We start from the raw sequence: 56,082 nt of genomic DNA on the forward strand, positions 1-56,082 counted from the left end.
GGCCACCCGCAGCAGCCCCATGAGCGGGAAGGTCAAGCGGGCCTGCACCGTGGTGAAGGCCACGATCGTGCCCGCCGTCACGGGCACGTCACGGAGGATCAGCCAGGCCGCGACCAGGTAGATGAGGGCGGGGATGACCGAGAGGAAGATCTGGACGACGGCGAAGAACCACTGCCCGCTCATCTGCTGACGCACCTGCAACCCGATCTGGGTGCGGTTCTCGGCCGAGTAGCGCTCGACCTCGGCGCGCTGCTGGTTGAAGCTCTTCGCCAACAGGATGCCGCTGACGCTCAGCGCCTCCTGCGTGATGGCGGTCATGTCGCTGAGCGACTCCTGCGTCTTGGTGGCGATGCGGGCGCGCACCTGGCCCACCCGTCGCTGGGCCACCACCAGCAGCGGCAGCAGGACGACCGTGACGACGGTCATCTGCCAGCTGAGCACGAGCATGGACACGAAGGCCGCGATGACCGTGACCGTGTTGCCGAGGACGCTCGAGATGGTGTTGCTCAGCACGTTCGCGACGCCGCCGACGTCGTTCTGCAGGCGCGACTGGATGACCCCGGTCTTGGTGCGGGTGAAGAACGCGAGCTCCATGCGCTGCAGGTGGCCGAAGAGGCGGATGCGCAACGCACCCATCACCTTGTTGCCGACCGTGGCGGTCAGGTACGTCTGCCAGACGCCGATGCCGGCGGACAGCACCCAGAGTCCCACCATGGCGCCCACGAGTTCGAGCAGCACGGGCACGTCGGGACCGCCCTGGGGGAACAACCCCCGGTCGAACGCCTGCTTGGTGAGCAGCGGTGGAGCCACGCTGACGGCGGCCCCGATCAGGACGAGCACGACGGTGACGACGAGGGCTCGCCGGTGCGGGGCGAACAGGCCGCGGATGCGACGGAACAGGTCGGGGATGCGCGGCGCGGTGGCGTTCGCCGCACGCTGGGCCTCGGCGTCGCCGCTCGAGACCCGGCCGGACCCGCCCGGTCGGCCTCCGCCCCGGGGACCGCCTGCGGGGGCGTGCATCGAACTCATGCGGTCAGCGTAGGCCCGACCCCCGTCACGAGTGGCCCGCCGTCGGATGCCGACGCGTCGTCGCCGTTCGCGGGTGCCGTCACCGTTGCCGTCCCCCGGAAAAGAGCCTCACCGCGACACGCCGCGACACGCCGTAGAACGACCGTTCGTCCCCCAGTTGTGGGCGCAATGCCCGACAGACCATACGGCGTAATGAACACTCAGTTTAGTATGGCGGTGTCGGTGCACCTGACCAGGCTCCGGCAGCCGCGTTCTCCCTACCCGACGGGCGAGCCTCCCGAAGCGGCCGAGCTAGGACCATCGTGAACACGTCGAACCCCACGGCCGTCGAACCGCCGAGTGCCGAACTGCAGCCCGCCGACCACCGGGCCGCTCTCGATGCCATCGAGCAGGGCTGGACCCAGATCGCCCCCTTGCAGGGAGCGCGTCTGCGCGAGGCCATCCGCTCGACACCCGAAGAGGAATGGCGCGGTCGACCCCGCATCCTGCTCGCCCTGGCGGCGAGCCACCGCTCGGTCGGCTCCCGCTCGCGCAGTGCGGCCCTGCCCTGGTTCCGCGGCGTCGCCAAGGCGCTCGACGCCGACCCCGACCTGCCGCTCGACATCCGGGCGGGCTACCACGTGCACCTCGGGGCGTCGCTGCGCACCCTCGGCAACTTCGTCGTGGCCCACGAGCACCTCGAGGTCGCCCGGACCCTCATCGAGAACGACCTCGCCGAGTCGATCAGCGTGCGCATCTCGCTCAGCGCCTCCTTCTCGTTGCAGCTCGGCCTCATCCGGCTGCACTACGGCGAGATCGACCAGGCCCGCTTCGCCCTGAGCCTCGCGAACGGTCTCGGCGAGGACCACCTCAGCACCGCCGAGCGGGTCGAGTGCCTCTCGGCGCTCGCCTTCGTCGCGATGCTGATCGGAGACTTCGACCTCGCCGACCGCCACGTCGACCTCGCCCGCGAGCTCGCCGACGGCACCGACCTGCTGGGGAGCTCGTTCGGGGCCCTCACCCAGATCACGCGCGTGCACCTCGCCCTCGAACGCGGTGAGGCCGTGAGCGGCCACGAGGGTCTGCTCGCCGACGTGCGGCAGGCGTCGCGCGGCAGCGACTGGGAGGCGCTCGGCCTGTTCGCCGAAGCGCACGTGCTGCTGTCCGAGGGCCGCTACATCGAGGTGCTCGACCTGCTGGCGCGGATCACCCGCACCATCGACGGGTTCACCGGGCACAGTGCCCTCACCGACTCGGCCACGGTGTTGCGGGCCGAGACCGTGCGCCTGCTCGGTCAGCCGCACGAGGCCCGTCGACTCGCGTCGTCGGTGACGTCGTCGCACCACCACATCCGCTGTCCCGGTCGCGTGCTCGCCCTCGTGCACCTCGCCGCCGGTGAACCCGAGGCCGCCCTCGAGGCGCTCGAGCCGTGCCTCGCCATCGGCGACCTGCACAGCGAGCGCACGATGGGCCAGGTCCACGCCCTCCAGGCGGCCGCACACCTCGCCCTCGGCGACGCCCCGCACAGCGACATCGCCTTCGACCAGGCCCTGCTGAGCGCGGGTCACAACGGGTCGATCTGGCTCTTCGCCACCCTGCCGGAGGACGTCCTCGACCACCTCGTGCAGCGCGCCGTCGGCCGTCGTCAGCCGGCCGCCATCGTCGGGGTGCTCGACCGCCTGCGCGGGACCACGGCCGACGTCGTGCCGCAGCTCGCCGAGCCGCTGAGCGACCGCGAGCTCGTGATCGTCCGGCACCTGGCCACCGGTCAGACCCTCGGCCAGATCGGCAGCCAGCTGTTCATCTCGGTCAACACCGTCAAGAGCCACGTCCGCAGCATCTACCGCAAGCTGCAGGCGTCGTCGCGGCGCGAGGCGATGACCCGCGTCAAGCAGCTCGGCCTCGACCTCGACGACTAGGGACGAGGAGGCGCGGTGCCGGCCGTGGGGTAACCTCTCGCGGTGCCCCACGAGTCCCGCGTCACGTCCCGTCCGTCCCTCCTCGCCCAGCTGAGGGCGCGCAAACCCCTCGAGGCCTACGTCGCCGAGAGCGCGGCCTCCGCCGACGGCGGCCCCCGTCTGCGACGCACCCTGGGCGTCTGGCACCTCACGGCGATCAGCATCGGGGCGACCCTCGGCACGGGCATCCTGGTCGTGCTGGGCACCGCCGTCCCGCTGGCCGGCCCCGCGGTCTGGATCTCGTTCGTGCTCGCGGGCGTCGCGGCCCTGCTGTCGGCCCTGTCGTACGCCGAGATGGCGGGCAGCGTGCCCGTGTCGGGGTCGAGCTACTCGTACGCGTACGCGACGCTCGGCGAGGGCATCGCGTGGGTCTGCGGGTGGTGCCTCGTGCTCGAGTACGCCGTCTCGGTCGCAGCCGTCGCCGTCGGGGCGGGGCAGTACGTGAACGAGGCCCTCGACGTGTTCGGGCTCGCCCTGCCGGCCGCGATCGCCGAGCCCCCGGGCGCCGGCGGCGTCCTCAACCTGCCCGCCGCGGTCCTCGTCCTGCTCGCCACCCTCGTACTCGTTCCCGGCGCTCGCGAGAGCGCCTGGGTCAACACCCTGCTCGTCGTCGTCAAGGTGGCGCTGCTCGTGTTCTTCGTCGCCGTCGCCTTCACGGCCTTCCGCGCCGGGAACTTCGAGCCGCTGGCGCCGATGGGCGCGGCCGGCGTCTCGGCGGCGGCCTCGCGCCTGTTCTTCTCGTACATCGGCTTCGACGCGGCGTCCACGGCCGGCGAAGAGGCCCGCGACGCGAAGCGCGACCTGCCGCGCGCCATCATCGCCTCGATCGTGATCATCACGGTGCTCTACATCCTCGTGGCCGTCGCCGCGATCGGCGCGCGCCCGTGGACGACCTTCACCGACGGCGAGGCGACCCTCGTCACGATCGTCGCCGACATCACGGGACAGCCGTGGGTCGCCTTCCTCTTCGCCGTCACCGCCGTGGCGGCGATCGCGAGCGTCGTGTTGACGGTGCTCTACGGTCAGACGCGCATCTTCGTCTCGATGGCCCGCGACGGCCTCGTGCCCCGCGTCCTCGGCCGCGTCTCGGCGCGCACGCAGACACCCGTCGCCGGCACCCTGATCGTCGGCGGAGCCGTGGCCGTCGCGGCGGCGGTGATCCCCCTGGGCGCCCTGGCCGACGCGACGAGCATCGGCACGCTCTTCGCCTTCGCCCTGGTCAACGTGTCGGTCATCTGGCTGCGGCGCAACCGACCGGAGCTCGACCGCACCTACAAGGTGCCGCTCTACCCGCTGACCCCGGTCCTCGGCTGCGCCTTCTGCGTGCTGCTCATGGTGACCCTCGGGTGGGTCACCTGGGCGGCCTTCGCCGTCTGGATGGTCGTGGGCACCGCGGTGTACCTCGGGTACGGCCGCCGACACTCGGTCCTGGCCCGCGCCTCCTGATCCGGCCCTCCGCGTGGTCGGCGGGTCGCAGCGGAAACGCCAGAAGGCGCCACCCCGAGGGGTGGCGCCTTCCGTGTGGTGCTGAGCAGACGTGCCGCTCAAGTGCAGAGGGCCGCGAGGGCCCGCCGACTACTTGAGGGTGATCGTCGCGCCGGCGGCCTCGAGCTGAGCCTTGGCCTTCTCGGCGGCGTCCTTCGTGGCACCCTCGAGGACGGTGCTGGGGGCACCGTCGACGACGGCCTTGGCCTCGCCGAGACCGAGGCTCGTGAGCGCGCGGACCTCTTTGATGACCTGGATCTTCTTGTCGCCGGCGGCCTCGAGCACGACGTCGAAAGCGGTCTGCTCTTCGACCTCTTCAGCGGCGGCGGCGGGGCCGGCGGCACCGGCAGCGGCCACGGGGGCAGCAGCGGTGACCTCGAAGACCTCTTCGAACTTCTTCACGAAGTCGCTGAGCTCGATGAGCGTGAGCTCCTTGAAGGCCTCGATCAGTTCGTCCTGCGTGAGCTTCGCCATGGTGTTCTCCTTATGGGTTTTCTAAAGTGTGGGTTGGTACGACAGCTGTTTAGCTGTCGGCTTCCTGCTTGGCACGCAGCGCCTCGACCGTGCGAACGGCCTGGGACAGCGGTGCCTGGAACAGGTAGGCAGCACCGAACAGCGAAGCCTTGAAGGCGCCGGCCAGTTTGCCCAGCAGCACCTCTCGGGACTCGAGATCGGCGAGCTGCTTGACCTCGTCTGCCGTGAGCGGGTTACCGTCGAAGTAACCGTTCTTCACGATCAGAGCGGGGTGTGCCTTGGCGAAGTCACGCAGGCTCTTGGCGACGGCGACAGGGTCACCGTGCACGAAGGCGATCGCAGACGGTCCGACGAGTTCGTCGTCGAACGAGCTGATTCCGGCGTTGTTGGCCGCGATCTTGCTGAGCGTGTTCTTCACCACGGCGTACGTCGCGTCTGCACTGATGGACTTGCGGAGCTCTTTCAGCTCGGCAACAGTGAGACCGCGGTACTCGGTGAGCAGGACGGCGGTCGAGTCACGGAAGTTGTCCGTGAGCTCGGCGACCGATGCTTCCTTGTTCGCCATGGCTCTCCTAAAACGTGGGTGTGCCGGCAGCCCCCGGGAACTCGACTCGGCCGCGCCGAGACCGGCGCCGCACCAATGAAAAAAGCTCCGGCGCAAGCGCACGGAGCTGGATCTCTTCGAGAAGAGGAACGACTTCACACACCTGCGCTGGTCGCTCTCTCTCGAGAACCTTCGGCACCCGTCTGCGAGCAGACGACTACAACCGGCGGTCTTGGGCTTCGTACAGAGTAGACGCAGGAGGCGCGCTCACGCAAGTCGCGCCTCCTCGGCTTCGCGATGGGGTGCGCCCGCGGGCGTCGCGAGCGGCAGGCGGACGGTGAAGGTCGCTCCCCCGGCCGAGCTCGCGACGTCGACGGTGCCGCCGTGGGAGTGGACGACGGCCTGGACGATCGCGAGGCCGAGACCCGTGGAGCCGGCCTTCCGCGATCGCGAGCTGTCGGCGCGGGCGAACCGTTCGAACAGCACGGGCAGCACGGCCGGGTCGATGCCCGGCCCGTCGTCGGCGACCGAGACGACGGCCTCCCCCGACGTGTCGTCGACCGTGAGCGAGACGTGCACGTGGGTGCCGTCGGGCGTGTGGGTGCGCACGTTGGTCAACAGGTTGGCGACGATCTGGTGGAGGCGCATGGCGTCGCCCGACACGGTCACCGGCTCGTCGGGCACGTACACGTCGACGTCGTGCGTGGGTCCGGCCACGTGGGCGTCGTTGACCGTGTCGAGCACGACCCTGGTCAGGTCGACGTCGCCCGTGACGAGGTCGCGGCCCTCGTCGAGGCGGGCGAGCAGCAGGAGGTCCTCGACGAGCGAGGTCATCCGCAGCGACTCCGACTCGATGCGGCCCATGGCGTAGACCACGTCGTGGGGCAGTCCGGTGTTCATGCGGCGGGTCAGCTCGGCGTAGCCGCGGACCGACGCGAGCGGGGTGCGCAGCTCGTGCGAGGCGTCGGCCACGAACTGCCGCACCTTGTTCTCGCTCTGCTGACGGGCCTCGAGGGCCCCGGCCACGTGGCCCAGCATGCGGTTGAGCGACGCACCGACGCGGCCGACCTCGGTGCGGGTGTCGGCGTCGGCCTCGTCGACGCGTTCCGCGAGGGCCACCTCGCCGCGGTCGAGCGGCAGTTCGGCGACCCGCAGCGCCGTGTCGGACATGCGCTCGAGCGGGCGGAGGGCGCTCCGCACGACCCCGTAGGCGATCGCGATCGCGACGGCGAGGCCGATGAGGGTCACCGCGAGGATCGTGACCACCATGACCGTGATGGTGCGGTCGACGCTGCTCGTCGGCAGACCGACGACGAGGTACGCCGGCGTGGTGGCGAGGGAGCCCGACGTGGTGGTCGTCTGGTAGCCGACCGCGAGCGACTCCACCCGGTACGACCCCAGCGCCGACCCGAGCGAGACGGACTCGGGCGCGGTCGAGCCGGCGACGGTCGTCACGACCGAGGTCAGGTCGTCGGTCAGGCGCGGCGTGACGACCCGACCCGACTGCTCGACCTGGTACGCCGCCACGACCGTCCCGTTCACGACGACGGCCGTGAAGGTGCCGGGCGACTGCCGCGGGCCCGAGAGGTCGTCGCCGTCGGGCGTCAGGTAGGGCCGGCTCGTCGAGCCCTGCGCGTTCACCATGGGCACGGAGCGGCCCGTCGCCCCCTCGAGCTCGTCGTCGAGCTGACGCATGAGCGACGCCTGGAGCACGAACACGCTGACCGAGCCGATCACGATGGTCAGCAGCACCACGAGCGCGACGATGCTGAGGATCAGGCGGTTGCGCAGCGTGAGCGGCCCGGCGAGACCGGGCGCCCGGCCCACCAGGCCCCGGAGGCGCGAGCCCACCCGGGCGGGCAGGGCATCGCTCACGACGTGGGCTTGATCACGTAACCGACGCCGCGCACGGTGTGGATCATCGGCTCTTCGCCGACGTCGATCTTCTTGCGCAGGTACGAGATGTAGATCTCGACGACGCTCGACTTGCCGCCGAAGTCGTAGCTCCAGACCCGGTCGAGGATCTGCGCCTTGCTCAGCACGCGGCGGGGGTTGCGCATCAGGAAGCGCAGCAGCTCGAACTCGGTCGCGGTCAGCTCGATCTCGCGACCGGCGCGCGTCACCTCGTAGCTCTCCTCGTCGAGCACGAGGTCGCCGACGACGATGCGCGAGTCGCCCGCCTCGCTGATGGCCGAGGCCGACCGGCGGATCAGGCCGCGCAGCCGGGCCACGACCTCTTCGAGCGAGAACGGCTTGGTGACGTAGTCGTCGCCCCCGGCGGTGAGACCCGACACGCGGTCCTCGACGCTGTCCTTCGCGGTGAGGAACAGGATCGGGGTGTCGTCACCGCTCGACCGCAGTCGACCCAGCACCTGGATGCCGTCGATGTCGGGCAGCATCCAGTCGAGCACGATCGCGTCGGGCTTGAACTCGCGCGCCGTGGCGAGGGCCGCCTGACCGTCGGAGGCCGCCTTGACGTCCCATCCCTCGTAGCGGAGGGCCATCGAGAGCAGGTCGGTGAGACTGTTCTCGTCGTCGACGACGAGGACTCGGAGGGGCGTTCCGTCGGCACGGGTGAGGCGGGGGGCCGAGGCGGTGGCGGGGGTCGTTGTGGTCACCTCTCCAAGTATCGAGCGGTTCCTATGAACCGACTGTGATCGGTCGATGAGCAGGCTGCGCATCGTCCCCGGGCGACCCACGGGGGCCGCGAGCACCCGGGGTGCCGGGCGGGCGTCAGGCGGACGGGTAGTCGGCGCAGGCGAAACGAGCCGAGTCCGGGGCCCAGCAGGGCACGTTGATCGTGCCCTGGCCGCCGAAGAGGGCGAGCACGTCGCGCGGCGCCCGGCCCGGCACGGGCAGGCCGTCGGGACCGAGGAGCAGGGTTCGCAGCACGACGTCGCGGTTCTCGGGGTGGCCGAGCGTGCCGGGCTCGAACGACACCCAGAGCAGCGTCGAGCCGTCGGGCGACACGTGCGGGAACCAGTTGACCCGTTCGTCGTCGGTCACCTGCACGACGTCTCCGCCGTCCAGGCGGCTCCGGAAGAGCTGCGCGTGGCCGGCGACCCCCGCGGAGGCGCGCTCCGAGTTCGCCCACAGCCACGCCCCGTCCGGAGAGAACTCGGCCCCGTCGTCGGGGTGCTCGTCGTCGGTCACCGGCGTGGTCGCGCCGTCGGCGAGCGAGACCAGGGCGACGTTCGTGCGCCAGCCGGCCCGCGCCTCCTCGTCGTCCGGGTCGTCGACCGGCGCCGGCAGGGCGCCGACGATCACGCTGAGCGTGGCACCGTCGGGCGAGACGCCGTGCAGGTAGTTCTTGTGGTTGCGGCCCGCGGGGTGGTCGCGCGTCACGCGGCGGGCGGTGCCGCCCGGGGTCACGCCGTCCCACGGCACCTCGTACAGGTGGCCGTCCCGGGCGCTCACGATCACGGCCCCCTGGTCGGGAACGATCACGTGGTCGTTGTTGATCTCGGGCACGTCGCCCATCGGCACCGGCTCGAGCGCCGTCTCGTCGACCCCACGGGCGTCGGCGGGCACCCGCCAGAGCAGGCCGTCGCCGTTGACGACGAGCCAGCGACCGTCGGGGCTCCAGTTCGGGGCCTCGACGAGCACGCGGGTGCTCTCGAGGACGACCTGGACGTCGCCGGTCGCGGGGTCGACGACGAGCAGGCGGCTCCGTTGGCCGGGCAGCAGGATTCGGGGCATGGGATCAGTCTGCCGTCACTGGTTCGAGAAGGCGGCGTCGAAGGAGGCGCTCGGCCGTCTCCAGAGGAGTGAACGGATGTAGGCGAGCGCCTCGGGAGCACCGTGCAACCGGTCCATGCCCGCGTCCTCCCACTCGATCGAGATCGGGCCGTCGTAGCCGATCGCGTCGAGAGCGCGGAAGGCGTCCTCCCACTTCATGTCGCCGTGGCCGGTCGAGACGAAGTCCCAGCCCCGGCGGGGGTCGCCCCAGGGCAGGTGGGAGCCGAGCACGCCCGAGCGCCCGCTGGCGGGCTTGATGCGGGTGTCCTTGCAGTCGACGTGGAAGATCCGGTCGGCGAAGTCGGTGATGAACGACACCGTGTCGACTCCCTGCCAGAGCATGTGCGAGGGGTCCCAGTTGAAGCCGAAGGCCGACCGGTGCTCGATGGCCTCGAGCGCCCGGACGCTCGTCCAGTGGTCGTAGGCGATCTCGCTCGGGTGCACCTCGTGCGCGAACCGGACGCCCTCGGCGTCGAACACGTCGAGGATGGGGTTCCAGCGGTCGGCGAAGTCCTGGTAGCCGGCGTCGATCACGCTCGCCGGGACCGGCGGGAACATCGCCACGTAGGGCCAGATCTTCGAGCCGGTGAAGCCGACGACGGTGTCGACGCCCATCTTGCGGGCCACCCGTGCCGCCCGCTTCATGTCCACCGCGGCCCGCTGCCGGACGCCCTCGGGCTCGCCGTCGCCCCAGGTGGACGGGCGCACGATCGCCTGGTGCCGGAAGTCGATCGGGTCGTCGCAGACCGCCTGCCCGGTCAGGTGGTTCGAGATCGCCCAGACCCCCAGGCCGTGCCGCTCGAGCACGTCGAGTCGCGACCGCAGGTACGCGTCGTCCTGGTCGGCGCGCTCGAGGTCGAGGTGATCGCCCGACGCGGCGATCTCGAGGCCGTCGTAGCCCCACCCGGCGGCGAGTGCCGCGACCTCCTCGAAGGGCAGGTCGGCCCACTGGCCGGTGAACAGGGTGACGGGGCGGGAGCTCTCGGCCATGGGTTCCTTCTCGGGGGCGACGGGGGTGCGGGCGGGCGGCGGGGGCGGTGCGGGCGGCGACGGGGTCGGGACGGTCGGGGTCAGGGCAGGTCGACCCACCGGCGCGACGCGGCGGACGCGAGGACCGCCTCGGTCACCCGGACGGCGCGCAGGCCGTCGACGAAGGTGGGCAGCCCCTCGGGGGTCCCGCCCCGGACGGCGTCGTGGGCGTCGCGCACGAACCCCGCGAACGCGTCGACGTAGCCCATCGGGTGCCCGGCGGGGACGGTCGACAGGCGGGCGGCGTCGGGTGCGAGCACGGCCGCGTCGCGGGCCACGAGTTGCGTGCCCGACCGGCGTCCGACCCAGAGCGTCTCGGGCTCCTCCTGCGAGAACTCGAGGCTCTCGGCGGTGCCCGACAGGTCGAGCAGGAGGCGGTTCTTGCGACCTGGCGCGACCTGCGACACGAAGAGGGTGCCGATCGCCCCCCGTGCCGTCTCGAACACGACGGCCGCCTCGTCCTCGGTGTCGACCGACGAGCCGCCGCGGTGCGTGTGCACGGTGGTGGTCGTCGAGGTCAGCCGGGCCAGCCGGTCGCCCAGGACGAACTCGAGCAGGTCGACCAGGTGGCTGCCGATGTCGGCGAAGGCCCGTGACGGACCACCCGCGGCCGAGTCGACCCGCCAGTCGACGTCGTCGCTGTCGAGCAACCAGTCCTGCAGGTACGAACCCCGGACGCTCAGCACGCGGCCGACCTCGCCCGTGGCGACGCGGGCCCGGGCCTCGCGCACCATCGGGTGGTAGCGGTAGACGAAGGGCACGGCACCGACCAGTCGCCCGGCCCGGGCGGCCTCGACCAGGGCCTCGGCCTCGGCGCTCGAGGTCGCCAGCGGCTTCTCGCAGACCACGTGCTTGCCGGCGGCGAGCGCCGCCAGCGCGACGGGCGCGTGCGTGGCGTTCGGCGAGCAGACGTGCACGACGTCGACGCCGGGATCGGTCACGAGGTCGTCGACGCTCTCGTGGGAGGTGTCGACGCCCAGGGACGCCGCCGCGTGGGCCGCGCTGGCGGCGCTCGATGAGGCGAGGGCGACCACGCGGGCGCCGGCCGACCGCGCGGCGCCGGCGTGCACGCGCGCCATGAAGCCGCCGCCCACGATGCCGACGCGCAGGGGTTCGACGCGACCCGCGCCTCCTCGGCTCGGCGCTGCCCGGCCGGCCGGGCCGGCGGTGGCGCCCACCGGCCCCACCGCCGTGGCCACGGCCGGCTCGGTCACTTCACGGCCCCCGACGACAGTCCGGTGATCAAGTGTTTCTGCACGAGCATGAAGCCTATGAGCACGGGCAGCGAGACGACGACCGAGGCGGCCATGAGCTGGTTCCAGTAGACGTCCTGCTGCGAGGCGTAGGCGCGGAGGCCGATGGAGAGCGTGCGCGTGTCCTTGCTCGTCAGCACCGAGGCGAAGAGCACCTCGCCCCAGGCCGTGATGAAGGCGTAGACCGCGACCGCGATGATGCCCGGCTTGGCGACCGGGATGATCACGAGGAACAGGGCACCGAGACGACCCGTGCCGTCGATCATCGACGCCTCCTCCAGCTCTTTCGGGATCGACGCGAAGTAGCCCGTCAGCATCCAGATCGAGAACGGCAGCGAGAACGTCATGTAGGTGATGATCAGGCCGAGGTAGCTGCCGGTCAGCTGCACGCCCACCGTGCGCTGGATCTGCACGAAGATCAGGAACAGCGGCAACAGGAACAGGATGCCCGGGAACATCTGCGTCGACAGCACGACCAGGCTGAAGCTGCGCTGCCCCTTGAACCGCAGGCGGGCCAGCGAGTACGCGGCCAGCACGGCCATGGCCACCGACAGCACCGTCGCCGAGATCGTGACGATCAGGCTGTTCTTGAAGTACGACGCCAGCGGAACCGTCTGCCAGATCTGCACGTACGGCTCGAGCGTCACCCGGCTGGGGATCCAGGTGAACAAGCCCTGGACGTCGGCGAGCGGCTTGATCGACGTGGTCAGCACCACGTAGAGCGGGACGACCACCACGAGCGACAGGAAGGCCAGCCCGAAGAAGCGGAAGACCTTGAACCCACGGGTCTCAATCATCGTGTTGTCCCTTCGGCAGAACCATGCGGATGTAGAACGCCGACGCGATCAGCAGCACGACCAGGAGCATCACGCTCATGGCACCGCCGAGGCCGAAGTTCCAGTTGTTGAACGACTGCTGGTAGATCAACGGCGAGATGAGCGTCGCCTGCTCGGGCGACGCCGGGCCGAAGAGCACGTAGGGCACGTTGAACTGGTTGAAGATCCACAGGCTCATGATCAACAGCAGCACGGCGTTGGCCGGCTTGACCATGGGCAGGGTGATCTGGGTGAACTGCTTCCAGAGGCTGGCGCCGTCGAGGCTCGCGGCCTCGTAGACGTCGCCCGGGATGTTCTGCAACGCGGCGAGCAGCATCAGGAAGGCGAAGGGCCAGAACTGCCATGCCGTCACGATGACGATGGCCCAGAACGAGTTGCCGCCGAGCAGCCAGAAGGGGCGGTCCTGCAGGATGCCGAGGTCGTCCACCAGGAAGCGGTTGATGGCCCCGTCGCGCTGGTTGAACATGAAGGCCCAGGCGATGGTGCCGACGTACGACGGCAGGGCGTAGGGCACGAGGAAGAGCGTGCGGAGGATGCCGCGGCCCTTGAACGAGCTGGTCAGGAGCACCGCGCCGAGCATGCCCATGCTCCAGGCGATGGCCACCACGATGACGGTGAACATCAGCGTGCGCCCCAGGGCCCCGTACAGCTGGCCGGCGATGGGCGAGGACGGGTCGAGCGCGGTGACGAAGTTCTGCAGGCCGACGAAGGGCGCGTTGACCCAGTTGGCGATGCTGAGCTGGTTCAGCGTGATGAACGCGATCCAGATGCCGAGCACCATCGGGACGATGTGGACGAGCAGTTCGGCCAGGGCGGCGGGCGCCACCAGGAAGTAGGCGAGCGGCGATCGGTGCTTCTTGCGCTTGGCCGGCTCGATCGGGGCCTGCTGGTGCGGGTCGGGCGGGAGGTCTTTCTCGGCGGTGGCGGGGGGCAGGACGTTGACGGTCATGAGGGTCCTCTCGGGGCCTGGGTGGCGGGGGCGGCCGGTCGATCGGACCGGCCGCCCCCGTCACGGGCGGTGGGACGGGCTACTGACCCGAGCTCATCTGGCTGTTCGCGTCCTCGAGGGCCGACTTGACGTCGGACTCGCTGACGGAACCGCCCTGGGCTGCGGTGGCGAGGAGGTTCTTGATCGCGGTGCCGACCAAGGTCTCCATCTGCCCCTCGGAGGGGTAGAGGGGCATGGGCTGGGCGTGGTCCTCGAGGATCGTCTGCTTCAGCTTGATCGTGTCCGACTGGAACGCCGGGTCGTCGTACGCGCTCGTGACCACGGGCAGCGAGCTGAACGCCTTGTTCAGGTACACCTGCTCGGAGTCGCTCGTCAGGTGCTTGACGAAGTCGATCGCCGCGTCCTTGTTGCCGCTGTTCTCGAAGACGCTCACGTTGATGCCGGCCACGTGGCTCTGGGTGCCCAGCAGACCGGTCGCGTCGGCGGACTCCATCGGCACGGGTGCCGCGGCGTAGTCGGTGAAGTCGCGGGCCGAGAGGTTCGCGTCGGGGGCCTGGTCGAAGAACATCGCAGCCTTGTCGTCCGCGAACGTCGCGGCCATGTCCGAACCGTTCACGCTCTCGGCGTCGGAGGGTGAGACCACCTTGTCGACCGCCATCAGGTCGACCCACTCCTTGACGCCCTTGACGACGCCGTCGTTGCCGAAGTCGGGCTCGCCGTCCTCGTCGTACAGCGCGCCTCCGTTCTGCAGGCCCCGGACGAACGCCTGGTGGGCGTTGTTCGAGATGCTCGACCCGGCCATGGTGACGCCCCACTGGTCGATCGTGCCGTCGCCGTCGGTGTCGACCGTCAGCTTCTTGGCGTCCTCGACGAACTCGTCCCAGGTGGCGGGCGGGGTGGTGATGCCCGCGGCCTCGAACATCTTCGTGTTGTAGTACAGCGAGTACGACAGCCCGTAGAGCGGGATCGACGTGGGTGCCTGACCCTCGGCACCGCCGGTGGCGAAGCTGGACTGCACGAAGCGGTCCTGGCCACCGACCTGGTCGAGGGCGTCGCCCTCCCAGGGCACGAAGGCACCGCTGGACTGCAGCGACACCGCCCAGGTGTTGCCGATGTTGAGGACGTCGGGCCCCTCGCCGCTCGAGACGGCGGTGAGGATGCGGTTGTAGAGGTCGGACCACGGGATGACCTCGAGGTCGACCTTGACGCCGGTCTCCTCCGTGTAGCGGTCGATGCTCTCCTGCAGGATCTCGGCGTCCTTCTCGACCGTCGGAGCCTGGTTGCTGGCCCAGTAGGTGATCGTGTCGGCGTCGCCGCTGCCGCCCGAGGCGCTGCAGGCGGTCATCGATCCGACCGAGAGGGCTCCGACCGCGAGGGCGGCGAGCCAACGGAACTTCGTTTGCATGACTTCTCCTGGTGTCTCTTCTTCGAGATTTCTCTTCATCGAGTGAGGGAAGGGGTGGTGCGGGGGTTCGTGGTGCTGTGGTGACTCCGGTGGTACGGGTAGTGCGGGTGGTGCGCTCAGGGGGTGGACGGGTCAGGAGGCGCGGTGCCGGCGTCGAGGAGGCGCCGGCACCTCACCGGATCAGCCGAGGGTCGGGACGGAGGGGTCCCAGCTCTCGGGCAGCTCGGGCGTCGGCTCGAGGGTCGAGTCGACACGGACGCTCTCGTCGCGTTCGGCGGACTCGGCCAGCGAGACCATGACGTCGAGGACGTGGAAGGCGAGTTCGCCGGGCACGCGCTCACGGCGACCCTCGCGGATGGCCTGGGCGAGCTCGGCGACGCCGGTGCCGCGGGTGAAGGTCGAACCCGTGGCCGCGACGACCGCCGGCTCGTCGGTGCCCGTGTGGACCGTCGTGTCGCCCTCGAACTCGTTCGGGTCGGGGAACACGGCCGTGCCCTCGGTCCCGGCGATCTCGACGAAGCCGGCGCGGGCCAGCTTCGAGTCGAAGCTGAAGACGGCCTGCGCGCTGGCGCCGCTCTCGAACTGCAGCAGGGCGCTCACGTGCGTCGGCACCTCGACGGGGAAGACCGTTCCGGCCTTCGGCCCCGAGCCGATGACCCGGCTGTCCCGGGCCTTCGACGCCGTGGCCGTGACCTTCGCGACGGGTCCGAAGACCTGCACGAGCGTGGTCAGGTAGTACGGGCCGACGTCGAACATCGGTCCCGCGCCGTAGGCGAAGAGGAACTCGGGGCTGGGGTGCCACGACTCGGGGCCGGGCACCTGGAAGAGCGCGAGGCCGGTCAGGGGCGTGCCGATGTCGCCGCGCTTCACGACCCGCAGTCCGGTCTGCAGACCGGCGCCGAGGAACGTGTCCGGGGCGACGGCCACGCGGACGCCCGCCTCCTTCGCGGCGGCCAGCAGCCGGGCACCGCTCTCGCGGTCGAGGGCGTAGGGCTTCTCTCCCCAGACGTGCTTGCCCGCGGCGACGGCCTGCAGCGCCACGTCGACGTGGGCCGCCGGGATCGTCAGGTTGACCACGATCTCGACGTCGTCGAGGGCGAGCAACTCGTCGACCGTGCCGCTGGCGGGGACGCCCCACTTCTCGGCCTGGGCCGCCGCGCGGGCCTGGTCGATGTCGGCGATGAAGAGCACCTCGAGGTCGGGGAACTGCGTGAGGTTGCCGAGGTACTGGTCGCTGATCACGCCGGCGCCGATGACCCCGACGCCCACCGGGCCGGTCTTGCCGTCGGAGGCGACGGCGGGCCGCGAGGCCGTCGTCACGTCGGTCATGCGCGGACCCCCTGCAGGAACTCGAGGCTGTCGGCGAGCGCGGTGAACACGTCACCGGCGTGGTCGTCGAGTTCGACGACGGGGGTGGCCTGACGGGCCGCCTGCAGGATGTCGCGGACGGGCATCGACCCACGCCCGACGGCGACCTGCTCGACGTCGTTCTTGTTCTTCGGGCCGTCCTTCACGTGGAGGAACTGCACCTTGTCGCCGAGGCGGGCGAGCAGCTCGGCGGCGTCGACGCCGCCGACCTCGACCCAGTAGGTGTCGATCTCGAGCACGACGTTCGCGGGCAGGGCCGCGGCGAACACCTCGAGGGCGGGGGTGCCGTCGATCAGGTTCTCCAGCTCGAAGGCGTGGTTGTGGTAGCCGATGGTGAGGTCGTGGGCGGCGGCCGCGTCGGCGATCTCGCCCAGCTCCTTCGCGATCGCCTCGACGTCCTCACGGGTGACCCAGCGGGTCTCGTCGATGTGCGGGTCGATGATCGTGCCGACGCCGAGACGGGTGGCGGCGGCGAAGATCGGCTCGAGGTCCTTGCCGATCAGGCCGACGTGCGCGCTGGGCGCGGTGAGTCCGGCGGCGGGCAGGGCCTCGGCGTACTCGTCGACGCGGTCGACGAAGGCGTACGGCTCGACCTGGGTGTAGCCGAGGTCGGCGATGCGCTTCAGGGTGCCGGGCAGGTCGGCGGCGATGGCGTCTCTGACCGTGTAGAGCTGGACCGAGATCGGGCTTGCGGTGGTCACCAGGGGTGTCTCCTCTTCCGAGTGGATGTGCGACGGCGACGGGCACCGTCGGGGACTCTCAGCGGTCGAGCCGTCGACCGGTCACCCCCGGAAGAGTGGCGGTCGGCGTCGACCGAGACTCACCATAGGACCGCTTCTGTCGACCCGCAAGCAAAAGTCGACCTTTTCTCGGCGGGGTTCTCTCGGGCGTCGCCGAGGGCTGTGGTTTACTGCTGCCATGTCCGACACGACGAGGTCGTCTGCCCTCGGCAGCACCGGAGCCAGCGAGATCTTCCAGCTGCTCCGCGACGGCGTGCCGCGCACCCGGGCCGAACTCGCGGCGATGACGGGCCTCGCCCGGTCGACGATCGGCCTGCGCCTCGACGTCCTGGCCGAACTCGGTCTGGTCGGCCCCTCCGCCGACGCCGTCTCGACGGGTGGCCGCCCTCCCTCTCGCGTGGCGCTCATCCCCTCGGCGCGCGTCGTCCTGGCCGCGGACTTCGGAGCGGGCCACGTCAACCTCGCCCTGACCGACCTGATGGGCGTCGAGCTGATCAGCGACCGTCGCCTGATCGACATCGCCGACGGTCCCGAGACGACCCTCGCCGGCATGGTGACCGGGGCGGACGCCCTGCTCGACCGGCTCGGTCGCACCCGGGACGACCTCATCGGGGTCGGGATCGGCCTGCCGGGCCCCGTGCAGTTCAGCACGGGTCGACCGGTGAACCCGCCGATCATGCCCGGCTGGGACGGCGTCGACGTGCCGGGCTGGGTGAGGCGCCACCTCGACGTGCCCGTCCTCGTCGACAACGACGTCAACATCATGGCCCTCGGCGAGCGCAGCCACGCCTGGCCGGGCACCGACCACTTCCTGTTCGTCAAGGTCGCCACCGGCATCGGCTCGGGCATCATCTCGGGCGGTCGCCTGCAGCGCGGCGCCCAGGGCATCGCGGGCGACATCGGCCACGTGCAGATCCCCCGCGGCGCCGGCGTCGTCTGCCACTGCGGCAACGTCGGGTGCCTCGAGGCCGTCGCCTCCGGCCCGGCCCTCGCCCGCTCGCTGCGGGCCCTCGGCCACGACTGCGAGGGTGGCCGCCAGGTGGTCGAGCTCGTCCGGGCCGGCAACGTCGACGCGGTGCAGGCCGTCCGCCAGGCGGGTCGCGACCTCGGCGAGGTGCTGACCGCCTGCGTCAACATGATCAACCCCTCGGTCATCGCGATCGGCGGCTCCATGGCGCAGGCCGGCGAGCACTTGCTGGCCGGCGTGCGCGAGGTCGTCTACCAGCGGTCGATGCCGCTAGCGACCGAGCACCTGAGCATCGTGCCGTCCCGGGCGGGCGACCGGGCGGGACTCATGGGCGCGAGCATGCTCGCGATCCACCACGCCCTCTCCCCCGCGGCGATCGACGAGCTCGCCGCCGCCGTCTGACCGCGGGCTCCCGGTGCTCGCCGCTCCGCCGCGACACGAGGAGGCGCGGGTGTCGTCCTCGCGCCCCCGGCGAGGGAGAATGGTCACCATGACCGTCGTCCAACCCATGCTCGCCCTGTGGGACGACGACGAGCCGACGACCCCCGCCGCGCCTCCTGCGCACCTGACGCGCGTGCTGGCCGACTCGTCGGACCGCATCGCATGGCTGCGGGCTCGCAGCCAGGGCATCACGGCCACCGACGTCGCCCGACTCTCGAGCCCGCGCGCCGTGCAGGCCGTCGTGCTCGACAAGTTGTACGGCAACGGTTTCGGCGGCAACGCCTACACCGACCACGGGCGGGCGCGTGAGCCCGAGATCGCCCGGTGGGTGCTGCAGAGGCACGGCATCGAGTCCAGCCAGAAGCTCTTCCACGCCGCGGGTCAGCGCCGACACCTGGCCACCCCGGACGGCGTGACCGTCCGCACCGACGGCACCGTCGAGCTGTGCGAGATCAAGACGACGAAGAAGGCCTGGTCGTCGATCCCCCGCTCGTACCTGCGTCAGGTGGCCTGGCAGCAGTACGTGCTCGGCGCCGAGCGCACCCTCGTGGTGTGGGAGCAGCACACCGACTTCGTGCCCCTGCACGGTGACCCGCAGTGCCGCTGGGTCGAGCGGGACGAGGACGAGATCCACCGTCTCGTGGCCCTCGCCGACCAGGTGCTCGACACCCTCGCACGACAGGCGCCGGTCGACCCGTTCGCGCCGGGCGGTCGGGCGTCGGCGCCGCCACCGCCCGACGCCTACGAGGCCTACGAACCCCCGCCCTACGATCCGTTGCGCTGAGTCACGCGCCGATCCGGGTCGACGAGGCGCAGGCGCGACGCCGCCACGACGAGCGCCCCGATCAGGGCGACCGCGACGGCGATGCCCACGCACCAGAGCGCCACGACGCCCCCGCCGAGGGTCGCCACGTCGAGGAAGGGGTACGGCACGAAGTCGGCGCCCCGAGCCAGGACGACGACCACCCAGATCAACGGGAAGGCCAGGAACTGCCACAACCGCCGCCAGGGCTGGCGGTCGCGGTCGGCGAAGAGCACCCAGTCGAGCACGACGTAGAGCGGGATCACCCGGTGGAACACGTCGCTCGCCCACCCCACGGTGTACGGGTCGTTCGAGGGCAAGCCCGCCAGCAGCAGGTTGAAGACCAGCCCGGTCAACGCGATGTACGTGGTCGCCGCCGCCCGCACCGCGACCGTCCACCGGGGCGGCGTCGTCCGGCGCAGCACCGTGATCGCCCCGATCGCCAGGGCCAGCAGCACGATGAGGTTGCTCTGGATGGTGAAGTACCCGAAGAAGTCCACGAACCGGTACCCCGGGTCGCGCAGGCTGTTCTCCCACTGGGCCACGACGGCGACGAGGACCGCGACCGCAGCCGCGACGCGCAGGACGGCGACCGATGCTCTCATGTCCACACCGTACCCATCATCGTTTCCCTCTCGGTGACACCCGCGAAACACGGGTGACTCATCCGTCCCGTTGACTGACCTGACCACCGCGCCGGAGCCACGGCGCACACGAGCCGACAGGGGCCGCCGATGGACACGACGATGCAGACGACGATGCGGGCGATGGTGATCGAGCGGACCGGCGGGCCCGAACAGCTCGTCGCCGCCGACGTGCCCTACCCGCGACGGGTCAACGCCGAGGTGCTCGTGCGCGTCGTCGCCGCCGGCGTCAACCGCTTCGACCTGGAGACCCGGGCCGGTCGCGGCGACAGCGACGCCATCCCGGCGTTCCCGGCCGTGCTGGGCCACGACTTCAGCGGCGTCGTCGTCGAGACGCCCTACGCGGCGCATCCACTGAGTCCGGGCGACGCCGTCTACGGCATGGCCCCGTGCCCGCGCTCCGGTGGCAGCTACGCCGAGTACATCAGCGTCCCGTCGCTGTCGGTGGCCCGGAAGCCCACCACCCTGTCGCACCTCGAAGCCGCCGCGGTGCCCCTCGCGGCGCTCACGGCCTGGGGGATGGTCGTCGACGTCGCCAAGGCCCACGAGGGCCAGCGCCTCCTCATCAACGCCGGCGCGGGCGGGGTGGGGCACTTCGCGGTGCAGTTCGCCTCGTACTTCGGCGCACACGTCGTCGCGACCGGCTCACAGGCCAACTCGGCCTGGCTGCGGGAGCTCGGTGCCGCCGAGGTCGTCGACTACGGCGCGGCCGACGTCGACCGCAGCGTCCGTCAGGTCGACGTCGTGCTCAACCTGGTCGACGACGACGTCGAGGCCGACCGGTCGCTGAGGTTGCTCCGACCCGGAGGGCTCGCCATCCACGCACCGCTCGCCTCGGGGGCCGCCTTCGCCGAGAAGGCCGCGCAGGCAGGCGTCCGGTCGACCGGGTTCGCCGTCTCCCCCGACGGCGCCACGCTGGCGGTCATCTCGCGACTGCTCGACTCGGGCGACGTCCGGGTCTACGTCGACGAGGTCTACGACCTGGTCGACGCCCGTGACGCCCATGCTCGCCTCGAGCGGTCGCACACCCGCGGCAAGCTCGTGCTGCGCGTCACCGACGACACCGAGGCCGCCTGACCCGGCCTCCGGACCCGGCCTCCGGACCGGCCGCCGTGGCCCGAAGCGACCCCGCCTAGATCCGACGCTCGAGGACGAAGTCCTGCTGCAGGTCGTCGCCGAGGGCGAAGGTCTTCGTCCCGACCTGCACGAGTCCGTGCTTGGCGTAGAAACGCAGCGCCCGTTCGTTCTGCTGGTTGACCCCGAGCCACACCGAGGAGGCGCCGGTCGCGCGGGCTGCCTCGAGGGTCGCGGCCATCAGGGTCGAGGCCGCCCCCGTGCCGTGCCCCTGCGGCATGACGTAGAACTTGCTCAGCTCGACGGTCGGCCGGGACGAGACGGCTGCGGCGACGTCCGCGTCCTCGGGATCTCCCGCGATCATCATGCTGTAGCCGAGGGCCCCCCGGGCCGTGGGGTCGACGGCCAGCAGGACGGTCCGGGTGTCGTCGGCGAGGTAGCGCGAGAAGGCCTCCTCGGACAGCACCGTGGTGACGACCCGGGCGATGTCCGCGAGGTCCGACCCGGGCGGGCAGGCGAGCGGGAAGGTCACCGCGGCGACCTCGGCGAGCAGGGGGGCGTCGGTCGGGAGGGCGGGGCGCACGGTGACGGTCATCTGCCCATGGTGCCCCACCCGCGCCTCCTCGCCCGACCACGGACGGGAGCCGACGACGAAGGCCGCCCCACTCGAGAGTGGGACGGCCTTCGGGCGACGCAGTGCCTGGGAGGTCGGAGGACCTAGAAGACGTTGATGTCGAGGGGGATGCCGGGACCGAAGGTCGTCGACAGCGTGCCCTTGGTGATGTAGCGGCCCTTGGACGAGGACGGCTTGAGGCGGACGACCTCTTCGAGGGCGGCGTCGAGGTTGGTGTTCAGCTGCTCTTCCGAGAAGCCGGCCTTGCCGATGACGAAGTGCACGTTGCTGTGCTTGTCGACACGGAACTCGATCTTTCCGCCCTTGATGTCGTTGACCGCCTGCGCGACGTTGGGGGTCACGGTGCCGGTCTTCGGGTTGGGCATGAGGCCACGGGGGCCGAGCACCTTTCCGAGACGACCGACCTTTCCCATGAGCTCGGGGGTCGAGACGGCCGAGTCGAACGACGTGTAGCCGCCCGCGACCTTCTCGATGAGCTCGTCGCCACCGACCTCGTCGGCACCCGCCGCGATGGCCGCCTCGGCGGCGGCACCCGTCGCGAACACGATGACGCGGGCGGTCTTGCCCGTGCCGTGCGGCAGGATGACGGTGCCGCGCACCATCTGGTCGGCCTTGCGGGGGTCGACGCCGAGCTTGAGCGCGACCTCGACGGTCGAGTCGAACTTCTTCGAGCCGGTCTCGCGAGCGACGGCCACGGCCTCGCTGGTGCTGTAGAACTTGCCTGCCTCGATCTTCTCGGCAGCGGCGCGGTACGCCTTGGACTTCTGAGCCATGTTGGACCTCTTCGTACTGGGGACGTGGTTGCGAGCCTGGCCGGCTCTCCCACTGATGTCAGGGTCGTGCAGGCGGGTCGCCTGCACGGAGGGGTGCTGCTTAGGCGTCGACCGTGATGCCCATGGAACGGGCGGTGCCGGCGATGATCTTCGCCGCGGCGTCGATGTCGTTGGCGTTCAGGTCGGCCTGCTTGGTCGTCGCGATCTCGCGCACCTGGTCCATGGTCAGCTTGCCGACCTTGGTGGTGTGCGGGGTTCCCGAACCCTTGGCGACGCCGGCGGCCTTCTTGATGAGCTCGGCGGCGGGCGGGGTCTTGAGGATGAACGTGAACGAGCGGTCTTCGTAGACCGTGATCTCGACGGGGACGACGTTGCCGCGCTGCGACTCGGTCGCCGCGTTGTACGCCTTGCAGAACTCCATGATGTTCACGCCGTGCTGACCCAGGGCCGGGCCGATGGGCGGGGCGGGGTTCGCGGCGCCGGCGTTGATCTGAAGCTTGATCAGACCCGTGACCTTCTTTTTCGGTGCCATTGTTCTTTCCTTCTTGTGGGGTTCGAACCGATCGCGGTCGCGACCTGCTCTCCCGGTGGCCCGCGGCGCGGACTCCGGTGATCTGTAGACCTGGGGGGGTGGGTGCCTGCTAGAGCTTCGTGACCTGGTCGAAGCTGAGCTCGACCGGCGTCTCGCGCTCGAACAGCGAGACCAGCACGGTGAGCTTGCCGCTCTCGGGCTTGATCTCGTTGATCGTACCGGGAAGTCCGGCGAACGACCCCTCTTTGATCGTGATCGTCTCGCCGATCTCGAAGTCGACCTCGGCGGGGATGACCCGCTGGGCCTGCTTGCCACCCTTGGCGCCGCCCTTGGCGGGCGCCGGGGTCGTGTCGACCTGGACGAGGCTCTTCAACATGTTGAAGGCCTCTTCGAAACGCAGCGGCGTCGGGTTGTGGGCGTTGCCCACGAAGCCCGTGACGCCGGGGGTGTGGCGGACGACGGACCAGCTGTCCTCGTTGAGGTCGAGACGCACGAGCACGTAGCCGGGGATGCGGACGCGGGTGACGAGCTTGCGCTGCCCGTTCTTGATCTCGACCACGTCCTCCATGGGGACCTCTACCTGGTAGATGTAGTCCTCCATGGTCATCGAGACCATGCGGTTCTCGATGTTCTGCTTCACGCGGCGCTCGAAGCCGGCGTACGAGTGGATGACGTACCACTTGCCGGGCTTGCCCCGCAGCTCGTAACGGAAGGCCTCGTAGGGGTCGACCTCGGCGGGCTCGTCGTCCTCGACCTCGGTGGCGGACACGTCGACGTCGACGTCGTCGTGCGCGATCTCGGCGTCGGCGTCCTGGACGGACTGCTCGGCCTCGGCGATGACGGCGTTCGCGGCGGGGGCGTCGCCCTCGTCGGCCGCCTGCTCGGCCTCGGAGTCGGCCTCGTCGTCGGTGGCCTCGACGGCGGCCTCGGCCTCGAACTCGTCGTCGATGTCGAGGGCGTCGTCGACGATCGCGTCGGCCTCGGGGTCGCGTGCCTCGGCCAGCGTGTCGAGCAGGCCGTCGAGGTCGCTCGTGTCGGTCGAACCGGAGTCGCCTTCGTCGACGACCGAGAGGGCCTCGGACTCGGCGGGCTCGACGGCGTCCTCGTCGGCGGCCAGCGTGCCGCCCTCTTGGGCCTCTTCGACCTCGGAGGACTGCTCGGCAGCGGTGGCGAGGTCGATGTCGTCGCGCTCGTTGTCAGGCAAGGGTTCTTCTTTCGATCGGGGTTGTCGGGTGCTCGTGCTCGGTGGCACGGGACCCGCTCACGTGGTGCTCGGGGAGTCGGCCGGTGGGTGACGCGTCAGCTGCCGGTCGGGCCGTTGCCGAAGACGTAGCCGACGCCGGTGCCGAACACCAGGTCGAGCAGGGAGACGAGGGCCATCATGATGACCACGAAGACCAGGACGACGCCGGTGTAGCTGAGCAGCTCTTTGCGGGTCGGCGTGACGACCTTCTTGAGCTCGGCGATCACCTGGCGGATGAACAACGCGATGCGGGCGAAGGGACTGCGGCGCGTCGCACCGTCGCTCTTCGCCTTCTCGACGACGTCTTCACTGGGGACGTCAACGTCTTTTCTCGCCACTGTTCCGACCTTCCGAGCTCGGCCCGTGGGCCTGTGTCCGTATCTGTGTGTGATCACCGTGTCATGAAGAACACAGCCGGGCTGCAGGGCGGACAGGACTCGAACCTGCAACCTGCGGTTTTGGAGACCGCTGCTCTACCAATTGAGCCACCGCCCTATGGGATCGACGCCCTTCAGATGACCTCTCGGTCGGACCCGGAGGCCCTGCCTCTCTCAGTCGGCTGTTGGTGAACCGGACTGCAGAGGCGCGCTGAAGCTTGGCGCATTCGATCGCCTCGTCAAGTGTAGGCGAAGCGGCGGGCGCGTGCAAAGCCGGGCGCCGCGGGGTCCGACGGACCGCCGGCGGGCGCACCCGTCCGGGCCGGTCACACCCCCGCTAGGCTGACCCGCGTGACCCCGACCGCGCGCCGTCTCTCGTCCCGTATCTCGTCGATCGCCGAATCGGCCACGCTGGCCGTCGACGCGAAGGCCAAGGCCCTGCTGGCGCAGGGCCGACCGATCATCAGCTACGGCCCGGGCGAGCCCAACTTCCCCACGCCCGACCACATCGTCGACGCGGCCGTCGTCGCCGCCCGCGACCCGCGCAACCACCGCTACTCGGCCGCGGCCGGCCTGCTCGAACTGCGCGAGGCGATCGTCGAGAAGACCCTGCGCGACAGCGGCACCACGGTGTCGACGTCGCAGGTGATCGTCACGAACGGTGGCAAGCAGGCCGTATACCAGGCCTTCCAGGCGCTGCTCGACGACGGCGACGAAGCCCTCCTGCCGTCGCCCTACTGGACGACCTACCCCGAGGCCATCGCCCTCGCCGGCGGAGTCACCGTCGAGGTCTTCGCCGGTGCCGACCAGGGCTACAAGGTCACCGTCGACCAGCTCGAGGCCGCCCGCACCGAGCGCACGAAGGTGTTGCTGTTCTGCTCGCCGTCGAACCCGACGGGCGCGGTCTACTCACCCGACGAGGTCGAGGCGATCGGTCGCTGGGCCCTCGAGGCCGGCGTCTGGGTGATCACCGACGAGATCTACCAGAACCTCACCTACGACGGGGTGACGGCCGTCTCGATCACCGAGGCCGTGCCCGAGCTGGCCGACCAGGCGATCCTGGTCAACGGCGTGGCCAAGACCTACGCGATGACCGGGTGGCGGGTCGGCTGGATGATCGGCCCGACCGACGTGGTCAAGGGTGCCGCGAACCTCCAGTCGCACCTCACCTCGAACGTCTCGAACGTGTCGCAGCGAGCGGCCCTCGCGGCCCTCACCGGGCCGCAGGACGAGGTCGAGGCCATGCGGGTCGCCTTCGACGCCCGACGCAGCACCATCGTCCGCGAGCTCAACCGGATCGACGGCGTCGTCACCCCCACCCCCGAGGGCGCCTTCTACGTCTACCCCGACGTACAGGGCCTGCTCGGTCGCGAGTGGGGAGGCGTCACGCCCACCACGTCGCTCGAACTCGCCGACCTCATCCTCGAACAGGCCGACGTCGCCACCGTGCCCGGTGAGGCCTTCGGGCCCAGCGGGTACCTCCGGCTGTCCTACGCCCTCGGCGACGACGAGCTGCTCGAGGGCGTCCGCCGCCTCCAACGACTGTTCGCCTGAGGCCGCGACCCCCGTCCCGAGGCCGGGTCCACCGATCGGTGGACCCGGCCTCGACCGGTCGGGCCTGGTGCGCGGAGCCGCCACGGCGCACGCTGGAGCCATGACCCCCGAACCCGTCGTGCGAGTGCACGACCTCACCAAGACCTACGGCACCGCCACGGCTCTGCACGGCCTCTCGTTCGAGGTGGCCGCGGGCGAGACCCTCGGCCTGCTCGGCCCCAACGGCGCCGGCAAGTCGACCACCATCGAGATCCTCGAGGGCTACCGCGACCGGTCGGGCGGCGACGTGTCGGTGCTCGGCGCCGACCCGCAGCACGCCGGCCTCGACTGGAAGGCGCGCCTCGGCATCGTCCTGCAGACCTCCGGCGAACAGGGGACGGCCACGGTGCGCGAGCAGATCGCCCACTTCGCCGGCTTCTACCCGAACCCGCGCGACGTCGACGAGGTGATCGCCGCGGTCGGCCTCGAGGCGAAGGCCGGGGCACGCATCCGGTCGCTGTCCGGGGGGCAGCGACGACGCGTCGACGTCGCGCTCGGTGTGGTCGGCGGCCCCGAGCTGTTGTTCCTCGACGAACCGACCACGGGCTTCGACCCCGAGGCCCGCCGACAGTTCTGGCAGTTGATCCGGTCGCTGTCGGACGACGGGACGAGCATCGTCCTCACCACCCACTACCTCGACGAGGCGGCGCAGCTGAGCGACCGCGTCGCGGTGATCGCGCAGGGCCGGCTCGTCGCCCAGGGGCGACCCGACGAGCTCGGGGACGAGGAGGCGCGCACCCCTCGCGTGACCTGGCTCGACGAACACGGACGGCACGACGTCCGCACCTCCGCACCGGGCGCCCTGGTCGCCGACCTGCACGCCCGCGGAGGCGAACCGCGTTCGCTCGAGGTGATCCGGCCGTCGCTGGAGGACGTGTACCTCGGGTTGGTCGCGACCGCCGAGCACGTGGCGGACGGAACACGGGGCGCGACGGACGCCGGGGACGCGCAGCGCGCCTCCTCGTCCGGGGTGACCTCGTGAGGACGCTCTCGCTCGGCCTGAGCCGCACCCGGTACGAGGTGCGGGGGTACTTCCGGGCCGGCGACACCGTCTTCTTCACGTTCCTGTTCCCGGTCGTGATGCTCGCGATCTTCTCCACGGCGTTCAGCGCCTCGGGCTCGTTCGGCACGCGGCCGGACGGTTCCGAGGTGGGGGCCGCCGCGTTCTACCTGCCGGGCATGATCGCGGCCGGCATCCTGCTCTCGGGCGTGCAGAACCTCGCCGTCGACATCGCCCTCGAGCGTGGCGACGGCACCCTCAAGCGACTCTCGGGGACGCCCCTGCCGGTCGGGTCGTACTTCGTCGGCAAGTTCGGCCAGGTGCTCGTCACGAGCCTGCTGCAGGTGGCGCTGCTCGTGCTGGTGGCCCGGGTGCTCTTCGGCGTGCCCTTGCCGACCGACGCCGGGTCGTGGCTGACGCTCGCCTGGGTCTACCTGCTCGGCATCGCGACGTCGGCACTGGTCGGCATCGCCCTCTCGCGCGTGCCCCGCAGCGGGAAGAGCGCCACGGCCGTGATCGTCCCGATCACGCTCGTGCTGCAGTTCATCTCGGGTGTCTACCTGCCGTTCACCCAGCTGCCCGACTGGCTGCAGTCGGTGGCCTCGGTGTTCCCGTTGAAGTGGCTGGTGCAGGGCATGCGCAGCGTGTTCCTGCCCGACACGTTCTCGGCCGCCGAGGCCGGCGGATCGTGGGACCTGCCCGGCGTCGCCCTCTGGCTGGCGGTCTGGCTCGTCGCCGGCGCCGTCGCCTCGCTGCTGACCTTCCGGTGGATCAGGAAGGACACCTGACCCGTGGACGGCCACCGTCCCCCGCCCGATCGGCGACGACCACGACGGCCTCGCCGGCCCGCGGCTGCCACTAGCGTGATCGACATGGACGACACCGGTGACCGGGCGGAGGCCGCGGCCTCCGCCCGGTCGGGCACCGCCATCTCGATGCGCTGGTGGGACGCCGGCCTCGCGATGACGGTCGTGGTGATGGTCGTCCTGGCCACGACCTCGTCGAGCGGCCGGGTCACGGCCTCGTTCGTCGCCGTCGGGCTGCTGGTGCTCACGTGGTTCGCCCTCGCGCGGCCCGTGGTGCGTCGCGCCGACGCGCTGCTGTCGCTCCCGACCGTGACGGCCGTCGCCGCGCTCGTGGTGGTGGGCGGCGTCACGGTGGCCGCCACCCCCGAACTCGCGGTCGTGCAGGCCTTCCTCATGCCGCTGATCTGGACGCTGCTCCCCGGCACCCGGTCCGCGATCGTCGCCAACGTCTGCTTGTGCGTCGCCATCTCGATCGGGTTCGTCGTCAGCCTGGGGTGGTCGGCCGAGGCCCTCGCGACGGCCGCCACCAGCGAAGGCCTCTCGCTCGTCTTCAGCATCGCGCTGGGGATGTGGATCACCACGATCGCCCGGGTCGGGGTCGAACGCGGCCGGCTGCTCGACGAGCTGCGCGAGGCCCAGGCCGAACTGGCCGCGCGGCACCGCGACGCGGGCACGAGCACCGAACGCGAGCGCCTGGCCCGAGAGATCCACGACACGATCGCCCAGAGCCTCACCGGAGTCGTCATGCTCGCGCAGCAGACCCGCGGAGCCCTCGCGGCGGGCGACCTGACGACGACCCGTGAACGGCTCGACGTGATCGAGGCAGCCGCCCGCGAGGCCCTCACCGAGGCGCGCACCCTCGTCGCGGCGACCGCGTCCACCGGACCGGCGGGCACCGACGTGGCGGCCGCCCTCCATCGCCTCGGCGCGCGCTTCGAGCGGGAGAGCGGAATCGGGATCACGGTCGACGCCGTCGAGGTCGACCTGCCCCGCGACCTGCAGGTCGTGCTGGTGCGGTGCACCCAGGAGGCGCTGGCCAACGTCCGCAAGCACAGTGCGTCGACGTCGGCGCGGGTCACGCTCACGGCGACGGACGGGACGGCCGTGCTCGTCGTGTCCGACGACGGCACCGGGTTCGACACGGCGGTCGCATCGACCGGGTTCGGCCTCGACGGTCTCCGCGAGCGGCTCGAGCTGTCGGGTGGCCGCCTCGACGTCTCGTCGGACCGCGACGGGACGGTCGTCACCGCGCAGGTCCCCCGCGCCGCGGTGGTGACCCCGTGACCGCGGGGCCCGCGCACGAGGGTGCGACGTCGACCGGGCCCGGCGCGTCGCCGGCGGGATCGCCCGTGCACCGCACGCTCGTGGCCGACGACCATCCGATCGTGCGGCAGGGCATCGCCGCCCTGCTCGCGACGACGGACGACTTCGTCGTGGTGGGGCAGGCGAGCGACGGCTCCGAGGCCGCCGCCCTGGCGGACTCGCTCGAGCCCGACCTGATCGTGATGGACCTCCGCATGCCCGGCCTCGACGGTGTCGAGGCGACCGAGGCCGTCCTGGCACGTCACCCGACGACCAAGGTCGTCGTGCTCACCACCTACGAGTCCGACGACAGCATCCTGCGGGCGATCGAGGTGGGGGCGAGCGGCTACCTGCTGAAGGCCTCCCCGGAGGACGAGCTCGTGGCGGGCCTCCGAGCCGTGGTCGCGGGACAGGTGGCCCTCGCCCCCGCGATGGCGGCCCGTCTCGTCGGCCGCGCACGCAGCGGCGCCGAGCCCGTGCCGCGCCCGACCCCGTTGAGTCCTCGCGAGACCGACGTGCTCGCCCTCGTGGCGGAGGGTTGCTCGAACCGCGAGATCGGACGCCGGCTGTTCGTCGGCGAGGCGACGGTCAAGACGCACCTGCTGCACGTCTTCGAGAAACTCGGCGTCAACGACCGGACGCGCGCCGTCACGCTGGCGCTCGAACTCGGCCACCTGCCGCGCCGCTGAGGTTCTCTGCGCCGCGACGTCGGACGGGCACCGCCGCGTCGGACGGCCGCCGCGTCGGACGCGCGCGGCGGCGTCCCTACAGCGAGAGGCCGAGGAGGACGGGCTCGGGGTGCAGCAGCACGCCGAACTCGGACTGGACCCGCTGCTGCACGTAGCGCGCGAGCTCGGCGACCTCGTCGCCCGTGGCACCGCCACGGTTGGTCAGGGCCAGGGTGTGCTTGGACGAGACGGCGGCTCGCGAGCCCGGCAGGCGGAAACCCCTCGCGATGCCGGCGTGCTCGATCAGCCAGGCGGCGCTGAGCTTGACCTCGGCGGGCGCACGGGGCGCCGGGGCGGCCGGCTCCTCACCGAGTGGCACGACCTGGCGCTCGGGCTCGGGGCCGGTCGGCCACCGTGGTGCGTCGGCCGGCAGGGTCGACGCATCGGCCCGTGACACGATCGGGTTGGTGAAGAACGATCCGCTCGACGCCGTGTCGCGGTCGGCCGGGTCGAGCACCATGCCCTTCGCGGCCCGCAGGGCGAGCACGCTGGAGCGCACGTCGGCGACCGAGACCCGGGCCCCGAGCTCGACGCCGAGGGCCTTCGCGAGCTGCGGGTAGGCGACCTGCTCGCTCGCGCCTCCGTGGTCGGCGAGGGCGAACTCCACGGCCGTGACGACGCCCCGGCGGCCCTGCTTGAAGACGCTCGTGCGGTACCCGAGGTCGAGGTTGGCCGCGGGGATGCGGACGAACTCGCCCGAGTCGTCGTCGAGGAAGTCGACGGCCACGAGCGTCGAGGCGACCTCCTGGCCGTAGGCACCGATGTTCTGGATCGGCGACGCGCCCGTCGAGCCGGGGATGCCGCTGAGCGCCTCGAGCCCCGACCAGCCCTGTTCGACCGTCGAGGCGACGAGGTCGTCCCAGGGCTCGCCTGCGGCGACGCGGAGGTGGACGTGGTGGTCGTCGGAGTCGACGCGCTCGACACCCCGGGTGGCCACGTGCACGACCGTGCCGTCGAACGGCTCGTCGGAGGCGACCGTGTTCGACCCGCCGCCCAGGACGTACCAGGGGTCGTCACCGACCGACGCCTCACGGACCGCGGCCAGCAGCTCGTCGGTCGTCGTCGCCTCGACCAGGCGGGCGGGCTCGCCGCCCACCTGCATCGTCGTGAGCTCGGCGAAGGTCGTCACGCCAGCGTCACCACGACCTGGGCCTTGCCCAGCACGGTCTGGCCGCCGGCGGTCACGGTCAGGTCGATGCGCGCCGTGCCGGCCTCGGCGTCGAGCTTGCCCACCTTCGCGACGACGGCGATCTCGGCCCCGGCGGTGGGATCGACCACGACGGGACGCGTGAAGCGCACCTGGTAGTCCGACACCCGACCGAGCACGCCGGCGTCGTCGCCCGCCCCGTCGAGCCATTCGACGACCGGCTGGACGGCGGTGCCCATCGTGAGCATGCCGTGGGCCAGGACGCCGGGGAGACCGACCGCGGCCGCCACGTCGTCGCGGTAGTGGATGGGGTTGAAGTCGCCCGAGGCGCCGGCGTAGCGCACCAACGAGTCGCGTGTCAGGGGGTAGGTCTTCTCGGCCACGACCTGGCCGACCTCGAGGGCGCTCATGCGGCGGCCTCGTCGTCGGCGCGGACGACGAGCGTCGACACGGCGGTGACCACGTGCCGCCCGTCGACGTCGCGCATGTCGGAGGACGCCGTGACCATGGCGTTGCCGCCCAGCGTCTTGACGCTCGTCACGGTCAGGGTGGCCGTCAGCTCGTCGCCCGCGACGATCGGACGCGAGAGCGAGAAGCGCTGCTCGCCGTGGACCACGCGCGAGAAGTCGATGCCCGCGTCGGGTTCGGCGAGCAGCTGGGCGAGGGTGGCCTCTTGGACGACGACGGCGAAGGTCGGCGGGGCGACGAGGTCGCCGTGCCCGGCCGCGTGGGCCGCCTCGACGTCGAACGAGAGCGGGCTCGTCGAGCCGGTCGCGCGGGCGAACTCGCGCACCTTCTCGCGGCCCACGAGGTAGGGCGGGGCCGGCGGGAAGACCCGCCCTTGCAGATCAGGGTTCACGGACACGCGGTCGAGTCTAACCAGCGGGGTACGTCGCCCGGCCCGGTGTCGGGGGCACGGCGTACGTTCACGTCATGAGCGACGCGAACATCGACCCCGACATCACCCCCGTCGACCCGGCAGCGGCCGAGTCCGACGAGACGACGACCACCGACACGACGACCACCGACGAGACCGACCAGGCCGCCACGGCCCGCGAGGAGAACGCGGCCCCCGCACACGGCGAGACGCTCGGCGGCGCCCGCCCCGACGGCGGCAGCACGGCGTCGAAGGACCCCGACGACTGGGTCACCGGCGACGAGCCCATCACCGGCCCGCAGAAGAGCTACCTCGACACCCTCGCCCGCGAGGCCGGCGAAGAGCTGCCCGCCGACATGACGAAGGCCGAGGCGAGCGAGCACATCGACCGCCTCCAGCAGAAGACCGGCCGCGGGGCCTGACCCCTCGTCGTCCCCCGGGGCCCGGGCCGATCCGCGAAAGACGGCCCGGTGCCCCTTCCGATCCACCCGTGGCAGTCGTACACTCCAGTCACGTCTGGGATGGTAACTCGACGTGGGCACCCTCGTCTGGCGCGTGCCGGTACTGATCCACCTGCACCTCGAGCGCCGAGGGTGCGACGGGGTGCATCCGAGTCCTCCCCCGACTCGGGTGCACCTCTTCACGTCTCCCACCGCACCACGTGCCGTCGTCCGGGGCCGACCCGTCCGGGGCCGACCCCATCGGGGCCGACCCACTCGGGGCCGTGCGGCTCCGTCCGTCTAGGGTGAACGGATGACCTCCCCCGAGCCCCCGGTCTCCACCGCCGGCTCCGGTCGCCGCGACGGCCCCGCCTCGTGGACCGTCGCCCTGCTGGGTTCGACGCACCCGGGGCCGACGGTGGTGGTGACCGTCCTCGCCGTCGTGCTGGGCGCCTCCTCGGGGTTGCCCCTCGGCCGACTCGTGCTGCTCGCCCTCGCGGTGCTGCTCGGACAGGCCTCGATCGGGTTCGCCAACGACTGGCTCGACGCCGGGCGCGACCGCGCCGTCGGCCGGACCGACAAGCCGGTGGCCCAGGGCCTCGTGAGCGTGTCGGCCGTCCGCCGTGCCGCGGTGGTCTGCGGCGTGCTGATGCTCGTGCCGTCCTACGCGCTCGGGCCCGCAGCCGGCACGGCCCACCTCGTGCTCGTGGCCTCGGGGTGGGCCTACGACCTCGGGCTCAAGCGGACCCCGGTCTCGGTGGTGCCGTTCGTCGTGAGCTTCGGCCTGCTGCCCGCCGTCGCCACCCTCGCCGCGGCACCACCGTCGCCTCCCGCCGGCTGGGCCGTCGCGGTCGGAGCCGTGTTCGGCGTCGCGATCCACTTCACGAACGTCCTGCCCGACCTCGACGACGACGCGCGCACCGGCATCGTCGGGCTCCCCCACCGCCTCGGACGGACCGTCTCGGGCGTCGTCGCGTTCGCGGCCCTGGCCGTCGCGGCCGTCCTGCTGCTCTCGGGCCGGCTGGGCGGCGACTCGTCGGCCCCGGGCCTCGTGGCTGCCGCCGTCGGCACCGCCGTGACCCTCGGCATCGCCGTCGTCGGCGTGCGCCTCGTGTTCGCGGGACGCGTCGACCGGACCCTCTTCCGATTGATCATGGTGGCGGCCGTGCTGCTCGTGGTGCAGCTCGCCCTCAGCGGCGGCACCGTCGTCGCCTGAGCACGCGGGTCGGCGGAGGCGAGCCGAGCCGGCCCGGCCGCAGAGGCCGGACCGCTCAGGCCCAGCGCATGGCGTAGACCGACGCGAGCAGATGCCTGCTCGGAGCCCTCAGCACGGCTCCGAGCGCCAGGTCCCGGGCCCGAGCCGCTCCCCCGCCGACGGGCCGACCGAGGGCGGTGTTCCACTCGGCCTGCCGGGCGGCGCGGAGGGCGGCGCGGGCACGGTCGGCGTCGAAACGGCCGAACGTGGTCGGATCGAGCACCCGGCCACCCCTCCGCTTCACCGCCGCAGCGATGACGGCCTCGAGAGCGTGTCCGTCGAGCCAGCCGAGGTTCATGCCCTGGCCGCCGATGGGACTGATCTCGTGGGCGGCGTCGCCGATCAGCGTGACCCGGCCGACGACCCTCCGGACGGCCAGCCGGCGCCGGACGCCGAACCCGCTCGTCATGGTCGAGGTCGTCGGGTCCACGGGCGACCCCGTGCGGTCCGACACGAGCCGCGCGACGTCGTCCGGTGCGACCGACGCGGTCGCTCCCTGAGCCGACCCGACGTGCACCACGAACCGTCGTCGACCCGCGGGCAACGGGAACGACTCGACCACCCCGGAGCGCTCGAGATGGATCACGGCGTCGGGGCCGTGGCCGGTGGCGTCGGCGAAGTCGCCCATCACGTAGCGGTCGGGCAGGTCCCGGGCCCTGGTGTCGACCCCCAGCGCGGCGCGGACGGCGCTGCGCGTGCCGTCGGCCCCGACGACGAAGCGGGCGGCGACGACCACCGGCCCCTCGTCGTCGACCCCCTCGACGACCACGTCCTCGTCGCGTTGTGCGAGCCCGACGAACCGCACGCCCCGACGGAGCGCGTCGTCCCGCCGCGCGGCCAACCCCGTCCGCAGCACCGCCTCGGTGCGGTCCTGCGGCACCGCCGCGACGAACGGCCACCGCGACGACGCCCGGTCGAACGGCACCACGCCGACCGTCCGCTCGCCGCTCCGGGCGATTCCCCGCCGGATGCGGACGGCGTGGGCGAGCAGGTCGTCCGCGAGGCCGAGCCGGTCGAAGAGGTCGATCGAGGGCGGATGCACGCCGAGGGCGCGCGAGTGCGCCGGATCGTCGACCCGCGCCTCCCAGACGACGGCATCGAGGCCGCGATCCGCCAGGGCGGCGGCGAGCATCACCCCGACGGGCCCCCCACCGACGATCAGGACGTCATGCGTCCGCACGGCCGGCACCCCCGGGGGCGTCGACGCCGATCTCGCGGACGAGCAGCAGGCGGAAGGGCCACTGCCGGACGACGCGCCACCCCGGCGGAGCCACGTCGACCAGCTCGTCGGCGGTGAAGCTGCGGCGGATCGACAGGAGCCCGTCGACGTGGACGAACGAGCGGGTCCGCCACGGCCAGGTCGCGGCCCGGTAGGCGAGGTACGCCCCGCGGGCCCGCTCGATGTCGGCGTGCAGCACGAGACGGGACGCCAGGCGGGCGCTGTCGTCCAGCACGGCCGCCCGGGCCTCGTCGTCGAGGTGGTGCAGGACGTGGTTCGACACGACCACGTCGAAGGTCTCGCCCGCCGCCACGAGGTCGGCGCTCGAGGCCCGCCGGAACTCGACGCCGGGCGGGACGGGGCAGGACGCCGCGAAGGCGTGGGCCCGTTCGTCGGGATCGACGGCCACGACCTCGAGGGCGAGCCCGTCGCGACGGGCCCAGCCGGCCAGGGCGCGCGCGAGGTCGCCGCCGCCGGACCCGAGGTCGAGCAGCCTGGTCGTCACGTCGGCCGACAACAGCGGGCGGAGGCGGCGGAGGTACGCCCGGCGCCACCCCGCCACGAGACCGTTCACGACCGGGAAGGCCCGGTAGGTGGCGTTCAGCAGGCCGAGGTCGCAGCCCGGGTCGTCCATCAGCTCGACGAGTCCGACGCCTCGTCGCGACAGGTCCGGCCACCAGGGCGGCCGCACCGCGACCGACGGAGCCGAGGAGGTGCGGGTCGCGCTCACGAGACCGCGCGACGCGTCATCAGCGCGGTCTCGACGGTCAGCCCGGGGCCGAAGGCCATGGCACCCACGCGCTGCGACGGGGCGGGGGGCCCGGCCAGGAGGTCGGCGAGGATGAACAGGACGGTCGCGCTCGACATGTTGCCGTAGTCGCGCAGGACGTCGCGTGAGGGCGCAAGGTGGGCGTCGGTGAGCCCGAGCTGCTGTTGCACGCGGTCGAGGATGCTGCGCCCGCCCGGATGGACGGCCCACAGGTCGACGTCGCCGACGCCGACGCCGCCGGCCTCGAAGAGCGGTGCCAGGGCCGAGTCGATGTGCAGCTCGATGATCTGCGGGACGTAGCTGCTCAGCACCATGTCGAAGCCCAGGTCGCCGATCGTCCACGCCATGTCGGTCTCGCCGACCGGCGTGAGCACCGTCTCGAGGACGTCGAGGTCGAGCACGACGGAGCCCGACGGCGCCGGGCGGGCGGTCACCACGGCGGCGGCCGCCCCGTCGGCGAACACGGACGAGGCGACGATCGAGTCGGGGTCGTCGGAGCTCCGCAGGTGCAGCGTGCAGAGCTCGGCGCAGACGACGAGCACGACCGCCTCCGGATCGGCGAGGCAGAAGTCGCGTGCGGCGGCGAGGGCGGGGAAGGCCCCGTAGCAGCCCATGAAGCCCAGGTGGTGGCGACGGGTCGACGGCGACAACCCGAGGCCCCGGACGAGCAGGTAGTCGGGCCCGGGGGCGAAGAAGCCGGTGCACGACACGCTGATCACGTGCGTGACGTCGTCGGGCCCGAGGTCGGGCGCCGCCGCGAGCGCGGCACGAGCGGCGTCGAGGAACAGCTCGGGCGACCGGTCCGTGTAGACCTGGTTGCGTGCGCCCGTGCCGGGTCGGAGGATCTCGTTCGACGCGGCGTCGTAGAACGTGGGCTCGCCCTCGCGCGGTCGCCGGTCGAGCTCGTCGACGACGGTGTGCCGGGTCTCGATGGCCGAGGCACCGAACGCGGCGCCGACGATGCGCTGACCGAGGCGGCCGAGGCCGGCCTGGGTCGCGAAGATCTCTCGGACGTCGTCCTGTCGGATGATGGTCGGGGGCACCGCGGTGCCGATGCTGCGGATGCTCACGGCCATGCTTCATCGTATGCCCGACGCCTGGGCACGGCGCACCGGTCGCGCCTCGGTGCACGGAGACGACCCGGCGGGTGACCACCGAGGGTACGGACGACGAAGGCCCGAACTCGTGAGAGATCCGGGCCTGCGGTAGCGAGGGCGGGACTTGAACCCGCGACACCACGATTATGAGCCGTGTGCTCTAACCAACTGAGCTACCCCGCCGCAGGCTGCAGGCCCTGCCGGCATCACACCGGGACGGGACCGAGACAGCCAGAGCCCCGAGTCAGGATTGAACTGACGACCCCTTCCTTACCATGGAAGTGCTCTACCACTGAGCTATCGGGGCGTGACCACCAGGCGAGCGACCGGGGCCGCTGCCGATTGGCACCAGACAAGGGTAGCAGAGCGAACGGGCTGCTGACGCCACGTGCCGACCCGGCCCGCCGAAGGCCCCGCGGGGCAGGATCGACGGGTGCACAGCCTCGAACTCCTGCTCGACCCGGCCTCCGACGGAGCCGTCCGTGACGAATGGCGCGTGCTGTCCGCGGCGGGCCTCCCGTCGCAGGGCGACCACGTCGGGACGTCGAACGCGCCGCACGTCACCCTGGTGGCACGACCCGACCTCGACCCAGCTGCCGACCCGCGCCTCCTGCCCCTCTCGGAGGCATTGCCGATGCCCGCCGAGCTCGGCGGGCTGCTGCTCTTCGGATCGCCCCCGCGCGGGCTCGTGCTCGTGCGACCCGTGGTCGTGACGGGAGAACTGCTGGACCTCCACGCCCGGGTGCACGAGAGCCTCGGAGGCGCGGGGGACGTCCCGCACACCACGCCCGGTCGGTGGACCCCCCACGTCACCCTCGCGTCACGCCTGACGCCCGACCAGGTGGCCCGGGCCCTCGACGCCCTCTCCGAGGCCGGCGTCCCGTCGACCCGGCCGGTCGTGCTGTCCCGGCTGCGGCGCTGGGACCCGGGAGCGCGGACGATCGTCCCGCTGGGTCCCGTCGCCGCGGACACGGAGGCGGATGAGAGGGACGGCGCAGGGCGCTGACCCCGGACGTCAGGCGAGCGGACGCGAGGCCGCCTCGAGGGACGCCAGGTCGCCCTCGGTCAACTCGACCCGGGCGGCGTCGAGCAGGCCCTCGAGCTGGCGGGGGGTCCGGGCACTGCCGAGTGCGCCGATGACGTTGTCGCGGGAGGCGAGCCACGCGACGGCGACGGCGCCCGGCTCGACGTCGAGACGCTCGGCGATCTCGACGACGACCTCGAGGGTGCCCTGGTTCTGCGGCGTGACGTAGCTGAGGGCCCGGCTGCCCCGGGGAGAGTCGCCGCGGCCGGCCTCGTGACGGTACTTGCCCGTCAGGAACCCGCTCGCCAGGGACGAGTGCGGCAACACGGCGAGGTCGTAGTGGTCCACGATGGCGGCGACGTCGTGCTCGTACTCGCCCCGTCGCACCAGGTTGTACGCGACCTGGACCAACCGGAACGGGTGGAGTCCGTCGCGATCCGCGATCGCGAGGGCCTGCCGGAGGCGCGCGCCGGTGTAGTTGGACGCCCCGGCGCAGAGGATCTTGCCCTCGTCGACGAGCTCGCTGAGCGCGCCCACCGTCTCGTCCAGCGGTGTCTCGTCGTCGTCGAAGTGCGTGAAGTAGAAGTCGACGTGGTCGGTGCGCAGACGGCGCAGCGACGCCTCGACCGCCGCACGGATGCTGGCACGCGACAGGCCGGGAGCGTCGGGGTGCTGCCCGCACTTGGTGCTCAGCACCACCCGGTCGCGGTTGCCCGGTCGGGCGAGCCACCGGCCGATGATCGCCTCGGACTCGCCCCCGGAGTTGCCCGGCAGCCACGCCGAGTAGACGTCGGCCGTGTCGACGACGCGGCCGCCGTCGTCGGCGAAGAGGTCGAGCACCTCGAGGGCGGTGGGGGCGCCGACCGTCCAGCCGAAGACGTTGGTTCCGAGCGCGAGCGGGAACGGCCGGGTGCCGGCGGGCAGGTCGGCCGTCACGAGATCGGTCGCAGGGTTCAGGATCGTGCCAATCGTGTCGCGGGTGTTCGTCCCGGAGGTCCCCCTCCGGGCTGTCCTGACCACGACCGTAGCCGATGCCGCGCCGAGGGCCTGCCGTATCGTGGCCTCATGTCCACACGAGATCCGGCCGAGACCGACACGCTGACCCCGACCGCCCCCCTCGAGGGCACCGCGACGACCGCCGACCAGGGCCACGAGTGGTGGCGCACCGCCGTCATCTACCAGGTCTACCCGCGGTCGTTCGCCGACGGCGACGGCGACGGCGTCGGCGACCTCCCCGGCATCACGTCGCGCCTCGACGCCCTCGGCGAGCTCGGCGTCGACGCTGTCTGGCTGTCGCCCTTCTACACCTCGCCCCAGCGCGACGCGGGCTACGACGTGGCCGACTACCGCGACGTCGATCCGCTGTTCGGCACCTTGGACGACTTCGACGCCCTCCGCGCCCGGGCCACCGAGCTGGGCCTGCGGGTCATCGTCGACGTGGTGCCGAACCACACCTCGAGCGACCACGCGTGGTTCCGCGAGGCCCTCGCCTCGCCGGCCGGTTCGGCCGCCCGCGGTCGCTACCTGTTCCGTGACGGCCGCGGCCCCGACGGCGACCTGCCGCCGAACAACTGGCAGTCGGTCTTCGGCGGCCCGGCGTGGTCCCGCGTGACCGAGGCCGACGGCCGACCGGGCCAGTGGTACCTGCACCTGTTCGACTCGTCGCAACCCGACCTCGACTGGACGAACCGCCGCGTGCGCGACGAGTTCGTCGACGTGCTGCGCTTCTGGCTCGACCGCGGCGTCGACGGGTTCCGGGTCGACGTCGCTCACGGCATGGTCAAGGCCGAGGGCCTGCCCGACTACACGCCCCCCGCCGAGTCCGGCAGCATGGGCGGTGGCCAGGGCGAGTCCGCTCCCCCGCCCTACTGGGGCCAGGAGGGCGTCCACGAGATCTACCGCGAGTGGCACACCGTCCTCGCCGAGTACCCGGGCGACCGGGTGCTCGTCGCCGAGGCCTGGGTCGAACCGCTCTCGCGTCTGGCCGACTGGGTGCGCCCCGACGAGATGCACCAGGCGTTCAACTTCGCCTACCTCGAGACCGGGTGGTCCGCCCCGGCCGTCCGCGAGGTCGTCGACGCGTCCCTCCAGACCTTCTCGAGCGTCGGAGCCCCCAGCACCTGGGTCATGAGCAACCACGACGTCGTCCGGCACGCCAGTCGGCTCGCCCTGACGGCCGAGAACCCGCAGGGGTACGGCATCGGGCCGAAGAGCGAGGGGCTGCCCGTCCCCGAGCTCGGGTTGGCCAGGGCGCGAGCCGCATCGGCGCTCATGTTGGCCCTCCCCGGCAGCGCGTACCTCTACCAGGGCGAAGAACTCGGCCTGCCCGAGGCCATCGACCTGCCCGACGACTCCCGGCAGGACCCCACGTGGTTCCGCACGGACGGGGAGCGCTACGGCCGGGACGGCTGCCGCGTGCCGTTGCCGTGGTCCGCGACCGAGCCGGCCTTCGGGTTCAACGCGACGGGCGCCTCCTGGTTGCCCCAACCCGCGGACTGGTCGACGTACGCCCGGGACGAGCAGCGGGGTGTCGCCGGGTCGACGCTCGAGCTCTACACGCGGGCGCTCCGCCTCCGTGCGGAGCACGAACTGGGTACGGGCACGCTGACCTGGCTCGAGGGCTTCGGGCCCGAGGTGGTCGCGTTCCGCAGCCAGGGGGTCACCGTCGTGGCCAACATGGGCGACGTCCCCGTCGAGCTCCCCGTGGGCGAGGTCCTGCTGGCCACCATGGTCGTCGACGGGCCGGCCCTGCCGGCGAACGCGACGGTCTGGCTCGCCACCACGTCGTAGCGGCGGCGACGACGGAAGAGCCCCACCTGGCGACAGGTGGGGCTCTTCTCGTGCGTGCCGCGCGGACGCGGGACCACGGTTCAGTTCGTGTTGGCCTGGAGCCAGGGATACGGGTCGACGGGCACGCCGCCGATCACGATCTCGAAGTGCAGGTGGGCCCCGGTGCTGTTGCCCGTGCTGCCGACCTTGCCGATGATGGTGCCGACCGTGACGGTGTCGCCCTCGCGGACCTCGACCGAACCGGTCTGCATGTGCGCGTAGACGCTGGTGACCTTCTGGCCGTTGACGACGTGGTCGATCCAGACGTTGTTGCCCAGGGCACCGGAGGGGCCGTCGACCTTGCTGACGACGCCGTCGGCGATCGCCTGGATCGGCGAGCCGGCACCGGGGACGAAGTCGAGACCCTGGTGGAACGTCGAGCAGAAGCCGCAGTTGGCGACCTGGCGGGCGCCGAAGCCGCTGCTGATCGGCACGCCCGTCTGGAACGGCCACTGGACCGTGCCGTCGACGTCGTTCGAGAACGTGCTGGCACTCGTCGAGGCGTACTCGGAGACGGCCTTCATCTCGGTGACCGAGTAGCCGTCGCGGGAGACGCCAGCCGTGCCGTCGGCCGAGGGTGCGGTCGCCGTGTAGCTCTGGGAGTCGGCGGCCTTCTTGGCGGCCGTCTGCGTGGGGGTGTCGACGAAGAAGGCGTTGGCGGGCACCGAGGTGGCCACGAGCATGGACGCGGCGAAGAGCATGGCTCCGACGACCGTGACGCGCTTGGTGGTGCGTCGGAAGGTCGCCCCGGCGGTGCGGGGCGCGCGGACGGGCGCCTCGAGGCGAGCCGCGGGGCGCTGTGCGCGGGCCTTCGCGGTGCGTCCGGCAGCTGCGGGACGGGTGCCGGAGTCCGCACCGAGACGAGCGGCTCGTCGCGGCGAGACGTGCTCGGTCGCCGCGGACGGGCCAGTCGCGGGCCGGGCCTCGGCGGCGGGCTCGGCGACCACGCGGGCCGCAGTGCTCGTAGCGGCGGCAGCCGTCGTGGTGGCGGAGGTCGTGGTGGCGGCGGAGGCCGTCGCGGTCACGGGCCGGGCCGCGCGGCGTTCGGCCTCACGGGCTTCGCGACGGGTGAGGTAGACGGGGGCGTCGGCCACGACGGGGACGGTCGGAGCGACACTCGGCGAACCGGTGCCCGTGAGGTCGTCGGTGGCGCGACGCGACGGGGTTCCGTCGCCGTCGGGCTCGGCGATCTGCTGGTACTTCGTCACGTGTGATGGGTCCTCGGGGTGATCGGGATCGGACGGTGGGTGCACCGTCGTCTTCACGGCCGTCACTGGTGATCGTGGCGCGAGCTGCGCAGGACCTTCGGAAGGAGCCCTGGCGGAGTGCGTCACGCGATGATCACGGATCAATAACGACCTCACCAGGGTAGCCGGTCGATGAACGAATGGCTACCCGCATTCGGGTGTCGTCGCCGATATTCACCGTTGATCTACGATATGACAACGCACAACGACGCATGTTGACATCTTGCGCTGGGTGCTCCGGTCAGATCCCTGCCTCGACGACCAGGGCGGCGAGGTCCTGGGCGATGGCAGGGGCCGCGACGAAGGTCAGCGACTCGCTGGGGGCCTGACCGAGCTCCCCGCGGACGACGGCTCCTGCTTCGGCGGCCACGAGTGCGCCCGCCGCGTGGTCCCACGGCTTGAGTCCTCGCTCGACGTAGGCGTCGACCCGTCCCGCGGCGACGGCGCAGAGGTCGAGCGAGGCCGCCCCCAGGCGCCTCAGGTCGCGAACGCGCCCCACCACCCGGACCAGCGCCTCCGCGTGCTCGACCCGACGTGCGGCGTCGTACGAGAACCCGGTGGCCAGCAGGGACGTCTCGAGGGAGGCCGGAGCGTTCACCTGGAGGCGACGCCCGTCCAGCCACGCGCCACCGCCGACCGACGCGGTGAAGGTCTCGCCCGACGTCGGGTTGACGACCGCTGCGGCGAGGGTGCGCCAGGTGAGCGGGTCGGGACCGCCCTCGACGACGGCGATGCTCACGGCCCACTGCGGGATGCCGTAGAGGAAGTTGACGGTCCCGTCGATGGGGTCCACGACCCAGGTGAGTCCCGTGGTCGAGTCGTCGGGTTCGCCCTCTTCTCCGAAGAAGCCGTCCCCAGGACGCAGCTCGGCCAGACGGCCTCGGACGTACGTCTCGACCTCTCGGTCGGTGTGCGTCACGACGTCGACGGCGCTGCTCTTGGTGTCGGCGACGACGACCCCCTCGGAGCGGCGGAGGGCCGCGAGCTCGGCGGCCTCACCCGCGACGGCGACGGCGATCTCGAGCAGCTCGGCGGGGGTCGGGGTGACGGACACGGGTCCTCCTGTGGGGTGGGTGGCCCGGTAACGCAAGAACGGACTCGACGAGCGAGTCCGTTCTTGAGGGGCAACCGTGGCAAGTGAGGGATTCGAACCCCCGAAGGCTACGCCGGCTGATTTACAGTCAGATCCCTTTGGCCGCTTGGGTAACTTGCCATGCACGCCCAGCCCGTGTGATCACCGACCGGAGGCGCCAGACAAATATACAGCCTTGGGAGCCCCCTCACGACCACTCGCCCTCAGGGCCGCGCCGCGCGGGCCGCCGGCCCACGATGGACCGCTCGGACAGGTGGACTACTGGACGGCGGAGGTGAGGCGGGCGACGTTGTCGAGGACCTTCGAGCGGAAGGGCCGCGCGAGCCAGTCGTCGAGGAACAGTTCGCGGCTCGAGGCGCGGTAGGTCTGCTCGACCTCGCGCAGCCGTTCGACGAACTCGCGTCCACGCACCATGACCGAGATCTCGAGGTTGAGGCTGAACGACCGCATGTCCATGTTGCTGGAGCCGATGACCGCGACCTCGTCGTCGATCGAGAAGTGCTTGGCGTGCAGGACGGTCGGCGAGCGGTACAGGAAGATGCGGACCCCCGACCGCAGCAGTGCCTCGTAGTAGGAACGCTGCGCGTGGTAGACCACCGGCTGGTCGCCGATCTCGCTGACGAAGAGCTGCACCTCGAGCCCGCGCTGGGCCGCGGTCGTCACGGCGTAGAGCATCGACTCGTCGGGCACGAAGTAGGGGCTGGTGATGATGATGCGCTCCTGCGCGCTGTAGAGCAGCGAGTTGAACAACCGCAGGTTGTTCTCGCCGTCGAAGCCCGGCCCGCTCGGCACCACCTGACAGTCGATCGTCTCGAGCCGGTCGGCCGTGTGCACGGGGTCGGTCTCGCGGAGCAGCAACTCGTCGGTCTCGCTGTACCAGTCGGTGACGAACAGCGCGTTGATGCCGGCGACGATGGGGCCCTCGAAGCGGACCATGAAGTCCTTCCACTCGAGGCCGCGGCGCTTGTTCTTGCGTTTCTGGTAGCTCTTGTCGACCATGTTCTGCGAGCCCGTGAAGGCCACCCGGCCGTCGATGACGAGGAGCTTGCGGTGGTTGCGCAGATCGGGCCGCTGGTACTTGCCCCGCAGCGGCAGCACGGGCAGCATGAGCTGCCACTCCACGCCCATCGCGTCCAACCGGCGTCGGGCCTTGCGGTACCCCGGGTACCCGCGGCTGGCGATGTGGTCCATGAGCAGACGGACCGTGACGCCCCGTCGACGGGCCTTCTCGAGCGCCAGGAAGAACGGCTCGGTCGTGCGGTCGAGGCTCGTGATGTAGAACTCGGCGTGGACGTAGCGGTGGGCCCCGTCGACGGCCTCGACCATCGCGGCCATGGATTCGTCGTAGTCGGTGTGCATCTCACCGGTGTTGCCGCCGACGAGCGGCATCGCACCGAGCGTGCGGTTGAGTTCGACCACCGAGTCGAGCCAGGCCGGCCACGGGTGGTCGCGCTTGACGCGCTCCATGCCCTCGGTCGTCTCGATGATGTACTTGTTGATCTCGGTCTGCTTCTCACGACGACGCGCGGGCAGCTTGGTGCTGCCGATCAACAAGAAGAGGACGAACCCGACGTACGGGATCAGGAAGATCGCGAGCAACCACGCGGTGGCCGTCTGGGGCCGCCTGTTGATCGGGACGTAGACGATCGCGAACACCCGGATGGCGATGTCGAGCACGATGCCGAGAACGGCGATCGTCGGCGCCACCCAGGCGGGTTCGACCATGGACGGGACCTCGGAGTCGTGAGCCGCGGGTGACTAGCGGAAGTTGACGAACTGCAGGTCGACGTCGAGGTCGGCCTTCTTCAACAGCGCCATGGTCGCCTGCAGATCGTCACGGCTCTTGGACTGCACGCGCAGTTCGTCGCCCTGGATCTGGCTCTTCACGCTCTTCGGGCCCTCGTCGCGGATGATCTTGCCGATCTTCTTCGCTGCGTCCTGCTCGATGCCCTGCTTGAGGGACGCCTCGATGCGGTACTCCTTGCCGCTGGCGAAGGGCTCGCCGACGTCGAGGTGCTTGAGGCTGATGCTGCGCTTGATGAACTTCGACTCGAGCACGTCGAGCACGGCCTTGACGCGTTCTTCGGTGGCGGCCTTGAGCAGCAGCTTCTCGCCGCTCCAGTCGACCGAGGCACCGACACCCTTGAAGTCGTAGCGCTGCTCGATCTCTTTCTGCGCCTGGTGGAGGGCGTTGTCGGCCTCCATCTTGTCGACCTTGCTGACCACGTCGAAGGAACTGTCTGCCATGGGGACCACCATACCGACGACCGACGAGGTCGGTGACGACCGCGCGCCTCCTCGGTTCCGCCGTCGAGGGGAGCCGAGGAGGCGCGCTACGGGCGACCGAGGACGTCAGGCGGGCGTCGACTCCGTCTCGACGGCGCGCGAGACGCGCACCATCTCGTCACGCTCCACGACCTTGACCCGGGCACGCTCGTGCTCGTGGGCCCCGCCGAGGGCGATCTCGTGCCCGTCGAGACGGTGCCAGCCCTCGAGGTCGGTGTACTCGACGCCGCGCTGCTCGAGCAGGGCCGGGATGGCCTCGTCGGACGGGTCGACCGGCTGCCACCAGCTGGCCTGGTCGTTGATGAGGTGCTTGACGGTCTCCATCGCGTCGCTCTTGGTGTGCCCGATGAGGCCGACGGGGCCGCGCTTGATCCAGCCGGTGGCGTAGACGCCGGGGACGATCTGGTTGTCGTCGTCCATCACCTGGCCCTCGTGGTTCGGGATCACGCCACGACGCTCGTCGAACGGGATGCCGTCGAGCGGGGAGCCGAAGTAGCCGACCGCGCGGTAGATGGCCTGGATCGGCACGTCGCGGAGCTCGCCCGTGCCCTCGACGCCGCCCTGCCCGTCGGGCCGGGTGCGCTCGTACCGGAAGGCCGCGACGCGACCGTCGGCGTCGCCGACGACCTCGACGGGCTTGGCGTAGAAGTGCAGGTGCAGGCGACGCGACGCCGTCCCGACCTCGCGCTGGCGCCACTGGTTCAGCACCTTGTCGATGACGAACACCTGCTTGTTGGTGGCGATGGCCGTCTTGGACGCCTCGTCGTGGTCGAAGTCCTCGTCGTAGACGATCATGTCGACGTCACGCACCTCGCCCAGCTCGCGCAGCTCGAGCGGCGTGAACTTGACCTGCGCCGGGCCCCGGCGTCCGAAGACGTGCACGTCGGTGATCGAGGACTGCTTGAGGCCCGCGTAGACGTTGTCGGGGATCTCGGTGGGCAGCAGGTCGTCGGCGTGCTTGGCCAGGATGCGGGACACGTCGAGCGCGACGTTGCCGACGCCGACGACGGCGACCGACGTCGCGTCGAGCGGCCAGGTGCGGGGGAAGTCGGGGTGACCGTCGAACCAGCTGACGAAGTCGGCCGCGCCGTAGCTGCCCTCGAGGTCGATGCCGGGGATGTCGAGGTCGGCGTCCTTGATGGCACCGGTCGAGAAGATGACGGCGTTGTAGTGCTTGCGCAGGTCGTCGAGCCCGATGTCGACGCCGTAGCGGACGTTGCCGAAGACCCTGATGTCGCCGCTGTCGAGCACGTCGCGCAGCGCGTTGACGATGCCCTTGATGCGGGGGTGGTCGGGGGCGACGCCGTAGCGCACGAGACCGTAGGGGGCCGGCAGCTGCTCGAAGAGGTCGATCGAGACGTCGAAGGCCTTTTCGGCCTTCGCGAGGATGTCGGCGGCGTAGATGCCGGCCGGTCCGGCGCCGACGATGGCCAGTCGCAAGGTGGTCACGGGTTCTCCCTAGATCTGGGGTGGCTCGGCGGGGCCGGCCGGTTGGACGATGGTGCTCGAGGACGAGACGGACGAGGAGGCGCGGCGCCGGTCAGGCGGACCGCTCGACCACGCGGTCGGCGAAGCGGGTGAGCGCCTTCTTCACGGGCCCGTCGGGCAGCGGGGACAGGGCGTCGAGGGCTTCGCGGGCCCACCGGTGAGCCTCGACCCGGGTGCGTTCGGTGACCTCGTGCTCACGGACGCGTCGGACCAGGTCGGCGAACTCGTCGTCGAGGTGGGCCGTCGCGTCGGCGAGCGACGACGACGTGCCGCCCTCGAGGGTCGGTTCACCGCTCGACCCGTGGGCTGCGGCACGCGTGGCGTCGACGATGCGGTCGATCTCGGACAACAGCGACGACGCCTCGAGGTCGGCCTGCGCCAGCTGCCGCAGGTACAGCACCGGGAGCGTGACGACGCCGGCCCGCAGGTCGGTGCCGGCCTTCTTGCCGGTCTCGGCGGGCTGGTCGGACAGGTCGATGACGTCGTCGATCAGCTGAAAGGCGATGCCGATCTTCTCACCGAACTCGGCGACGGGGGCGAGGTACTCACGCGGTGCCCCGCTGAACATGACGCCGGCGCGGGCGGCGGTCGAGATGAGCGACCCCGTCTTGTCGGCGAGCACGTCGATGTAGTGGGCGATCGGGTCGTCGCCCTCTCGTGGGCCGACCGTCTCGTGGAGCTGACCGAGGCAGAGCCGTTCGAAGGTCTCGGCCTGGAGCAGGATGGCCTCTTGGCCGAGCCCCGACACGATGGTGCTGGCCCGGGCGAACAGCAGGTCGCCGGCGAGGATCGCGACGTTGTTGCCCCATACCGTCTGGGCGCTGGGGACGCCGCGACGCATCTGCGCCTCGTCCATGACGTCGTCGTGGTAGAGCGAGGCGAGGTGGGTGATCTCGGTGGCCTGCGCCGAGGCGACGATCCCGGGGGTCGCGCCGTCACCCAGCTGGGCGATGAGCAGCGTCAGCGTCGGCCGGACGCGCTTGCCGCCGGCCGCGAGGAGGTAGCGCGTCGTGGCGTCGGCGATGTCGTCGGCGAAGGCGATCTCGCGCAGCAACCCCTCTTCGACGAGCTCGAGCCCGTCGTCGACCGCGGCCACGAAACGACGCTCGGTCGGCGTGGCGAACAGCTTCTCGCCGAGGCCGAGCGAACGACCCAGCGAGTTGCGCTGCGCAGGAGGGGCGCCGGCGTTCACGACGTGGCCCGCTTCGACCGCGAGGAGGAGCGCGCGGCACCCGACGCCGGCTTGCGACCCCGGTGCAGGGCGACGATGCCGAAGCTGAGGTCGCGGTGGGCGACGCGGGTGAACCCGGCACCGCGGATCCACTGGCTGAGGACCTGCTGCTCCGGCCACTGCTCGATGGACTCGGCCAGGTACGAGTAGGCCGGGCCGTTGCTGCTGGTGACCTTGGCGACGAGGGGCATGCCGTACTTGAGGTAGGCCCGGTAGGCGGCGCGCAGGAGACCGAACGGCGGAGTGGAGAACTCGCAGACGACGAGGCGGCCACCCGGCTTGAGCACGCGGTTCATCTCGGCGAGCGCGACCTTGGGCCGGCTCACGTTGCGCAGCCCGAACGAGATGGTGACGGCGTCGAACGTGTCGTCGTCGAAGGGCAGCGACTCGGCGTTGCCCTCGACGAACTCGAGCTCGGGGTGGCGTTCGCGGCCGACCTCGACCATGCCCTTCGAGAAGTCGAGGGCGACGACCTCGGCACCCCGCTGCGCGATGGCCGCCGAGCTGGTGCCCGTGCCGGCTGCGATGTCGAGGACCTTGTCGGCCGGACCGGCACCGATCGCCTTCACGGTGGCGATGCGCCACAGGACGGCGTTGCCCGCCGAGAGCACGTCGTTCGTGCGGTCGTAATGGCGCGCGACGCCGTCGAACATCGAGGCGACCTCGTCGGGTTGCTTGTTCATGTCGGCCTTGGTCACGATGGTGGATCCTACCGTCAAGCACTGGGGGTGTCCCGAGTAGGGTCGACGAGTGAAGTCCCCCGCGTCCCGCGCTCCGTCACTCGCCGTCCGCACCACGCGAATCGACCACGTCAGCCCGTTGCTCGACGTCGTCGACCGGGCGCGTCCGCTGGTCTTCGTCCGCGGCGGGGCGGGCATGGCGGGCGTCGGCGAGGCCCTCCGTCTCGAGTTCTCCGGGCCCGACCGCATGACCGAGGCCGCCGACGCCTGGCGTGCCGTGGCGGCCGCCGCCACGGTGCACGACGAGGTCGGCGTGCCCGGTACCGGGTTGGTCGCGTTCGGCTCGTTCGCGTTCGACGACGAGTCCGCCGAGACGAGCGTGCTGATCGTCCCGAGCATCGTCATCGGACGGCGCGACGGGGTCGCCTGGATCACGAGGGTGGACGACGCCGAGCTGCCCGCGGGGAAGCCGGTCGGCGCCTCCGTCCGCCTCTCGCTGGCCGACGGCGCCCTCGACGCCGGCGGCTACGCGACGGCCGTGGCCCGGGCAGTCGACGCCATCGGCGCCGGTCGGGTCAGCAAGGTCGTGCTCGCACGCGACCTCGTGGGCACGTTGCCCCCCGAGGCCGACCTGCGCCTCGTCGCCGCCACCCTGCTCACCGCGTACCCCGACTGCTACGCCTTCGCCGTCGACGGACTGATCGGGGCCAGCCCCGAGACGCTCGTCAAATCCGAACGGGGCGAGGTGTCGGCCCGGGTCCTCGCCGGAAGCGCGGCCCGTGGCGTCGACGCGGCCACCGACGAGCAGGCCGCCCTCGCCCTGGCGACGTCTCCGAAGGACCTCGACGAACACGCCTTCGCCCTGCGCAGCCTGTTGCTGTCGCTCGGACCGCACGCCCGAGACGTCGTGACGGGCGAGCAGCCCTTCACCCTGCGCCTCCCCAACCTCTGGCACCTGGCCAGCGACGTGCGGGGCCGCCTGACCGACGGGTCGAGTTCGCTCGACCTCATCGCCTCGCTGCACCCCACGGCGGCCGTCGCCGGCACCCCGACGCAGGAGGCGCTGGCCCTGATCCGAGAACTCGAACCGTTCGACCGTGGTCGCTACGCGGGGCCCGTCGGCTGGGTCGGCGCCGACGGCGACGGCGAGTGGGCCATCGCCCTCCGGTGTGCCCAGGTCGACCGGGACGGCTCGGTGCGGGCGTTCGCGGGGGCCGGCGTCGTCGGTGAGTCCGTGCCCGAGAGGGAGGTGGCCGAGACGGCCATGAAGTTCCGCCCCGTGGTCGACGCCTTCAGCCGATGACCGCGCCCGCCCCCGCGACGACGTGGTCGCGTCCGGTCGCCCTCGTCGTGGCGGCCGCGTTCTTCATGGAGAACCTCGACGCCACCATCCTGTCGACGGCGACCGCCACGATCGCGACCGACTTCGGCGTCCAGCCCGCGCAACTCGGACTCGCCGTGACCGGCTACCTCGTCGCCGTGGCGGCGTTCATCCCGCTGGGCGCCTGGCTCGCCGAACGCTGGGGCGCCCGCCGCGTGTTCCTCGCGGCCGTCGTGCTCTTCGTCCTCGCCTCGGTCGCCTGTGCCGCGAGCACCGACCTGGTCGCCCTCACGACCTCCCGGGTCGTGCAGGGCTTCGCGGGCAGCATGATGGTGCCGATCGGCCGACTGATCGTCCTCCGCAGCACCGAGAAGTCCGAGCTGATCCGAGCGATCGCCTACCTCACCTGGCCCGCGCTCGTGGCTCCGGTCGTCGCGCCGCTGCTCGGAGGACTGCTCACCGAGCACCTCGGCTGGCAGTGGGTGTTCCTGGTCAACGTCCCGGTCGGCCTCGCGCTGCTCGCGGTCGCCTGGAGGGTCGTCGCCTCCCCCGAGGTCGGTGACCGCCAGCCTCTCGACCTGGTCGGTCTCGTGCTCGTGGCGGGATCGATCGTGGCACTGGTGCTGGCGTTCGAGCTGCTCGGCGAGCCCACGACGCTCGTGCCGGGCGTGCTGCTGGCCGTCCTGGCGGTGGTGCTCGGCCTCGTGGCCGTGCGGTGGTTCCGTCGGGCGGCGCACCCGTTGCTCGACCTCACGGCCTTCCGCATCGGGTCGTTCCGCGTGACGAACCTCAGCGGATCGCTCTACCGGGCCGTCGTGAACGGCATCCCCTTCGTCGTCCCGCTGCTGCTTCAGGACGGTTTCGGCTGGTCGCCGGTCGAGGCGGGACTCATGCTCATGTGGGTGTTCGTCGGCAACCTGGCCGTCAAACCGTTCACGACGCCGCTGCTGAAGCGCTTCCGCGTGGTGCCGATCATCGTCGTCGCGACGGTGGCCCTCGCGGCGACCTTCGTCGCGGCCGCGCTGGTCGGCCCCGACACCTCGCCGGTCGTCGTGGCGGGGGTGCTGCTGCTCAGCGGCGTCTTCCGGTCCGTCGGCTTCACGGCCTACAACACGTTGCAGTTCGCCGACGTCCCGGCCGAGATGATCGGGCCCGCCAACGCCATCGCGTCCATCACGAGCCAACTCGCCGTGGGGCTCGGAGTCGCCGCGACGGCACTGGCCGTCCGCGTGGCCGACCTCGCGATCTCGACCGACGGCCCGGCACCCGCGGCGTCCGGGTACCAGGCCGCGTTGATCGTGCTGGCCGTGCTGGCCCTGCTCAGCCTGATCGAGGGGCTGCGGCTGCCCAAGGGGACCGGCGACGCGTTGCGGAGCCGCGCCTCCTAGGCTCCTGACCTCGTCGGCCGGTGGGCCGCTACGACGTCGCGAGCTTCGTCTTCTCGAGCTCGACGTCGAACTGCGCGACGGGCCAGTCGAGCCCGCGCGACGCGAGGGCGTCGATCAGCAGCTTCTGGACGGCGACCCGGGCGTACCACTTGCGATCGGCCGGCACGACGAACCACGGGGCGGTCCCGGTCGACGTGCGACGGATCGCCGTCTCGTAGGCGTCTTGGTAGTCGTTCCAGACGAGACGCTCCTCGAGGTCACCCGGGTTGTACTTCCAGTGCTTGTCGGGGCGGTCGAGTCGGTCCGCGAGGCGTTCCTTCTGCTCGTCGGACGAGATGTGCAGCATCACCTTGACCAGCGTGGTGCCGTTCGCGACGAGCTCGTCCTCGAACTCGACGATGTCGGCGTACCGCTGCTCGATGTCCTCGGGCGGCGCGAGGCGGCGTACCTTGCCGATCAGCACGTCCTCGTAGTGCGAGCGGTCGAAGACCCCGATCATGCCGGGGCCGGGCAGCTCGCGCCGCACCCGCCACAGGAAGTCGTGCGCGAGCTCGTCGGGCGTCGGCGACTTGAAGGCATGGTGCGCGACGCCCTGGGGGTCGACGGCGCCCACGACGTGCCGGACGATGCCGCCCTTGCCGGCGGTGTCCATCGCCTGCAGGACCAACAGCACGTTGCCGGTGCTGCCCCCGCTCCGGCTCTGCGCGAACATCTTCTCCTGGAGCTCGCTCAGGGTCTCGCGACCCGACTCGAGCGCCTGTTGTGCATACGCCTTGTCACCCGCGAAGCCCGGGGTGGACGAGGTGTCGACGTCGGCGAGCACGAAGCCCTCACCGGCTCGGAGGGACTGGGAGGGCGGGGTCGTCCACGTCTTGGCCATGCCCTCGACCCTACGACCGAGCGACCCGATCCGCCCTGCCGTGACGCGGACGCTCAGCGGGAGAGGGGCACCTCGATCAGCACCGGCGCGTCGTACCGGGCGACGAGGGCCTGGTCGAGCTCCGCCCGCGTGGCCGCCTCGACGTACTGCCAGCCGTAGGCCACGGCGAGTGCCGAGAGGTCGACCTCGTGCGGGGTGAACTGCACACGGGTCATCGCCTCGGGCGACGCGGTCGCCGCGACCTCGAGCCCGTCGAAGATGGTGCCGCCGCCGTCGTTGCCGACGACCACCTGCAACCGGGGCCTGGTCTCGCCGAGGCCGAGGAGCATCGAACCGACGTCGTGCAAAAAGGTCAGGTCGCCGACGAGCACCCGGGTGGTGCCGGCTGCGGGGTCGTCACGCTGGCTGGCGAGGGCGATGCCGGTGGCCGTGGCGATCGTGCCGTCGATGCCGGCCAGCCCACGGTTGGCGTGCACGGGGATCTTCTTGCCCGGCACGATCTGGTCGAGTTCGCGGATGAGCCTCGACGCACCCAACACGAGGCGGTCGTGTGGCCAGCTGACGCGCCACAGGGCCTCGGCGAGGGCGCGGCGCGTCACCGGCCGCCGCAGCAGCTGCACCTCGCGACGCAGGAACTCGGCCTGTTCGGCCGCCTCGGTGCGACCGGCCGAGCCCTCGGCCGTCCCGTCGGCCCCGGGACCGTCGGTCGCGTCCTCGGCCTCGAGCAGGCGACGACCCGTGTGCACCCAACGCCCGACCCACGCGCGATGGGCGGCGTCGTCGGTCGAACCGACCCCCGAGGAGGCGCGGTCCACCTCGACGGCCTCGACCACGCGCGCGGAGCGACCCGGGTCGTAGGCCTCGGCCCCCGCCGCACGGACGACCACGACCTCGACCCCGTCACGGGTGAGCAGCGAGGGGATCTGACGGCTGAGGGTCGGGTGCCCGAAGACCACCACCCGACGGACGCGGCCGCCGAAGTCGGCGTCGTCGAGCAGGGCACGGTACGACGAGACGAGGTGCGGCCCGAAACGGGCCCCGCTCGAGACCTCGGCCACGAGCGGGGCACCCAGTGCCCGGGCAGCGGCCTCGGCCTCGGGGCCGGCGGCGTGCCCGGCGACGACGAGGGTCGCGGGGTCGACGTCGACCCCGAGCGCGGATGGTGCCACGGGCGGCGCGACCTCGACCGGCACGGGGTGGGCGGCGGGCAGCGACTGCTCGCCCGACGACAGGGGCTCGCGGAACGCGACGTTGAGCTGGACCGGGCCGCGCGAACGCCCGAGGGCACCGTGCGAGTCGCCGCCGAGGGCCTCGGCGACGGCCTCGCGCGCGAGCGTGCGGACGGCCTCGTGGTCGACCGGACCGGAGCGAGGAGCCTCGACGTCGCGCACCCACCCGACGGCGCTCGCGAAGAGACCCGGTTGCACCGTCGTCTGGTTCGAGCCGATCCCGCGCATCTCGGAGGGACGGTCGGCGCTCACGACGATCATGGGCACACCCGAGTGGTGCGCCTCGAGCACGGCGGGGTGGAGGTTCGCCACAGCGGTGCCCGACGTGGTGATCACGACGCTCGGGACGCCCGTCTCGGCGGCGAGACCCAGCGCCAGGAATCCTCCCGAGCGCTCGTCGATGCGCACGTGGACCGACAACCGACCGGCGGTCTCGAACTCGGCGGCCGCGAGGGCCAGGGCCTGGCTTCGGGACCCGGGGCTGAGCACCACGTCGCGGACACCCGCGTCGGCGAGGGACGCGAGCAGCGACAGGGCGTACTCGGTCGACGGACTGGTCACTTACTGCTTGCCGGTCTTGTCGTCGTTGTCGAGGTCGAGCAGCTCTTGCTCGAGGCGACGGATGCGCTCGTCGGTCGTCTCGCGGTCGAGGTCGCTCGTCGTGCGCCAGGACGTCCCCGAGAACTCGGGGTCGTCGTCGGGTGCGATGGTGCGCGTCGCGGCGGGGCGGCCGCTCTTGCGCGCCCGCCCGAGCACGAACCACAGCACCGCGCCGATGACGGGGAGGAGGACGATGATGACGGCCCAGAGGGGCTTGTTGAGGGCCCGGAACCGTGAGGCGTCGGCGAACAGGCAGTCGATGAGCGCGAAGATGACGAATGCCGCCGCGGCGACGATGCCCACGATGAAGAGCCTGACCATGGACCGAGCCTAGTTCTCGATCCGGTGCAACGCCTGATGGTCGGTCGGCCGTTGCGGAGCTGTGACGTACGGCGCGAGGCGGTTCCGCACCGCGCCTCCTCGGCCCGTCGGATCGCGGCCGCACGGCCCGTCCGCCGCGGGGCGGGCGCACACCTCACGGACCGTAGACTCCTCGTCGTGAAACCCTGGCTCAAGTACTCGATAGTCCGCCTCGGCCTGTTCGCGGTCGTGCTGGGCCTGCTGCTGGTGCTGAGGTTCGACCCCTTCTGGGCCACGCTGATCGCGGCGGTCGTCGGCTTCTGCGTCTCGTACCTGTTCTTCGCGCCGCTGCGCCGGAAGGTCGCGCTCGACCTCGCCGACCGCCGGTCGCGCCCGGCCAAGCTCGACGACGACTCCCTCGCCGAGGACGAGGCCATCGCCGAGGACGACGGCGAGCGCGCACGCCGCATCGACGGCCAGGCCTGACCGCCCCCGGGCCGCGAGCCCGGGCCGCGAGCCCGGGCCGCGAGCCCGGGCCGGACCCTAGAAGAAGAGCGCGGCCGACAAGGCGAGAGCCCAGACCAGGGCCGTCAACGACGACAGCTGCAGGGCGAGGATCAGCTCACGGGGCGTCTTGCCCGTGACGCCGATCACCGCGGCGGGCACCGCGACGATGAGCGTGAAGTAGACGTAGGGCGCGTGCAGGTACAGGAACGCGAAGTACACGAGGATGAAGAACGGCAGCAGCAGGAACAGCGCGTAGAGGGCGCGCGCCACCGGGTCGCCGACGACGACCGCGAGGGTGCGCTTGCCGGCGGCGGTGTCTTGCGGGATGTCGCGCACGTTGTTGATCATCAGGACCGCGCAGGCGAACAGCCCGGCGGCGACCCCCGCCACCCAGGCGTCGAACGGGAACTCGCGCAGCTGTACGAAGGTCGTGCCCACGGTCGCGACGAGCCCGAAGAACACGAAGACGAAGAGCTCGCCCAGGGCGTTGTAGCCGTAGGGCCGTTTGCCGCCGGTGTAGAACCAGGCGGCCACGACCGCGGCGGCGCCGACCGCGAGCAGCCACCAGATCTGGGTGATGACGACGACGACGACACCGGCGACGGCCGCGAGGGCGAAGAACGCCAGCGCCACCTTCAGCACGGTCTTCGGACGGACGCTGCCCGAGCCGGTCAGTCGCGAGGGCCCGACCCGGAAGTCGTCGGTGCCGCGGATGCCGTCCGAGTAGTCGTTCGAGTAGTTGACGCCGATCTGCAGGAACACCGCGACGGCGAGGCAGAGAAGCGCCAGGGTGAGGTCCCAGCCACCGTTCGCCCGGGCGACACCGGTGCCGAGGGCGACCGGGGCGATGCCCAGCGGCAGGGTGCGCAGGCGGGCACCGCCGATCCAGTCGCCGGTTGTCACGCGACGGACCGGCTGCTTGCCGGGCCGCCCGCCCGGTCGGCCACCGGGGCGGCCGTTGCGCTTGGGGGTCGAGGTCTTCGTCTTCGCCACGTGGTCGAGTCTAGTTCGCAGCCGGCTATCAGCTTGCCGCGAGGCCGGCGACCAGGCGGGTCAGCGCCACCCGGTCCGGCTTGCCGCTCGCGAGCACGGGCACCGCGTCGACCCTGACGATGCGATCGGGTGCCGCGGCTCGACCGGCGGCGGCGGCCACCGCGGATCGCAGTGCCGCCAGGTCGTCGGCGGCCGACGGCGCAGGAGCCGCGGTGTCGGTGACCACGACGGGCACCTCGCCCCACCGGGCGTGCGCCGCGCGGACGACCACGGCGTCGGCGAGCCCCGGCTGCTCGCGCACGACCCGCTCGACGACGCCGAGCGACACCTTCTCGCCACCCGAGACGATCACGTCGTCGAGCCGGCCGCTCACGGTCAGCACCCCGCCGGGCGACACCGTTCCGGCGTCGCCCGTGCGGTACCAGCGCAGGCCGTCGCGCGTGACGAAGGCCGCAGCCGTGCGCTCGGGGTCGTCGAGG

Annotated in this window: 54 protein-coding genes, 4 tRNA genes and 1 pseudogene (2 of these 59 only partly in view); 17 read left to right on the forward strand and 42 right to left on the reverse strand. The window is 71.5% G+C overall.

Features of this window, described 5'->3' with window-relative positions:
- Positions 1–1,029, reverse strand: the 5' portion of a protein-coding gene (locus HQQ78_RS04975) for an ABC transporter ATP-binding protein (protein ID WP_173151315.1). The gene continues 846 nt to the left of window position 1, outside the view; 1,029 of the gene's 1,875 nt are visible here — the first part of the coding sequence; the start codon lies at positions 1,027–1,029; the stop codon falls past the left edge of the window.
- 302 nt (positions 1,030–1,331) lie between these two features.
- Between HQQ78_RS04975 and HQQ78_RS04980 the strand changes: the two genes are divergently transcribed.
- Entirely contained in the window at positions 1,332–2,927 is a 1,596-nt protein-coding gene (locus HQQ78_RS04980; RefSeq protein WP_173151317.1) for a LuxR C-terminal-related transcriptional regulator, read from the forward strand.
- A gap of 42 nt (positions 2,928–2,969) precedes the next feature.
- Entirely contained in the window at positions 2,970–4,412 is a 1,443-nt protein-coding gene (locus tag HQQ78_RS04985) for an APC family permease (RefSeq protein ID WP_159826117.1), read from the forward strand.
- Between the two features lie 129 nt (positions 4,413–4,541).
- On the opposite strand, the gene rplL is transcribed toward HQQ78_RS04985, so the two are convergent.
- The 12 genes from rplL to HQQ78_RS05045 form a co-directional block, all read right to left on the reverse strand.
- On the reverse strand, positions 4,542–4,925 hold the full coding sequence (gene rplL / locus HQQ78_RS04990) for a 50S ribosomal protein L7/L12 (protein WP_056046519.1): 384 nt from the start codon (positions 4,923–4,925) through the stop codon (positions 4,542–4,544).
- A gap of 49 nt (positions 4,926–4,974) precedes the next feature.
- Positions 4,975–5,490 carry a 50S ribosomal protein L10 gene (gene rplJ, locus HQQ78_RS04995; protein WP_043592926.1) on the reverse strand — a complete coding sequence of 172 codons (516 nt, stop codon included), beginning with the start codon at positions 5,488–5,490 and terminating at the stop codon, positions 4,975–4,977.
- Positions 5,491–5,736: 246 nt separating this feature from the next.
- Positions 5,737–7,344, reverse strand: coding sequence for an ATP-binding protein (locus HQQ78_RS05000; protein ID WP_371740358.1), 1,608 nt, complete (start codon positions 7,342–7,344; stop codon positions 5,737–5,739).
- Positions 7,341–8,099 carry a response regulator transcription factor gene (locus tag HQQ78_RS05005; protein WP_056046521.1) on the reverse strand — a complete coding sequence of 253 codons (759 nt, stop codon included), beginning with the start codon at positions 8,097–8,099 and terminating at the stop codon, positions 7,341–7,343. The genes HQQ78_RS05000 and HQQ78_RS05005 overlap by 4 nt, the downstream gene beginning before the upstream one ends.
- Positions 8,100–8,202: 103 nt before the next feature.
- Positions 8,203–9,168: a PD40 domain-containing protein gene (locus HQQ78_RS05010; protein ID WP_173151321.1), complete on the reverse strand. Its 966-nt coding sequence runs from the start codon at positions 9,166–9,168 to the stop codon at positions 8,203–8,205.
- A gap of 15 nt (positions 9,169–9,183) precedes the next feature.
- Positions 9,184–10,197, reverse strand: a complete 1,014-nt coding sequence (locus HQQ78_RS05015) for a sugar phosphate isomerase/epimerase (RefSeq protein ID WP_173151323.1) — start codon at positions 10,195–10,197, stop codon at positions 9,184–9,186.
- Between the two features lie 80 nt (positions 10,198–10,277).
- Positions 10,278–11,450: a Gfo/Idh/MocA family oxidoreductase gene (locus HQQ78_RS05020; RefSeq protein WP_347342498.1), complete on the reverse strand. Its 1,173-nt coding sequence runs from the start codon at positions 11,448–11,450 to the stop codon at positions 10,278–10,280.
- The gene (locus tag HQQ78_RS05025) at positions 11,447–12,286 is read right to left on the reverse strand and encodes a carbohydrate ABC transporter permease (protein WP_173151325.1); all 840 of its coding nucleotides are present in this window, start codon (positions 12,284–12,286) and stop codon (positions 11,447–11,449) included. The genes HQQ78_RS05020 and HQQ78_RS05025 overlap by 4 nt, the downstream gene beginning before the upstream one ends.
- Positions 12,279–13,274 carry a carbohydrate ABC transporter permease gene (locus tag HQQ78_RS05030; protein ID WP_082460311.1) on the reverse strand — a complete coding sequence of 332 codons (996 nt, stop codon included), beginning with the start codon at positions 13,272–13,274 and terminating at the stop codon, positions 12,279–12,281. Before HQQ78_RS05030 ends, HQQ78_RS05025 begins: the two co-directional genes overlap by 8 nt.
- Positions 13,275–13,353: 79 nt before the next feature.
- Positions 13,354–14,718: a sugar ABC transporter substrate-binding protein gene (locus HQQ78_RS05035; RefSeq protein ID WP_233568362.1), complete on the reverse strand. Its 1,365-nt coding sequence runs from the start codon at positions 14,716–14,718 to the stop codon at positions 13,354–13,356.
- A 141-nt stretch (positions 14,719–14,859) separates the two neighbouring features.
- Positions 14,860–16,008, reverse strand: a complete 1,149-nt coding sequence (locus tag HQQ78_RS05040) for a Gfo/Idh/MocA family protein (protein ID WP_056046529.1) — start codon at positions 16,006–16,008, stop codon at positions 14,860–14,862.
- On the reverse strand, positions 16,005–16,748 hold the full coding sequence (locus HQQ78_RS05045; protein WP_152970255.1) for a sugar phosphate isomerase/epimerase: 744 nt from the start codon (positions 16,746–16,748) through the stop codon (positions 16,005–16,007). The genes HQQ78_RS05040 and HQQ78_RS05045 overlap by 4 nt, the downstream gene beginning before the upstream one ends.
- A 217-nt stretch (positions 16,749–16,965) precedes the next feature.
- Between HQQ78_RS05045 and HQQ78_RS05050 the strand changes: the two genes are divergently transcribed.
- Positions 16,966–18,156 (forward strand): ROK family transcriptional regulator, encoded by a 1,191-nt coding sequence (locus HQQ78_RS05050; RefSeq protein WP_056046530.1) that lies wholly within the window; start codon positions 16,966–16,968, stop codon positions 18,154–18,156.
- Positions 18,157–18,244: 88 nt separating this feature from the next.
- Positions 18,245–18,979: a YqaJ viral recombinase family protein gene (locus HQQ78_RS05055; RefSeq protein WP_249407988.1), complete on the forward strand. Its 735-nt coding sequence runs from the start codon at positions 18,245–18,247 to the stop codon at positions 18,977–18,979.
- Here the strand turns inward: HQQ78_RS05055 and HQQ78_RS05060 are convergent.
- The gene (locus HQQ78_RS05060) at positions 18,961–19,602 is read right to left on the reverse strand and encodes a Pr6Pr family membrane protein (RefSeq protein WP_173151327.1); all 642 of its coding nucleotides are present in this window, start codon (positions 19,600–19,602) and stop codon (positions 18,961–18,963) included. The genes HQQ78_RS05055 and HQQ78_RS05060 overlap by 19 nt on opposite strands.
- A 129-nt stretch (positions 19,603–19,731) precedes the next feature.
- Here HQQ78_RS05060 and HQQ78_RS05065 point away from each other — a divergent pair, with 129 nt between their 5' ends.
- Positions 19,732–20,718, forward strand: coding sequence for an NADP-dependent oxidoreductase (locus HQQ78_RS05065; protein ID WP_371740359.1), 987 nt, complete (start codon positions 19,732–19,734; stop codon positions 20,716–20,718).
- Between the two features lie 55 nt (positions 20,719–20,773).
- Here the strand turns inward: HQQ78_RS05065 and HQQ78_RS05070 are convergent, their stop codons facing one another.
- The 6 genes from HQQ78_RS05070 to HQQ78_RS05095 form a co-directional block, all read right to left on the reverse strand.
- On the reverse strand, positions 20,774–21,310 hold the full coding sequence (locus HQQ78_RS05070; protein WP_123570516.1) for a GNAT family N-acetyltransferase: 537 nt from the start codon (positions 21,308–21,310) through the stop codon (positions 20,774–20,776).
- A 122-nt stretch (positions 21,311–21,432) separates the two neighbouring features.
- Positions 21,433–22,122, reverse strand: coding sequence for a 50S ribosomal protein L1 (gene rplA / locus HQQ78_RS05075; RefSeq protein WP_043592944.1), 690 nt, complete (start codon positions 22,120–22,122; stop codon positions 21,433–21,435).
- A 100-nt stretch (positions 22,123–22,222) separates the two neighbouring features.
- Positions 22,223–22,654, reverse strand: a complete 432-nt coding sequence (gene rplK, locus HQQ78_RS05080; protein ID WP_043592945.1) for a 50S ribosomal protein L11 — start codon at positions 22,652–22,654, stop codon at positions 22,223–22,225.
- Between the two features lie 109 nt (positions 22,655–22,763).
- On the reverse strand, positions 22,764–23,858 hold the full coding sequence (gene nusG / locus HQQ78_RS05085) for a transcription termination/antitermination protein NusG (RefSeq protein WP_173151329.1): 1,095 nt from the start codon (positions 23,856–23,858) through the stop codon (positions 22,764–22,766).
- 95 nt (positions 23,859–23,953) lie between these two features.
- Positions 23,954–24,235, reverse strand: a complete 282-nt coding sequence (gene secE, locus HQQ78_RS05090; RefSeq protein ID WP_043592949.1) for a preprotein translocase subunit SecE — start codon at positions 24,233–24,235, stop codon at positions 23,954–23,956.
- 84 nt (positions 24,236–24,319) lie between these two features.
- Positions 24,320–24,392 (reverse strand) — tRNA-Trp (locus HQQ78_RS05095).
- Positions 24,393–24,625: 233 nt separating this feature from the next.
- On the opposite strand from HQQ78_RS05095, the gene HQQ78_RS05100 reads away from it, so the two are divergent.
- The 5 genes from HQQ78_RS05100 to HQQ78_RS05120 all read left to right on the forward strand — a co-directional run bounded on the left by HQQ78_RS05100 (position 24,626) and on the right by HQQ78_RS05120 (position 29,664).
- Positions 24,626–25,828 (forward strand): pyridoxal phosphate-dependent aminotransferase, encoded by a 1,203-nt coding sequence (locus HQQ78_RS05100; protein WP_056046539.1) that lies wholly within the window; start codon positions 24,626–24,628, stop codon positions 25,826–25,828.
- A 100-nt stretch (positions 25,829–25,928) separates the two neighbouring features.
- On the forward strand, positions 25,929–26,849 hold the full coding sequence (locus HQQ78_RS05105) for an ABC transporter ATP-binding protein (RefSeq protein ID WP_173151331.1): 921 nt from the start codon (positions 25,929–25,931) through the stop codon (positions 26,847–26,849).
- Positions 26,846–27,655, forward strand: a complete 810-nt coding sequence (locus HQQ78_RS05110) for an ABC transporter permease (RefSeq protein ID WP_173151333.1) — start codon at positions 26,846–26,848, stop codon at positions 27,653–27,655. The genes HQQ78_RS05105 and HQQ78_RS05110 overlap by 4 nt, the downstream gene beginning before the upstream one ends.
- Before the next feature lie 84 nt (positions 27,656–27,739).
- Positions 27,740–28,957 (forward strand): sensor histidine kinase, encoded by a 1,218-nt coding sequence (locus tag HQQ78_RS05115; RefSeq protein ID WP_173151335.1) that lies wholly within the window; start codon positions 27,740–27,742, stop codon positions 28,955–28,957.
- Between the two features lie 65 nt (positions 28,958–29,022).
- Positions 29,023–29,664 carry a response regulator transcription factor gene (locus HQQ78_RS05120; protein ID WP_173151337.1) on the forward strand — a complete coding sequence of 214 codons (642 nt, stop codon included), beginning with the start codon at positions 29,023–29,025 and terminating at the stop codon, positions 29,662–29,664.
- Between the two features lie 76 nt (positions 29,665–29,740).
- Here HQQ78_RS05120 and HQQ78_RS05125 read toward each other — a convergent pair whose 3' ends face one another.
- Genes HQQ78_RS05125 through HQQ78_RS05135 form a run of 3 tightly spaced genes read right to left on the reverse strand, consistent with a single transcriptional unit; the run spans position 29,741 to position 31,715 of the window.
- Positions 29,741–30,832, reverse strand: a complete 1,092-nt coding sequence (locus tag HQQ78_RS05125) for a UDP-N-acetylmuramate dehydrogenase (protein ID WP_371740360.1) — start codon at positions 30,830–30,832, stop codon at positions 29,741–29,743.
- Positions 30,829–31,260, reverse strand: coding sequence for a MaoC family dehydratase (locus HQQ78_RS05130; RefSeq protein WP_173151339.1), 432 nt, complete (start codon positions 31,258–31,260; stop codon positions 30,829–30,831). Before HQQ78_RS05130 ends, HQQ78_RS05125 begins: the two co-directional genes overlap by 4 nt.
- Complete coding sequence (locus HQQ78_RS05135) at positions 31,257–31,715, reverse strand: MaoC family dehydratase N-terminal domain-containing protein (RefSeq protein WP_173151341.1); 459 nt, start codon at positions 31,713–31,715, stop codon at positions 31,257–31,259. Before HQQ78_RS05135 ends, HQQ78_RS05130 begins: the two co-directional genes overlap by 4 nt.
- 215 nt (positions 31,716–31,930) lie before the next feature.
- Between HQQ78_RS05135 and HQQ78_RS15765 the strand changes: the two are divergent.
- Both HQQ78_RS15765 and HQQ78_RS05145 read left to right on the forward strand, forming a co-directional pair.
- Positions 31,931–32,149, forward strand: a pseudogene (locus HQQ78_RS15765) (DUF3072 domain-containing protein); the annotation flags it as partial.
- Positions 32,150–32,480: 331 nt separating this feature from the next.
- A complete protein-coding gene (locus HQQ78_RS05145) occupies positions 32,481–33,383 on the forward strand; it encodes a UbiA family prenyltransferase (RefSeq protein WP_173151343.1) in 903 nt (300 codons plus the stop codon).
- 55 nt (positions 33,384–33,438) lie between these two features.
- Here the strand turns inward: HQQ78_RS05145 and HQQ78_RS05150 are convergent, their stop codons facing one another.
- The 5 genes from HQQ78_RS05150 to HQQ78_RS05170 form a co-directional block, all read right to left on the reverse strand.
- Positions 33,439–34,602, reverse strand: coding sequence for an NAD(P)/FAD-dependent oxidoreductase (locus tag HQQ78_RS05150; RefSeq protein WP_173151345.1), 1,164 nt, complete (start codon positions 34,600–34,602; stop codon positions 33,439–33,441).
- A complete protein-coding gene (locus tag HQQ78_RS05155) occupies positions 34,589–35,371 on the reverse strand; it encodes a class I SAM-dependent methyltransferase (protein WP_371740361.1) in 783 nt (260 codons plus the stop codon). Before HQQ78_RS05155 ends, HQQ78_RS05150 begins: the two co-directional genes overlap by 14 nt.
- Positions 35,368–36,486: a type III polyketide synthase gene (locus HQQ78_RS05160; RefSeq protein ID WP_159826088.1), complete on the reverse strand. Its 1,119-nt coding sequence runs from the start codon at positions 36,484–36,486 to the stop codon at positions 35,368–35,370. Before HQQ78_RS05160 ends, HQQ78_RS05155 begins: the two co-directional genes overlap by 4 nt.
- A 130-nt stretch (positions 36,487–36,616) precedes the next feature.
- Positions 36,617–36,690, reverse strand: a tRNA-Met gene (locus HQQ78_RS05165).
- A 52-nt stretch (positions 36,691–36,742) separates the two neighbouring features.
- Positions 36,743–36,814, reverse strand: a tRNA-Thr gene (locus tag HQQ78_RS05170).
- A gap of 126 nt (positions 36,815–36,940) precedes the next feature.
- Between HQQ78_RS05170 and HQQ78_RS05175 the strand changes: the two genes are divergently transcribed.
- Positions 36,941–37,513: a 2'-5' RNA ligase family protein gene (locus HQQ78_RS05175; protein WP_159826086.1), complete on the forward strand. Its 573-nt coding sequence runs from the start codon at positions 36,941–36,943 to the stop codon at positions 37,511–37,513.
- A 9-nt stretch (positions 37,514–37,522) separates the two neighbouring features.
- On the opposite strand, the gene HQQ78_RS05180 is transcribed toward HQQ78_RS05175, so the two are convergent.
- Positions 37,523–38,467: an aldo/keto reductase gene (locus tag HQQ78_RS05180; RefSeq protein ID WP_173151347.1), complete on the reverse strand. Its 945-nt coding sequence runs from the start codon at positions 38,465–38,467 to the stop codon at positions 37,523–37,525.
- A 129-nt stretch (positions 38,468–38,596) separates the two neighbouring features.
- On the opposite strand from HQQ78_RS05180, the gene HQQ78_RS05185 reads away from it, so the two are divergent.
- On the forward strand, positions 38,597–40,321 hold the full coding sequence (locus tag HQQ78_RS05185) for a glycoside hydrolase family 13 protein (protein ID WP_173151349.1): 1,725 nt from the start codon (positions 38,597–38,599) through the stop codon (positions 40,319–40,321).
- Positions 40,322–40,401: 80 nt separating this feature from the next.
- On the opposite strand, the gene HQQ78_RS16320 is transcribed toward HQQ78_RS05185, so the two are convergent.
- The 8 genes from HQQ78_RS16320 to ubiE form a co-directional block, all read right to left on the reverse strand.
- The gene (locus HQQ78_RS16320) at positions 40,402–41,568 is read right to left on the reverse strand and encodes a M23 family metallopeptidase (protein WP_173151351.1); all 1,167 of its coding nucleotides are present in this window, start codon (positions 41,566–41,568) and stop codon (positions 40,402–40,404) included.
- Positions 41,569–41,848: 280 nt separating this feature from the next.
- Positions 41,849–42,661 (reverse strand): inositol monophosphatase family protein, encoded by an 813-nt coding sequence (locus HQQ78_RS05195; RefSeq protein WP_159826078.1) that lies wholly within the window; start codon positions 42,659–42,661, stop codon positions 41,849–41,851.
- Between the two features lie 77 nt (positions 42,662–42,738).
- Positions 42,739–42,820, reverse strand: a tRNA-Tyr gene (locus tag HQQ78_RS05200).
- A 138-nt stretch (positions 42,821–42,958) separates the two neighbouring features.
- On the reverse strand, positions 42,959–44,425 hold the full coding sequence (gene cls, locus HQQ78_RS05205; protein ID WP_173151353.1) for a cardiolipin synthase: 1,467 nt from the start codon (positions 44,423–44,425) through the stop codon (positions 42,959–42,961).
- Between the two features lie 33 nt (positions 44,426–44,458).
- Entirely contained in the window at positions 44,459–44,947 is a 489-nt protein-coding gene (locus HQQ78_RS05210; protein ID WP_056047782.1) for a YajQ family cyclic di-GMP-binding protein, read from the reverse strand.
- Positions 44,948–45,052: 105 nt separating this feature from the next.
- The gene (locus HQQ78_RS05215; protein WP_123570526.1) at positions 45,053–46,435 is read right to left on the reverse strand and encodes an FAD-dependent oxidoreductase; all 1,383 of its coding nucleotides are present in this window, start codon (positions 46,433–46,435) and stop codon (positions 45,053–45,055) included.
- A gap of 91 nt (positions 46,436–46,526) precedes the next feature.
- Entirely contained in the window at positions 46,527–47,666 is a 1,140-nt protein-coding gene (locus HQQ78_RS05220; RefSeq protein WP_173151355.1) for a polyprenyl synthetase family protein, read from the reverse strand.
- On the reverse strand, positions 47,663–48,403 hold the full coding sequence (gene ubiE / locus HQQ78_RS05225) for a bifunctional demethylmenaquinone methyltransferase/2-methoxy-6-polyprenyl-1,4-benzoquinol methylase UbiE (RefSeq protein ID WP_371740362.1): 741 nt from the start codon (positions 48,401–48,403) through the stop codon (positions 47,663–47,665). Before ubiE ends, HQQ78_RS05220 begins: the two co-directional genes overlap by 4 nt.
- A 52-nt stretch (positions 48,404–48,455) precedes the next feature.
- Here ubiE and HQQ78_RS05230 point away from each other — a divergent pair, with 52 nt between their 5' ends.
- Both HQQ78_RS05230 and HQQ78_RS05235 read left to right on the forward strand, forming a co-directional pair.
- Positions 48,456–49,688: a chorismate-binding protein gene (locus HQQ78_RS05230; RefSeq protein WP_173151357.1), complete on the forward strand. Its 1,233-nt coding sequence runs from the start codon at positions 48,456–48,458 to the stop codon at positions 49,686–49,688.
- Complete coding sequence (locus HQQ78_RS05235; protein ID WP_173151359.1) at positions 49,685–51,094, forward strand: MFS transporter; 1,410 nt, start codon at positions 49,685–49,687, stop codon at positions 51,092–51,094. Before HQQ78_RS05230 ends, HQQ78_RS05235 begins: the two co-directional genes overlap by 4 nt.
- 28 nt (positions 51,095–51,122) lie before the next feature.
- On the opposite strand, the gene HQQ78_RS05240 is transcribed toward HQQ78_RS05235, so the two are convergent.
- Genes HQQ78_RS05240 through HQQ78_RS05250 form a run of 3 tightly spaced genes read right to left on the reverse strand, consistent with a single transcriptional unit; the run spans position 51,123 to position 54,124 of the window.
- Positions 51,123–51,974, reverse strand: a complete 852-nt coding sequence (locus HQQ78_RS05240; RefSeq protein ID WP_056046567.1) for a PPK2 family polyphosphate kinase — start codon at positions 51,972–51,974, stop codon at positions 51,123–51,125.
- A gap of 53 nt (positions 51,975–52,027) precedes the next feature.
- Complete coding sequence (gene menD, locus HQQ78_RS05245; protein WP_173151361.1) at positions 52,028–53,764, reverse strand: 2-succinyl-5-enolpyruvyl-6-hydroxy-3-cyclohexene-1-carboxylic-acid synthase; 1,737 nt, start codon at positions 53,762–53,764, stop codon at positions 52,028–52,030.
- A complete protein-coding gene (locus HQQ78_RS05250) occupies positions 53,765–54,124 on the reverse strand; it encodes a PLD nuclease N-terminal domain-containing protein (RefSeq protein ID WP_056046571.1) in 360 nt (119 codons plus the stop codon).
- A gap of 177 nt (positions 54,125–54,301) precedes the next feature.
- On the opposite strand from HQQ78_RS05250, the gene HQQ78_RS05255 reads away from it, so the two are divergent.
- Complete coding sequence (locus HQQ78_RS05255; protein WP_173151364.1) at positions 54,302–54,589, forward strand: DUF4229 domain-containing protein; 288 nt, start codon at positions 54,302–54,304, stop codon at positions 54,587–54,589.
- A gap of 57 nt (positions 54,590–54,646) precedes the next feature.
- Here the strand turns inward: HQQ78_RS05255 and HQQ78_RS05260 are convergent, their stop codons facing one another.
- Complete coding sequence (locus HQQ78_RS05260) at positions 54,647–55,603, reverse strand: 1,4-dihydroxy-2-naphthoate polyprenyltransferase (protein WP_173151366.1); 957 nt, start codon at positions 55,601–55,603, stop codon at positions 54,647–54,649.
- Between the two features lie 28 nt (positions 55,604–55,631).
- Positions 55,632–56,082: the 3' end of an AMP-binding protein gene (locus tag HQQ78_RS05265; RefSeq protein ID WP_173151368.1), read on the reverse strand. The gene runs 710 nt beyond the window's last position; 451 of the gene's 1,161 nt are visible here — the last part of the coding sequence; its start codon lies off the right edge, out of view — the gene reads right to left on this strand; its stop codon occupies positions 55,632–55,634.

This window comes from Frigoribacterium sp. VKM Ac-2859 (genome assembly GCF_013204925.1).
In the GTDB taxonomy this organism is placed as follows: domain Bacteria; phylum Actinomycetota; class Actinomycetes; order Actinomycetales; family Microbacteriaceae; genus Frigoribacterium.

Bases quoted from the DNA above. Each gene is read 5' to 3' on its own strand.
- rplL (WP_056046519.1), bottom strand. From the start codon at position 4,925: ATGGCGAAGCTCACGCAGGACGAACTGATCGAGGCCTTCAAGGAGCTC.
- rplJ (WP_043592926.1), bottom strand. From the start codon at position 5,490: ATGGCGAACAAGGAAGCATCGGTCGCCGAGCTCACGGACAACTTCCGT.
- HQQ78_RS05010 (WP_173151321.1), bottom strand. From the start codon at position 9,168: ATGCCCCGAATCCTGCTGCCCGGCCAACGGAGCCGCCTGCTCGTCGTC.
- HQQ78_RS05015 (WP_173151323.1), bottom strand. From the start codon at position 10,197: ATGGCCGAGAGCTCCCGCCCCGTCACCCTGTTCACCGGCCAGTGGGCC.
- HQQ78_RS05025 (WP_173151325.1), bottom strand. From the start codon at position 12,286: ATGATTGAGACCCGTGGGTTCAAGGTCTTCCGCTTCTTCGGGCTGGCC.
- HQQ78_RS05030 (WP_082460311.1), bottom strand. From the start codon at position 13,274: ATGACCGTCAACGTCCTGCCCCCCGCCACCGCCGAGAAAGACCTCCCG.
- HQQ78_RS05035 (WP_233568362.1), bottom strand. From the start codon at position 14,718: ATGAAGAGAAATCTCGAAGAAGAGACACCAGGAGAAGTCATGCAAACG.
- HQQ78_RS05040 (WP_056046529.1), bottom strand. From the start codon at position 16,008: ATGACCGACGTGACGACGGCCTCGCGGCCCGCCGTCGCCTCCGACGGC.
- HQQ78_RS05050 (WP_056046530.1), top strand. From the start codon at position 16,966: ATGTCCGACACGACGAGGTCGTCTGCCCTCGGCAGCACCGGAGCCAGC.
- HQQ78_RS05055 (WP_249407988.1), top strand. From the start codon at position 18,245: ATGACCGTCGTCCAACCCATGCTCGCCCTGTGGGACGACGACGAGCCG.
- HQQ78_RS05060 (WP_173151327.1), bottom strand. From the start codon at position 19,602: ATGAGAGCATCGGTCGCCGTCCTGCGCGTCGCGGCTGCGGTCGCGGTC.
- HQQ78_RS05065 (WP_371740359.1), top strand. From the start codon at position 19,732: ATGGACACGACGATGCAGACGACGATGCGGGCGATGGTGATCGAGCGG.
- HQQ78_RS05070 (WP_123570516.1), bottom strand. From the start codon at position 21,310: ATGACCGTCACCGTGCGCCCCGCCCTCCCGACCGACGCCCCCCTGCTC.
- rplA (WP_043592944.1), bottom strand. From the start codon at position 22,122: ATGGCTCAGAAGTCCAAGGCGTACCGCGCCGCTGCCGAGAAGATCGAG.
- rplK (WP_043592945.1), bottom strand. From the start codon at position 22,654: ATGGCACCGAAAAAGAAGGTCACGGGTCTGATCAAGCTTCAGATCAAC.
- HQQ78_RS05105 (WP_173151331.1), top strand. From the start codon at position 25,929: ATGACCCCCGAACCCGTCGTGCGAGTGCACGACCTCACCAAGACCTAC.
- HQQ78_RS05115 (WP_173151335.1), top strand. From the start codon at position 27,740: ATGGACGACACCGGTGACCGGGCGGAGGCCGCGGCCTCCGCCCGGTCG.
- HQQ78_RS05130 (WP_173151339.1), bottom strand. From the start codon at position 31,260: ATGAGCGCCCTCGAGGTCGGCCAGGTCGTGGCCGAGAAGACCTACCCC.
- HQQ78_RS05145 (WP_173151343.1), top strand. From the start codon at position 32,481: ATGACCTCCCCCGAGCCCCCGGTCTCCACCGCCGGCTCCGGTCGCCGC.
- HQQ78_RS05160 (WP_159826088.1), bottom strand. From the start codon at position 36,486: ATGGCCGTGAGCATCCGCAGCATCGGCACCGCGGTGCCCCCGACCATC.
- HQQ78_RS05185 (WP_173151349.1), top strand. From the start codon at position 38,597: ATGTCCACACGAGATCCGGCCGAGACCGACACGCTGACCCCGACCGCC.
- cls (WP_173151353.1), bottom strand. From the start codon at position 44,425: ATGGTCGAACCCGCCTGGGTGGCGCCGACGATCGCCGTTCTCGGCATC.
- HQQ78_RS05210 (WP_056047782.1), bottom strand. From the start codon at position 44,947: ATGGCAGACAGTTCCTTCGACGTGGTCAGCAAGGTCGACAAGATGGAG.
- HQQ78_RS05235 (WP_173151359.1), top strand. From the start codon at position 49,685: ATGACCGCGCCCGCCCCCGCGACGACGTGGTCGCGTCCGGTCGCCCTC.
- HQQ78_RS05240 (WP_056046567.1), bottom strand. From the start codon at position 51,974: ATGGCCAAGACGTGGACGACCCCGCCCTCCCAGTCCCTCCGAGCCGGT.
- HQQ78_RS05250 (WP_056046571.1), bottom strand. From the start codon at position 54,124: ATGGTCAGGCTCTTCATCGTGGGCATCGTCGCCGCGGCGGCATTCGTC.